The sequence below is a fragment of the Pseudomonas sp. Root71 genome (assembly GCF_001429045.1).
Taxonomy (GTDB): Bacteria; Pseudomonadota; Gammaproteobacteria; order Pseudomonadales; family Pseudomonadaceae; genus Aquipseudomonas; species Aquipseudomonas monachiensis.
Genome location: NZ_LMHY01000029.1, coordinates 384,247 through 440,932, shown reverse-complemented (window position 1 = coordinate 440,932; position 56,686 = coordinate 384,247). Strand labels below are relative to the sequence as shown.

Genomic DNA, 56,686 nt, shown 5'->3' with positions numbered 1-56,686 from the left:
AGGAACATGGCGTGGGCATCCGTGATGGACGCATCGTGTTTATCGGCCCACGTTCCGCTGCGCTGAAGCTTAACGCAATCGAAACCCGCGAATTGCCCGACATGCTCCTCAGCCCCGGCCTGGTCAATGCTCACGGGCATGCGGCGATGACGCTGTTCCGTGGCCTGGCCGATGACTTGCCATTGATGACCTGGCTTGAAAACCACATCTGGCCCGCCGAAGCCAAGTGGGTCGACGAGGACTTCGTGCGCGACGGCACCGATCTGGCCATCGCCGAGCAAATCAAAGGTGGCATCACCTGTTTCTCTGACATGTACTTCTTCCCGAAGGTTGCCAGCGAGCGCGTGCACAACAGCGGCATTCGCGCGCAGATCGCGATTCCGATCCTCGACTTCCCCATTCCGGGCGCCGCTACGGCGGACGAAGCCATTCGTCAGGGCGTTGAACTGTTTGGCGACCTCAAGCACCACGAGCGCATCAAAGTCACCTTCGGCCCTCATGCACCCTACACCGTGGGCGACGAAAACCTGGAAAAAATCCGGGTGATCGCCGAAGAACTGGACGCCTCGATTCACATGCACGTACATGAAACAGCATTCGAAGTGCAGCAATCGGTCGAGCAGCGCGGTGAACGACCACTCGCCCGACTGGCGCGCCTGGGCTTGCTGGGGCCGCGCTTCCAGGCGGTTCACATGACCCAGATCAGCGAAGAAGACCTGGCGCTGCTGGTAGAAAGCAACAGCAATGTGATTCATTGCCCGGAATCGAACCTGAAGCTGGCCAGCGGGTTCTGCCCGGTCGAGCGTCTGTGGCAGGCCGGGGTCAATGTCGCGGTCGGCACCGATGGCGCGGCCAGCAACAACGACCTGGACCTGCTCGGCGAAACCCGCACCGCGGCCTTGCTGGCCAAGGCTGTCGCCGGCTCGGCCACCGCGCTCGATGCCCATCGTGCCTTGCGCATGGCCACCCTCAACGGTGCCCGGGCACTGGGTATCGAGGCCGAAACCGGCTCGCTGGAAATCGGCAAGGCGGCGGACATGGTGGCATTCGATCTCTCGGGCCTGGCCCAGCAGCCAGTCTACGACCCGGTTTCGCAACTTATATACGCCACCGGCCGGGACTGCGTGAAACACCTTTGGGTTGCCGGCAAACAGTTGCTCGACGACCGTCGCCTGACACGCCTGGATGAACAACAGCTAAGCACGATCGCGAAGGCCTGGGGCCAGCGCATCAGCGGCCGCACCGAATCGTAAGCACCCTGGAGCACAACCCGGGGCAACAGGATTTTTCAAGTTTTAGAGGACTAGACCATGAGCAACGTCGACTACGCCGAAATCGCCAAATTCGAAGCCCTGGCCCATCGCTGGTGGGACCGCGAAAGCGAATTCAAACCGCTGCACGACATCAACCCGCTGCGGGTCAACTGGATTGACGAGCGGGTCAACCTGGCCGGCAAGAAGGTCCTCGACGTCGGTTGCGGCGGCGGCATCCTCAGCGAAGCCATGGCTCAGCGCGGCGCGACCGTGATGGGCATCGACATGGGCGAAGCGCCGCTGGCGGTTGCCCAACTGCATCAGCTGGAGTCGGGCGTGAGCGTCGAATACCGGCAGATCACCGCCGAAGCCCTGGCCGAGGAAATGCCCGAGCAGTTCGACGTGGTCACCTGTCTGGAAATGCTTGAGCACGTACCAGACCCATCGTCGGTCATCCGTGCCTGCTTCCGCATGGTCAAGCCCGGCGGCCAGGTGTTCTTCTCGACCATCAACCGCAACCCGAAGGCGTACCTGTTCGCCATCGTCGGCGCCGAATACATCATGAAGCTGCTGCCGCGCGGCACCCACGACTTCAAGAAATTCATCCGTCCTTCCGAACTTGGCGCCTGGAGCCGCATGGCCGGCCTGACCGTCAAGGACATCATCGGCCTGACCTACAACCCGCTGACCAAGCACTACAAACTGGCGGCCGACGTGGACGTCAACTACATGATCCAGACCCTGCGCGAGGAATAAGCCGATGCCAATCAGAGCAGTTCTTTTCGACATGGACGGCACCCTGCTCGACACCGCGCCAGACTTCATTGCGATCTGCCAGGCGATGCGTGCCGACCGTGGCTTGCCACCGATGAACGACAAGCACATTCGCGACGAGATTTCCGGCGGAGCCAAGGCGATGGTCGCGGTGACCTTCGCCATGGACCCGGAATCGCCGGGGTTCGAGGAGCTGCGCCTGGAGTTCCTGGAGCGCTACCTCGTCGGTTGTGCCGTCCACAGCAAGCTGTTCGACGGCATGGGCGAGCTGCTGGCGGACATCGAGAAGGCCAACCTGATCTGGGGCGTGGTCACCAACAAGCCGCTGCGCTTCGCCGAGCCGATCATGCAACAGCTGGGGCTGGCTGAACGCTCGGCGCTGCTGATCTGCCCGGATCATGTGAAGAACAGCAAACCGGACCCGGAACCGCTGATCCTGGCCTGCAAGATGCTCGACCTGGACCCGGCCAGCGTGCTGTTCGTCGGCGATGACCTGCGCGACATCGAGTCGGGCCGTGATGCTGGCACCAAGACTGCGGCCGTGACCTTCGGCTATATCCACCCGGATGATAATCCGCGGCATTGGGGTGCTGACGTGGTGGTCGATCATCCACTGGAGTTGCGCAAGGTGCTTGATAGCGCGCTTTGCAGCTGCTGATTAAAGTCAAGAGATCGCAGCCTGCGGCAGCTCCTACAGGGGACCGCGATCGACGTAGGAGCTGCCGCAGGCTGCGATCTTTTCCAGCTTTGTAATGGATTGAGGTTTTTTTATGTTTGATTATTCCGCCCGCCCCGAACTGCTCAAGGATCGGGTCATCCTGGTCACCGGCGCAGGGCGCGGCATCGGCGCAGCAGCGGCAAAAACCTATGCGGCCCACGGCGCAACCGTGCTGCTGCTGGGCAAGACCGAAGCCAACCTGACCCAGGTCTACGACGAAATCGAAGCCGCCGGCCATCCACAACCGGCGGTGATCCCGTTCAACCTCGAAACCGCCCTGCCCCATCAATACGATGAGCTGGCAGCGATGATCGAAAGCGAATTCGGGCATCTCGACGGCCTGCTGCACAATGCTTCGATCATCGGCCCGCGCACGCCGATCGAGCAGCTTTCCGGCGAAAACTTCATGCGGGTCATGCAAGTCAACGTCAATGCCATGTTCATGCTCACCAGCACACTGCTGCCGCTGCTCAAGCTGTCGCAGGATGCCTCGGTGGTGTTCACCTCCAGCAGCGTCGGCCGCAAAGGACGTGCGTACTGGGGCGCTTACGGTGTCTCCAAGTTCGCCACTGAAGGCCTGATGCAAACACTGGCTGACGAAGTCGATACCGTGGCCCCTGTACGTTCCAACAGCATCAACCCGGGCGCCACCCGCACCAGCATGCGCGCCCAGGCCTACCCGGGTGAAAACCCACTGAACAACCCGACGCCGGAGGAGATCATGCCGGTCTACCTCTACCTGATGGGCCCGGACAGCACCGGCATCAATGGCCAGGCGTTCAACGCCCAGTAACGACCGTACGTCGCTTTCTGGTGCCGCGCCAGCTTCCTGTCGCGGCACTCGAAGGCTCTCGGATTAGAGCCAGGCATCTGTCAAACAAACGTCACACTCTGTGCCGTACAGGTAGAAAACGAACAACAACCGATTGATTCACAACAGATTTTATTCGGATGAACCGAATGGCACGACTTTCGCTCTAAGTTTGCTCAGACACGTAACGTGAAAGCAAACGGGGGTGAAGCTTGAGCGCAGAGATTACTCATCTTCTACAAAGCGGATTAAACTTGTACGAAATGTCCTACGGGACTGACGGACCAGTACGACGCGCAGCCCTAAGCCGCTCTCACCCTGCTTGTAAGACAGCCTTACTGCTTAGGGGCGCACGCCTTATGAAACCACCTTCCCAGACCAACGCAATTGACTTCGATAGCGCCAAATTGCAACGCCTGGGCTTTGGTCAGCAGCCGCCCCTTCTGGAAAGACCTGTCAGTCTTGCGCAATTGCGCCAGCAGTTGAGCCTGCAGTTGCAAACCAGTCTGGAGCCGCAACGCATTCTTGGGACTTTCTATCGCGAGATTCAGCGATTGGTACCGTTGGACGCCTTGTGCTACCTGCACAAGAGCAGTGACCTGCGCCTGGAGTTCGGCCAGCGCGGCCACCACTCCATCAGCTACAGCCTCAGCCACAAAGGCGAACACCTGGGTGAGCTGATCTTCCGTCGCAATCAGCGTTTCAGCGAACTGGAACAGGGCCATCTAGAATCACTGCTGGCCGCGCTGCTTTTCCCGATGCGCAACGCGCTGCTGTACCGCACCGCCACCCAAAGTGCACTGCGCGACCCACTGACGGGCGCCGGTAACCGCATCGCCATGGACCAGACGCTGCAAAGGGAAATCGAACTGTCCCGGCGCCATCTGCAACCGTTGTCGGTGCTGATGCTGGACATTGATCATTTCAAGCTGGTCAATGACACCCACGGCCACAGCACTGGCGATGACGTGCTCAAGGCGGTCGCTGCCTCGATCAAAAAACAGCTGCGCAACGTGGACATGGTGTTCCGCTATGGCGGCGAGGAATTCCTGATCCTGCTGTCGAATACCTGTCGCGAGGCCGCGGCCATGGTCGGTGAGCGGCTGCGGTTTGCAGTGCAGTCTGAAGAGTACCTGGCCAATGGTCACAGGATCCTGCTGACGGTCAGCCTCGGCTGTTCGACCCTGTTGCCCGGCGAGTCTGCCGAAAGCCTGTTGCGACGGGCAGACAGCGCGTTGTATGTGGCCAAGCGCGAAGGTCGTAACCGGCTGGAAATGGCGGGCTGATTGTTCAGCCACGACACAAACCAATGTGGGAGCGGCGGTCGCACCGCCGCTCCCACAGTTTTATTGCGTAATAGCTGGATCAGCTTTCGGCCAGCGCCATCCGCTCACGCACGACCGGTGCCCGCTCTGCGTGTTCGATTTGCATGCAACGTTCGAGGAACAGGTACATATAGTCGTAGCTCTTGCAAACAGCCTGGCGTAACTCCACCTGCAGGGATTTGCTCGGGTTGCTGCCCGCCAATGTGCAGATGATCTCCAGGGCTTCCCATGGATGGGCATCGTCGTACTGGGCATGCATCTTCAGCCACTTCATCGCCCGCTTGCGATCTTCCTCGGGGAACGAGGCGGCGTAGATACCGTTGGAACACACGACCGCCGACCATTCCCCGGTCGCCCCTTCGATGGCGTAGTTGGTGGCGGCAATCGCGACGATCAGCGAGTCGGCGGAACTGGTGTGCCAGCACCAATGGCTAAGGGCGTGAAGCTCGGGGGGAACCTGCTGAGCCTGCAGCTCTTCCAGGCTGACACCGTGCGCGCGACTCCAGTGCACCCAGTAATCGGCGTGGTTCAGTTCGACGCGGATGTTGCGCATCAGCCAGCGACGGGCCATGTCTTCGCCGGGATGACGGGCAAAGCGGGTCTTGGTCAGGTTTTGTGCCATATACAACGCGAACTGTTCGACCACCGGCCAGCCTCCGATCAGGTACTGGCGCATGGTCTTCGCACTGAGTTTGTTGTCTCGCATGCGTTGGTACAGTTCGTGTTCGACAACCCGGCGCTTGCTCTCGCTGCAATCCTGGATCAGGCGCTGGGCCCAGGCAGGGTAACTTGCAGCTTCCATGAGCGGTCCGGTTCGGTTGAATGTATCGATCACTGTCGAGCTCCTTTTGATTGTGATTGTAAGACCGGCAGGAGTTTCAACGGAACGTGCCTGGCGCCTTGAACAGCAGCGGCTGAGGCCTGGCGGGGCGACTCAACAAGCTGTCGCAGGTAAACAACTGCGGGCGTTCAATCACATACCCTTGAGCGTAATCTACCCCGATCTCCAGCAATGCCTGCTCGATCTGGGGCGTTTCGACAAACTCGGCAATCGTACGCTTACCCATCACATGGCCAATGTGATTGATCACTTCGACCATGGCGCGGTTAATCGGGTCGTCCAGCATATCCTTTACGAAACTCCCGTCGATCTTCAGGAAGTCTACAGGCAAATGTTTCAGGTACGCGAACGAGGACATTCCGGCACAAAAATCGTCCAGGGAAAAATGGCAGCCTAAGCCTTTGAGTTCATTAATGAATCGAATGGCGCTGCCAAGATTTGAAATAGCACTGGTTTCAGTAATTTCAAAACAAATCATTTCAGGCGGAATCGAATACGTCACAAACTGTTCGCGCAAGAAGTCCAGGAAGGCCTCATCCCCGATCGTCGTGCCTGACAGATTTATCGCACACATGGCCAGCGGCCCGGGGCCTTGCTCGGCCCGGCATTGGGCAATGATCTTGAACACGTTCTGCACCACCCAACGATCCAGCGAGCTCATCAGGCCATAACGCTCGGCAGCCGGAATGAAGCTGTCAGGCAAGATCATCCGTCCGGCTTCATCATGCAATCGCAGTAGAATTTCAATGTGCCCGCTACCCTGTTCGACATGGCCCAAGGGGGTAATTTCCTGGGCGTACAGACAGAAGCGGTCTTCCTCCAGCGCCATGTGCAAACGCTGCACCCAGGCCATTTCACCGAAGCGCAGGGACAACTCCGAGTCATCCGGATGATAGACCTGGACCCGGTTGCGCCCCTTTTCCTTGGCCATGTAGCACGCCATATCGGCAGCACGCAGCGAGGCTTCGAGCGTCGTCGGATTCTGCGCGACATGGACCAGCCCGATACTGACCGTGGTCACGAAAGGCCGGCCCTTCCAGACAAAATGCAGGTTCTGCACAGTCTGGCGCAGGCTTTCGGCAATTTTCTCCGCCGCTTCCGGTGCGCAGTTTTCCAGCAGGATGCCAAACTCGTCGCCGCCAAGGCGCGCCAGGGTATCGCCTTCGCGCAGCCCGGATTGCAACAGCGCGCAGATGTGCCGCAACAGTTCGTCGCCCGCCGCGTGGCCGCAGGTATCGTTGACCAGCTTGAACTGGTCCAGATCGAGGAACATCAGGGCATGGCGACCCGCGTAGCGGGTCAGGTTGTGCAGCGCCTGCTCCAGGCGATATTCGAACTCCCGACGGTTGGCAAGACCGGTCAAGGCGTCATGGGTCGCCTGCCACGACAGATTGGCGATGTATTGCCGCTCCTGGGTCATATCATGCAGCACCAGCACCGTCCCGCTGACTTTGCCGGCATTGCGGATCGGCGCGCCCACCAGCGTGACGGACACCGTGCTGCCGTCCAGGCGTTGAATCAGCTTGGAGTGTTCACTGCCACCACTGAGTTGGCCGCTCAGAATATGCTCGATCAGGGTAAAGCCATCGGTCTGGGCATTTTCGTCCAACAGGTTGAACAGCGCCGCCAGGGGCAACCCCGTCGCCTGCTCGGCCTTCCAGTGGGTCAACGCCTCGGCCGCCGGGTTCATGTAGGCGATCGCACCGGAAACATCCGTGGTGATCACTCCGTCGCCAATCGATTGCAAGGTGATCTGCGCCCGTTCTTTCTCCACCTGCAGCGCATCGGCAAAGGCATGGCGCTGCTTGAGCAGCTTATGGGTGCGCATCAAGGCCAATACGATCAAGCCCAGGGCTGTGGCGAGGTTGGTCACCAGCAACAGTCGCAGGATCATCCGCGAGCCTTCGCCCAAGGCATCGCTGAAGGCCTTCGCCGCCGGTGTCACACTTTCATTGATGACGAATATCTGATCCTTCCAGCGCTTGATATCGGCATCGGTGGCCTGCCTGGTGGTGATGCGCTGATGCATCTCCTGCGCAATGGCATCGAGCTGCACCAGATACCCGTCGCCCACCCTCCAAAGGTCGATGGCTTTCTCGTGGTAACTGAAGTGCCGGAAATTCAGGTACAGCCAGATCACACTGGAGATGTCATCCGGATGGTTGCCGCCCTTGAGGATCGCCACACGTGCCGCCTCGATGTTCGGCGGCCGATGATCGAGCGCCACGCGTAATTCATGCCCGCCCTGAGGCACGGAAATGGCGTCCTGGTATTTATGAAAAATCGCTTCGTCGCCGCTGTCGGCATAGAGGTTGAGATAATAAATGGCGTCTTTCTGGCCTTTGGACCAGAGGCTTTCGCCGGCAACATAGCCGCGGACCGCCGACAGCACATAAAGGCTAACGCCGCCCAGCAAGGCTTGAAACACCACAACGGCGATAAATGGCCAGACGATGCCCAACAACCGTGGCGTTCCGAGAGTCCGCGTTTGATTCATGAGGTCCCTTGCATTAGCACTGCTTGTTCGTCTTCCGGACGAAATCGCCTTAGCTAGACTAGGTTGCGATTCCGATCCCGGCAAGCGACAAGCTTTGCCCGGAGGGCGTATCGCGGCCACTGAATCCGCTCGCGATGATGTTTTTTTATAGTATTGAATTAGCGCCCTGCAACTTTGATGTCATCTCCTACAACCGCTGCAAATGCCCATACAGCTTGGCGTACAGCCCACCCTCGGCGATCAGTTGCTGGTGGTCGCCGTCTTCGGCAACTTGCCCGCCGTCGAACACCAGCACACGGTCAGCCTGTTTTACCGCCGAAAGACGATGGGCGATGATCAACGTGGTGCGGTTGCTCAGGAAACGCGCCAGTGCCTGGTGCAGATTGTATTCGGTGGCGGCGTCCAGCGCGGAGGTGGCTTCGTCGAGGATCACCACCTTGGGTTCGGCCAGTACCATCCGGGCGATGGCCAGGCGTTGACGTTGCCCGCCGGACAACCGCACCCCGGAACGCCCGACGATACTGTCCAGGCCATTGGGCAAGTCCCGGACGGTGCCGTGCAACTGGGCGATTTCCAGTGCCTGCCAGCAGGCCTCGTCACTGCGTTCGCGACCCATGGTCAGGTTGGCCCGGATGGTGTCGTTGAACAGCGCTGGATGTTGCAGGACCACGGCAACATTTTCCCGCACCGTTTCCAGGCCGATCTCCTGCTGGGTCGAACCGCCGAAGCGAATGGTTCCGGCCAACGGCGTGTACAAGCCCAGCAGCAGTTGCACCAGCGTGCTCTTGCCACCGCCACTGGCGCCGACGATCGCGACCTTTTCGCCGGGGGCAATAGACAGGTTCATCTGGTTCAGGACCAGTTCATCACCGTAACCGAAGCTCAACCCTTGTACTTCAAGCCCGACCGTCTCGCGACCGGCGAAAGGGTCGACGCCGCCCGGGTATTCGGGCTCATCGGCCCGGGACAGCAGTTCGTTGATCCGCGACAGCGCACCGCCGGCAGCGTAGTAGGCATATTGCAGGTTCAGCAGTTGCTCAACCGGACCGATCATGAACCACAGGTAGCTGAACACCGCGAGCATCTGGCCGATTGAAAGGTCGGAAAACAGCACGGTGAGCATCGCCGCAGCCCGGAAAATATCGATGCCGAACTGGAACAGCAAACCGCTGGCACGGTTCGACGCATCGGTTTTCCATTGCGAATTCACCGCATAGTCACGCACGTCCCGGGCGCGTTGCCCCAGGCGACCGAGGAAAAACCCCTGGCGGTTGCCGGCGCGAACTTCCTGGATGGCATCCAGCGTTTCGGTCAGTGCCTGGGTAAAGCGCGAAGTGCTGTCGTTCTCGAGTTTCTTCAGGTGCTTGACCCGCTTGCCCAACTGCACCGTGGCGTAGATCACCAGCGGGTTGAACAGCAGAATCAGCAATGCCAGTTTCCAGTGCATCCACATCAGAATGCCCGCCGTGCCGACCAGGGTCAGCATGGCCACGAGGAAACGGCTGAGGGTTTCGCCGACGAATTTGTCCAGCGTATCCAGGTCGGTGACCAGATGCGTGGTCACCGTGCCGCTGCCCAGGCTTTCGTACTCGCCCAGGGAGATACGCTTGAGACGCTCGATCAGGCGTATGCGAATGCGATAGACGATGTCCTTGGCCAGCCCGGCGAATAATTTCGCCTGCACCACGTTGAACAGCAACGCCGAGCAACGCAGGGTCAAGGTCACCACCAGCATCAGCCCGATGTAACCCGCGGCCTTCTGCCAGCCTTCGGGCAGCACATGGTTCATGATCTTCAGCGCGGCATCACCATGCCCCAGCAACACCTCGTCCACCAGCAACGGCAGGAGCAAGGGGATCGGCACGCTGCACAAGGTCGCCAGCACGGCCACGCCGTTGGCGATCCACAGGGATTTCTTGTGATGCAGGGCCAGGCGGCGGATTTCCGCCCAGCTCAGACGGTCGACACGTTTAGCGGGTGCGACATCATCAGGCAAGTCATGCACAGGCAGCACGCTCCAGCCAGCGGCCGAGCAGCGCGGACAACTCGCTCAACGGCTGATAGCCATTGGTCAATAACGCCAGTTGGCCGTTACGCTCGGCCAACAGAGTGGGGAAACCGGCAATGCCCAGGTCCTGGACCCAGGTGAAATCGGCTTCAGTCGCCGTGTGCATGTCGGCACGGTCGAAAGCGGCGGCGAACTCGATACGCGGCACGCCGGCCTGCTCGGCCAGTTCCACCAGCACGCTGGCGCGGGTGACGTCCCGGCCTTCGACATAAAACGCATGCTGGATCAGCCCGAGCAACTTCCAGGCGCAATCCGGCGCCAGTGCGCGCGCCGTCACCAGTGCCCGGCAGGCAGGCTCGGTGTCGTAGACAAAGCCATCGGGTAACGCGCCCTCGAACTTGAAGGGCTGGCCGGTGGCCTCGGTGACCGCCTGCCAGTGTTCCAGGATGTAGCGGCGGGTGGTCGGCTCCAGCGCCGCACCGCTACCGGTGCGCAAACCACCCACGATCAGATGCACATCCACACCCGCGGCTTGCGCCTGCTCGACCAGTGCGTTGGCCACCGGGGCAAACCCCCAGCACCAGGAACACATCGGGTCCATCACATAGAGCAGGCGCGCAGACATGGTTCAGGCCTCGGAGGATGCTTGCTTGTAGTTGAAGCCGATCGGGTGAGGCTGGTTACGAGCCTTGGCCAGTTCGATCTGCTTCTGCCGGTCGATCGCGCTGCGACGGGTCTTCTCACTCAGCTTATCCCAGCAATGCGGGCAACTGATGCCGGCCACGTAATGCTCGGACGCGCGGTCTTCCACGCTCACCGGCGTGCGGCAGGCATGACATTGATCGTAGTCGCCTTCGCTCAGGTCGTGACGAACGGTCACGCGGTTGTCGAACACGAAGCAGTCGCCCTGCCACTTGGTTTCTTCCTGCGGCACCTCTTCGAGGTACTTCAGGATGCCGCCCTTTAGGTGAAAAACCTCACCGTAGCCCTCGCTGAGCATGTAGCTCGACGCCTTCTCGCAGCGGATGCCTCCGGTACAGAACATTGCGACCTTCTTGTGCACGGCCGGGTCGAAGTTAGCTTTGATGTAGTCGGGAAATTCGCGAAAACTGGTGGTTTTCGGGTCAATGGCGCCTTCGAAGGTACCGATCGAGACTTCGTAATCGTTTCGGGTGTCGATCAACAACACTTCCGGGTCGCTGATCAGGGCGTTCCAGTCCCGCGGATCGACGTAGGTGCCGACCTTTTTGTTCGGGTCCACGCCTTCCACGCCGAGGGTGACGATTTCTTTCTTGAGTTTGACTTTGGTGCGGTAGAACGGCTGCTCATCGCAGTACGACTCTTTATGGTCGATGTCATCCATGCGCGGGTCGTTCTTGAGCCAGGCCATCAGCCCGTCAATGCCTTCGCGGCTGCCGGACACGGTGCCGTTGATGCCTTCTTCGGCAATCAGCAGGGTGCCTTTGATGCCATTGTCGACCATCGCTTGCAACAGAGGCTCGCGCAGGGCGACGTAATCTTCCAGGGTGACGAACTTATACAGTGCCGCCACGACAATCTGTGGTGTCATGGGTAAATCTCCAGGTGGCTACCCTCGTAAGGGGTGAACCGGATGCGAAAAAAAACGCGCCGGGTTAGCGGCGCGTTGGGCATTCTAACAAAAAAGATCGCAGCCAGCGGCAGCTCCTACATGGGAATGCGTATTCCTGTAGGAGCTGCCGCAGGCTGCGATCTTTTGAGCTTAATGCTTGCTGCCACCGGCACAGGTCGGCGAGGCCGGAGCCGCGTCGATCCGGGCCCATTCCTCTGGCGTGTAGGTATGCAGCGCCAACGCATGGAACTCTCCCATCAGCTCGCCGAGCGTGCCGTAGACCTTCTGGTGACGCTTGACCCGGTTCAGGCCTTCGAACTGCGTACTGACCACCACGGCCTTGAAATGGGTTTGCAGCCCACGGCTGTGCATGTGGCTTTCATCCAGCACTTGCAGATGCTCGGGCTGAAGCAGGCCCAGCGTCGATTCGATGCGTTGTTGCATGGTCATACCGGACTCCGCTTAAGGCTTTTTCTTGGCTGGCGCGGCCGCATCTTTCGGCGTCAGCTCGGCGGTCATGTCAGCCAGCAGCTTGTTGACCACCGGCACCGCGCTTTCCAGCTTGGCCTGGGTCATCTGGGCCGATTGCTGGGTCAGCTGAGGCATTTTTTCCAGGACTTTCTTGCCCAGTGGCGACTGGTAGAACGCAACCAGGTCCTTGAGCTCGGATTCGGTGAAGTTGGTGGTGTAGAGCTTGACCATGTCCGGCTTCAGCTTGTTCCAGCCAATGGCCTGGTCCAGAGCGGCGTTGGCCTTGGCCTGGTAGGTTTCCAGCACGGCCTTTTTCGACTCAGGGGCTTTGGTCTGTTCGAAACGCTGGGCAAACATCTGCTGTACTTGCATGTACACCGGGGTGCCCAGTTTGTCAGCGTGCGCCATGGTCAGGAAAGCCTCGGCACTGGCGTTATGGCTGGCGGTGTCGGCAAAAACCTGGCCGCTGGCGCAGACCAAAGCAACGGCGGTACAGATGGCACGAAGACGAGTCATCGAGTTTCCTTTTCTAGCTGGCGAGGTAAGACCCCAAGGGCGTCCATTCTGCGCCTAAAAAAGTGTGTCGCTCAACCCCAAGCCTTGTCGCACCTGATTTAGAGGGGTTCAATGGTCAAATTCAGACTGATGGAACCACGGCCGTCGATCACGGCCTAAACTGCGCAATCGGACCTACAGGAGTGAGCAAGATGAGCCGTATCGAAACCGACAGCCTCGGCCAGGTTGAAGTCCCGGATGAAGCCTATTGGGGCGCTCAGACTCAACGCTCGCTGATCAACTTCGCCATCGGCAACGAACGCATGCCGCTGGCCGTGTTGCATGCCTTGGCGCTGATCAAGAAAGCCGCGGCACGGGTCAATGATCGCAACGGCGACGTGCCCGCCGATATTGCCCGCCTGATCGAGCAGGCGGCCGACGAAGTGCTCGCCGGCGAACACGACGACCAGTTTCCGCTGGTGGTCTGGCAAACAGGCAGCGGTACCCAGAGCAACATGAACGTCAACGAAGTGATCGCCGGTCGCGCCAACGAGCTGGCCGGCAACCCCCGTGGCGGCAAGTCCCCGGTGCACCCCAACGATCACGTCAATCGTTCCCAGAGCTCCAACGACAGCTTCCCCACCGCCATGCACATCGCCGCCGTCCAGGCGGTGCAACAGCACTTGCTGCCGGCGATCAGCGAACTGTCCGGCGGGCTGGCCGAGCTGGCCGCCCGCCACATGAAACTGGTCAAGACCGGCCGTACGCACATGATGGATGCGACACCGATCAGCTTCGGACAGGAAATATCGGCCTTCATTGCCCAACTCCATTACGCCGAGCGGGCGATCCGCAGCGCACTGCCCGCGGTCTGCGAGCTGGCCCAGGGCGGAACGGCCGTCGGCACCGGGCTCAATTCACCCCACGGCTTCGGTGAGGCCATCGCCGCGGAATTGGCCGCCCTCTCCGGATTGCCGTTCATCACGGCACCGAACAAGTTTGCCGCGCTGGCCGGCCATGAGCCGCTGACCACGCTGTCCGGCGCGCTGAAAACCCTCGCCGTGACGCTGATGAAAATCGCCAACGATTTGCGCCTTCTGGGTTCCGGCCCGCGCGCCGGCTTCGCCGAAGTCAGGCTACCGGCCAATGAACCGGGTAGTTCGATCATGCCGGGCAAGGTCAACCCGACCCAGTGTGAAGCGCTGTCGATGTTGGCCTGCCAGGTGTTGGGCAACGACGTCGCCATCGGCTTTGCCGCCAGTCAGGGCCACTTGCAGCTCAACGTGTTCAAACCGGTGATCATCCATAACCTGCTGCAATCGATCCGTTTGCTGGCTGATGGCTGCAGCAACTTCCAGCAGCACTGCGTGGCCGGTCTGGAACCGGATGCGGAAAAAATGGCTGAACACCTGGAGCGTGGCCTGATGCTGGTGACGGCGCTCAACCCGCACATTGGCTATGACAAATCAGCGGAGATCGCCAAGAAGGCCTACAGCGAAGGCCTGACCTTGCGCGAGGCGGCGCTGCAGCTAGGGTATCTGACTGACGAAGAGTTCGATGCGTGGGTGAGGCCGGAGAACATGCTGGAGGCTGGGGCCAAGGGCTGAGATTTGCAGTGAAGCGAAAAGATCGCAGCCTGCGGCAGCTCCTACAGGGATAGGCATTTACATGTAGGAGCTGCCGCAGGCTGCGATCTTTTGATCTTCAGGCCATCCGCACCTTCCGCGCCTTCAGCCCGGCAATCAACGAAGGCCCCAACGCCACCAGCGCCGACCCCAGCACCACCAGCACCGCACCGCCATATCCCAGGCCATTGATGGTCTCGGCATGCACATAGTCGGGCCAAAGCCACGCCGCCATGGCAACCGCGGCAAAGGTCACCAACGGCGTTATGGCCAACGTCGCGCTGACCCGAGAGGCTTCCCAATGGGCCAGGGCCTCGGCAAACGCGCCATAGGCAATCAGGGTATTGAGACAGCAGGCCAGCAGCAACCAACCCTGCAAGGGGTTCAATTGCAACGCTTCGAGCGGATGCACCCACGGCGTCAACAGCGCCGCGCAGAACAGGTAGATCACCATCATCACCTGCAGCGAATTCCACACCGTCAGCAATTGCTTCTGCCCCAGGGCATAGAAGGTCCAGACCGTGGACGCCAGCAGCACCAGCAGCACGCCGGCGGTGTAGTCGGTCAGCGATGTGAGCAACTCACTCAAGCGCTGGTTGAAAAACAGCGCAAAGCCGATCAGCAGCACCAGCAGGCCAATCCCTTGCCCCAGGCTGAAACGCTCCTTGAACACAAACAGACTGGCGATCAGCAGCATGATCGGGCCCATCTGCACCACCAGTTGCGCCGTGCCGGGGCTGAGCAGGTTCAGGCCCATCAGATACAACACATAGTTACCGACCAGGCCGAGCACCGCCATCAGCACCAGCCAGCCACCACGAGGACCGAGCACTTTGCGAGTGGGAAGGCGCCTGGTGGCCGCCAGGTAAATGAACAGGCAGCCGCCGGACACCAGCAGGCGAAACCAGGTCACCGTCACCGGGTCCATCACCAGCAACACTTGCTTGAGCTTGATCGGCAGGATTCCCCACAACAACGCGGTCAACAAGGCCAGGAACAGACCGTAACCCCAGCGACCCGATGAAATGTGCATGTGAACCCCAACGCCAACTGACAAGAGTCGTCATTCTAGGCTCGCAGCGGTGGCGTACACAGGGACAGTTTCAGTCTGGCCGCGAATGAAACTGTGCGGGTCGTAATCTTTGAGGGGGCTATGGATGAGCCGGTAAACCGCGTCGTCTGCATTCGCGAGCAAGCCCGCTCCCACATTTGACCGAGTACTCAAGGTATATACGGTTGAATGTGGGAGCGGGCTTGCTCCGGGCGGCGTTCCGACGAATGCGATCTAACAAGTCACACAAAACAATGAAAATTAACGCACTGCTTCAAACAGCCCGGTCGCCCCCATCCCGCCACCCACGCACATGGTGACGATGCCATACCGCAAATTGCGTCGCTGCAATTCACGAACCAGATGCCCGACCTGACGCGAACCGGTCATGCCGAACGGGTGACCGATGGAAATCGAGCCGCCGTTGACGTTGTACCGGGCGTTGTCGATTTCCAGGCGGTTGCGGCTGTACAGGCACTGCGAGGCGAACGCTTCGTTGAGTTCCCACAGGTCGATGTCGTCAATCCGCAAGCCTTTGGCCTTGAGCAGTTTCGGTACCGAGAACACCGGGCCGATGCCCATTTCGTCCGGCGCGCAACCGGCGACGGTAAAACCACGGAAGAACGCTTTCGGCTTGAGCCCCAGTTCCAGCGCTTTCTCCAGGCTCATCACCAGGGTCATGGACGCGCCGTCAGACAACTGCGAAGAGTTGCCCGCCGTGACCGAGCCATCTTCGGCGAACACCGGTTTCAATCCGGCCAGGCTTTCCAGGGTGGTGTCCGGGCGGTTGCAGTCATCGCGGTCGACGATGCCGTCGAGGATCTGTGCCTGACCTGTGGCCTTGTCTTCGACGCGATACTTCACCGCCATCGGCACGATTTCATCAGTGAACAGCCCGGCGGCCTGAGCCTCTGCGGTGCGCTGCTGGCTTTGCAGCGCGTATAGGTCCTGCTCCTGACGGCTGACGTTGTACCGACGCGCGACGATTTCAGCAGTCTGGCCCATCGGGAAGTAGATGCCCGGCACCTGTTCCTTGAGCAGCGGGTTGATCAGGTTGTCGGTGTTGACGCTTTTCATGGTCAGGCTGATGGACTCGACGCCACCGGCGACGATGATGTCGCTGCACCCCGAAGCGATCTGGTTGGCGGCAATGGCGATCGCCTGCAAGCCCGAGGAACAGAACCGGTTGAGGGTCATGCCGGCCGTGCCGATGCCCAGGCGCGAGAGCACCGCGACGTTGCGACCGATATTGAAACCCTGGGCGCCTTCGTTGGAGCCGGCGCCGACGATGCAGTCCTCGACGCTCGCCGGATCGATTCCGGTGCGCGCCAACAGCGCATCGACACAGTGTGCCGCCATGTCGTCCGGGCGGGTCATGTTGAATTTACCGCGAAAGGATTTGGCCAGGCCGGTCCGCACGCTGTCGACGATCACCACTTCACGCATGGCATACCTCATTGTTGTTATCGGTTGAGAGTGGATCGAGCATAAGTCCAGCCCTTCACCGACCGCGACGATCATTCACCTCGCGTATGCGTAACCATGGCCTCAATCCTTGTCCTTGCGCTTGCGTTCATGCCGGTCGGTTTTTTCGAAAGCCTGCTCCAGCGCCCGGTTGATGGTGCGCAGCACCTTGACCCGTGCCCAGCGCTTGTCGTTGGCTTCCACCAGGGTCCATGGCGCAATCTCGGTGCTGGTACGGTCGACCATATCGCCGACCGCCCCGCGATAATCGTCCCACTTTTCACGGTTGCGCCAGTCGTCTTCAGTGATCTTGAAGCGCTTGAAGGGAATCTTTTCGCGCGCCTCGAAGCGCTCCAGTTGCGTCAGTTTGTCGATGGACAGCCAGAACTTGACCACGATCACACCGGCGTCGGTGAGCTGCTCTTCGAAATCGTTGATTTCACCGTAGGCACGCAGCCAGTCCGCCGGGCTGCAAAAACCTTCGATGCGCTCCACCAACACCCGGCCATACCATGAGCGGTCGAACACGGTGAACTTGCCCCGGGCCGGCAGGTGCCGCCAGAAACGCCACAGATACGGTTGCGCCCGTTCTTCCTCGGTGGGCGCGGCAATCGGCACGATGCTGTACTGGCGCGGATCAAGCGCTGCCGCTACCCGGCGGATCGCCCCGCCCTTGCCGGCCGCGTCATTGCCCTCGAACACTGCCACCAACGCGTGGCGACGCATGCGTTTGTCACGCATCAACCCGGAAAACCGCGCCTGCTCGGTGATCAGCTGTTCTTCGTAATCTTCTTTGTCCAACTGCAGGGTCAGGTCCAGGCTGTCGATCAGGTTCACTTGATCGACACTGGGGAACACTGGCGCGGCGCTGACCTTTTCCGGATGGATCTTCGGTCGCTTCAATGCGCCTTGCAGGCCCGCCAGCAGAATCCGTCCCACGGCCAGGCTGCGATAGTGGGCATCCGCTCCGGCGATCACATGCCAGGGTGCATAGTCACGGCTGGTGCGGCGCAGCGCCCGTTCACCATACTTCACGAACCTGTCGTACGTTTGCGACTGCTGCCAGTCCAGCGGGCTGATGCGCCAGCTGTGCAGCGGATCGTCGGCCAGCGCCTTGAGGCGTGCCTTCATTTGCTTCTTGGAGAGGTGAAACCAGAACTTGAAGATCAGCGCACCTTCGTCGCAAAGCATCTTTTCCAGGCGCTCGGCGCCGTTGATCGCCTGGTCCAGGCGCGGATCCTTGAACTCGCCATGGACCCGCCCCTGCAGCATCTGGCTGTACCAGTTGCCGAAGAAAATCCCCATGCGCCCCTTGGCCGGGAGCATCCGCCAGTACCGCCAGGCCGGTGGCCGCGCCAGTTCTTCGTCGGTTTGCTGATCGAAGGTGCGGACCTCGATCAGGCGCGGGTCCATCCACTCGTTGAGCACCTTGATCGTCTCACCCTTGCCGGCACCTTCGATGCCATTGATCAAAATGATCACCGGAAAGCGGCGTTGCTGCTGCAATTCGAATTGTGCTTCGAGCAACGCTTCGCGCAGGGCCGGGATTTCGGCGTCGTAGGTTTCTTTGTCGATGGCGTGATCGATTTCGGCGGATTCAAACATGAGCGGCTCCCTTCCAGATGTGAGCAAGACTAGCGGATTGAACTGAAGGCCAGCAGGGATTTTCCCGTCCTCGGCCAATGCATGTCTTGCCACGGATCAAGCACCACGCCTGCGATCGGCTAGAATGGCGGCCTTGCCGTTGCCGAGCCTGCCATGAAACCTGTATTGCCCCACGCCCAACTCGACTGGGACGACCAAGGTCGCCCGTATTCGCGAGTGTTCGACGATGTGTATTTCTCCGACCAGTCGGGGCTGGACGAAACCCGCTACGTCTTTATCGAACAGAACCGTTTGGCGGAGCGCTTTGCGGCCTTGCCCGAAGGCGGGCGGCTGGTCATCGGGGAAACGGGGTTCGGCACCGGGCTGAATTTCCTGTGCGCCTGGCAGGTGTTCGAGCAACACGCCGCGGCCGGTGCGCGGTTGCATTTTGTCAGCGTCGAGAAGTACCCGCTGAGCCCGGCCGACTTGCAGCGGGCCCTGGCGCTATGGCCGGAACTCAAGGTGTTTGCCGATCAACTGCTGGAGCAATACGTGGCCATCCATCAGGGCTTTCAGCGCCTGACGCTGGACCACGGCCGCGTGACCCTGACGCTGCTGATCGGCGATGCACTGGAGCAACTGCCGCAACTCGATGCCCGAATCGACGCCTGGTTCCTCGACGGTTTCGCCCCGGCGAAAAACCCCGACATGTGGACCGCCGAACTGTTTGCCGAACTGGCTCGCCTGGCCGCTCCCGGTGCATCCATCAGCACTTTCACCAGCACCGGCTGGGTGCGGCGCCTGCTCAACGCCGCCGGCTTCAAGATGAAACGCACCCCCGGCATCGGCCACAAATGGGAGATCCTGCGCGGCGAGTTCCTCGGCTGGCCCCAGGAAACGCCGGCTCCGGCCCTGGATAAACCCTGGTTCGCCCGCCCAACTCCGCTGACCGGCGAGCGCCAGGCACTGGTGATCGGTGCCGGCCTGGCCGGTTGTGCCAGCGCCGCCAGCCTCGCCGCGCGGGGCTGGCAAGTGACAGTGCTGGAGCGCCACGACGACATCGCCCGGGAAGCCTCGGGTAACCCGCAGGGCGTGCTCTACCTGAAGTTATCCGCCCACGGCACGGCGCTGTCGCAAATGATCGTCAGCGGATTCAGCTACACCCGACGCCTGCTCGAACACTTGCAACGGGGCCGCGACTGGGACGATTGCGGCGTGTTGCAACTGGCCTTCAATGCCAAGGAGGCCGAGCGTCAGGCGCAGTTGGCCGCGGCGTTTGCGGCGGACTTGTTGCACCTGCTGGATCAAACCGAGGCACAGGCCGTGGCCGGTATCGGGCTGGCACAGGGAGGCCTGTTCTATCCCGAAGGCGGCTGGGTCCACCCACCGGCGCTGTGCCAGTGGCAGGCTGCGCATCCACAGATTCAACTGCTCACCCATCACGATGCGCTGGAACTGCGCAAGGTTGAAGGCCGTTGGCAAGCCTGGGACGGCGAGCGATTGCTTGCCGACGCCCCCGTGGTGGTACTCGCCGGCGCGGCTGAAATCCAGCGTTTCCCCGAAAGCGCCGAGTTGCCGCTCAAACGCATTCGCGGGCAAATCACCCGCCTGGCGCAAACCCCGCAAAGCCAGGCACTGAGCACCGTGGTATGTGCCGAAGGCTATGTCGCCCCTGCCCGCTTGGGCGAACATACCCTGGGAGCCAGTTTCGATTTCAAGAGCGATGACCTGACGCCGACCACGGCAGAACACCTGGGCAACCTGGCCATGCTCGAAGAGATTTCCCACGACCTGGTCGAGCGTCTACAGGCCGATAAACTTGCACCTGAAAGTCTCCAGGGTCGCGCTGCCTTTCGTTGCACCAGCCCCGACTACTTGCCAATCGTCGGCCCGCTGGCCGATACCCAGGTGTTCACTCAGGTGTATGCAGCACTAAGCAAGGACGCCCGGCAGGTACCGGACGTCGAATGCCCATGGCTTGACGGTTTGTACATCAACAGCGGTCACGGCTCGCGCGGCCTGATCACCGCGCCGCTGTCCGCAGAACTGCTGGCAGCCTGGCTGGACAATGAACCCCTGCCGTTGCCCAGAAGTGTGGCTGAAGCCTGTCACCCCAACCGGTTTGCCCTGCGGCGCCTGATCCGGGGCAAGTAGTCGATACAGCAGCCGAAGTCGCCCTCACCGGGCGATTCGGCCGTGGCCAGTCGCGCATATAACTCATCGATCTAAAACTCCCCTTACCGATGAGGGTCACTTTCTGAGCACCCGCTGTTTCGGTGCGGTATCGATCGACCCTCCCCAACGGAAAAACCGGTAAGGAATTTATGTGCGGATTAGCTGGCGAGTTACGTTTTGATCACCAACCTGCAGACCTTGCAGCCATTGAACGAATCACCCACCACCTGGCCCCTCGCGGCCCCGACGCCTGGGGATTTCATAGCCAGGGACCGGTTGCCCTGGGCCATCGGCGCCTGAAAATCATGGACCTGTCGGACGGCTCGGCGCAGCCGATGATCGACCCGCAACTGGGCTTGTCCCTGGCCTTCAACGGGGCGATCTACAACTTTCCGGAACTGCGCGCGGAACTGGAAAACCTGGGTTACGCCTTCTATTCCGGTGGCGACACCGAAGTCTTGCTCAAGGGCTATCACGCCTGGGGCGAAGCCTTGCTGCCAAAACTCAACGGCATGTTTGCCTTTGCCGTTTGGGAGCGCGATGCCCAACGCCTGTTCATCGCCCGCGACCGTCTCGGCGTGAAACCGCTGTACCTGTCACGCACCGGCCAGCGCCTGCGCTTCGCCTCGGCGCTGCCGGCATTGCTCAAGGGCGGCGACATCAGCCCGATCCTCGATCCCGTGGCGCTCAATCACTATCTGAATTTCCACGCCGTGGTCCCGGCACCGCGCACCTTGCTGGCGGGCATCGAAAAACTGCCGCCGGCCACCTGGATGCGCATCGAAGCCGATGGCCGCACCGAGCAGAAAACCTGGTGGACCCTGCCCTATGGCCCTCACGCCGATGAGATGGATCTGACCCTCGAAGACTGGCGCGACCGTGTGCTCGACAGCACCCGCGAAGCGGTCGCCATCCGCCAACGCGCGGCAGTGGATGTCGGCGTGCTGTTGTCCGGCGGCGTCGACTCAAGTCTGCTGGTGGGCCTGTTGCGGGAAGTCGGCGTGGACAATCTGTCGACCTTCTCCATCGGTTTCCAGGATGCCGGTGGCGAGCGCGGGGACGAGTTCCAGTATTCGGACCTGATCGCCCGACACTACGGCACGCAACATCACCAACTGCGCATCGACGAAAAGGAAATCATCGAACAACTGCCCGCCGCGTTCCGCGCCATGAGCGAACCGATGGTCAGCCACGACTGCATCGCCTTCTACCTGTTGTCCCGGGAAGTGGCCAAACATTGCAAGGTGGTCCAGAGCGGCCAGGGCGCCGATGAACTGTTCGCCGGTTACCACTGGTATCCGCAAGTGGACGGCGCGAGCGATCCATATGCCGCGTACCGCGAAGCATTTTTCGACCGCAGTTACGACGACTACGCCGCCACCGTGCAACCGAAATGGCTGACCGCGAATGACGCCGCCGGTGACTTCGTCAAAGCCCATTTCGCCCAGCCCGGTGCCGATGCGGCGGTGGACAAGGCCTTGCGTCTGGACAGTACGGTGATGCTGGTGGACGACCCGGTCAAACGGGTCGACAACATGACCATGGCCTGGGGCCTGGAAGCGCGCACGCCGTTTCTCGACTACCGCCTGGTGGAGCTCTCGGCACGGATTCCGGGGCGTTTCAAACTGCCGGACGGCGGCAAGCAAGTCTTGAAAGAAGCCGCGCGACAAGTGATTCCCAGTGAAGTGATCGACCGCAAGAAAGGTTACTTCCCGGTGCCGGGCCTCAAGCATTTGCAGGGCGATACGCTGGAATGGGTGCGCGAACTGCTGCTTGATCCCAGCCAGGATCGCGGCCTGTTCAACCCCGCGATGCTCGACCGTCTACTGACTGATCCACAGGGGCAATTGACACCGTTACGCGGCTCGAAGCTGTGGCAACTGGCGGCCCTCAACCTGTGGCTCAGCGAACAAGGAATCTGACCGATGAAACCTCACGCCACGGCTATCAGCCAACGCCTGTTGCGCGGCCAGTCACCCTCCTATGAACGCTTGCAGGCACGCCTGGCCGAGGATCGCTGTGAACTCGGCGGTGCGCCGATCGCCGTGCATTGCGGCTGGGGGCGCTTGCTGATCGGACACACCTTTGCCGATGCCGCGAGCCTGGCCGGAGAGTTGCTCAACGAGCAACCCGGCGAGCGGGACATTGCCCTGTACGTCGCCGCGCCCCAGCAAGTACTGGGGCTGGAGCCGACGCAGCTGTTCCTCGACCCGTCCGATACCTTGCGCCTGTGGTTCAGCGACTACCGGCAGGCAACCCGGGTGTTTCGCGGTTTCCGCATTCGACGCGCGCAAAGCGATGCCGACTGGCAGGCGATCAACCAGCTGTATCAGGCCCGCGGCATGTTGCCCATCGATGCCACCCTGCTGACGCCGCGTCATCTGGGCGGCCCGGTGTACTGGCTGGCCGAAGACGAAGACAGCGGCGCAGTCATCGGCAGCGTCATGGGCCTCAACCACCACAAGGCCTTCAATGATCCGGAGAACGGCAGCAGCCTGTGGTGCCTGGCGGTCGACCCGCATTGTGCGCGGCCGGGTGTCGGTGAAGTGCTGGTGCGGCATTTGATCGAACACTTCATGAGTCGCGGGCTTGCCTGCCTCGACCTGTCGGTGCTGCACGACAACCGCCAGGCGAAAAGCCTTTACGCCAAGCTCGGCTTTCGCAACCTGACGACCTTCGCCATCAAGCGCAAGAACGGCATCAATCAGCCGCTATTTCTCGGGCCCGGCCCGGAAGCCGCGTTCAACCCCTACGCGCGGATCATTGTCGAGGAAGCACACCGTCGTGGCATCGATGTGCATGTCGATGACGCCGACGCCGGGATGTTCACCCTCAGCCATGGCGGGCGCCGGGTACGCTGCCGCGAATCCCTGAGCGACCTGACCAGCGCCGTCAGCATGACCCTGTGCCAGGACAAAAGCCTGACCCACAAAGTGCTCAAGGCTGCCGGCTTGAACCTGCCGGCGCAGCAACTGGCGGGTAACGCCGATGACAACCTGGCCTTCCTCGATGAACACCAGCGCGTGGTGGTCAAGCCGCTGGATGGTGAACAGGGCCAAGGGGTGGCGGTGGATTTGCGCACCATCGAGGAAGTGCAGCAAGCCATAGAAGCCGCTCGCCACTTCGACAACCGCGTGCTGCTGGAAAGTTTCCATGAAGGCCTGGACCTGCGCATTGTGGTGATCGGTTTTGAAGTGGTCGCTGCCGCCATTCGCCGGCCAGCCGAAGTGGTGGGCGACGGCCAGCACTCCATCGGTGCATTGATCGAAGCCCAGAGCCGGCGGCGACAGGCGGCCACGGGCGGCGAAAGCAAGATCCCGCAGGACCAGGAAACCCAGCGCACCTTGCGTGCAGCCGGATACGACTACAGCAGCATTCTGCAGGCCGGTGAGCACCTGTTCGTGCGACGCACGGCGAACCTTCATACCGGCGGCGTGCTTGAAGACGTCACGGCGATCCTGCACCCGACGCTGGTGGATGCGGCGGTACGGGCCGCGCGGGCACTGGACATTCCCATGGTTGGCCTCGACCTGATGGTGACGGCCGCTGACCAGCCGGACTATGTGTTTATCGAAGCCAACGAACGAGCCGGGCTGGCCAACCATGAACCGCAGCCGACAGCGGAGCGGTTTGTGGATCTGTTGTTTCCGTACAGTCAGCCGGTGGTCTCTTAGTGATGCGTTGCCTGGGCTGGCCCCTTCGCGAGCAAGCCCGCTCCCACGTGTGATCGCATTCCCCTGTGGGAGCGGGCTTGCTCGCGAAGGCGGCCGAACAGGCGATAACCAATCAGGAGTTTCCATGACCAGCAAAATCCCCGAGCCGGACCTCGGTTACCTGCAAAAAGTGCTGCTGGAAATGCTCGCCATTCCCAGCCCCACCGGGTTCACCGACACCATCGTGCGCTACGTCGCCGAACGCCTTGAAGAACTGGGCATTCCCTTCGAGCTGACCCGTCGCGGCACCATCCGCGCCACGCTCAAGGGCAAGAAGAACAGCCCCGACCGCGCCGTTTCCGCCCACCTGGACACCATCGGCGCGGCGGTACGTGCAGTGAAAGACAACGGCCGCCTGACCCTCGCGCCCGTCGGCTGCTGGTCCAGCCGTTTTGCCGAGGGCAGCCGGGTCAGCCTGTTTACCGACAGTGGTGTGATCCGTGGCAGCGTCTTGCCGCTGATGGCTTCCGGGCACGCATTCAATACCGCCGTGGATGAGATGCCAATCAGTTGGGATCACATCGAGTTGCGCCTGGACGCCTACTGCGCCACCCGTGCCGACTGCGAGTCGCTGGGCATCAGCGTCGGCGATTTCGTCGCCTTCGACCCGCTGCCGGAGTTCACCGAAAGCGGCCACATCAGTGCCCGTCACCTCGACGACAAGGCCGGGGTGGCCGCACTGCTGGCGGCGCTCAAGGCCATCGTCGACAGTGGCGAAGAACTGATGATCGACTGCCATCCGCTGTTCACCATCACCGAAGAAACCGGCAGCGGCGCGGCGGCGGCGCTGCCCTGGGATGTCAGTGAGTTCGTCGGCATCGACATCGCACCGGTCGCGCCAGGCCAACACTCCAGCGAGCACGCGGTGAGCATCGCGATGCAGGATTCCGGCGGGCCCTATGACTATCACCTGTCGCGCCACCTCTTGCGCCTGGCCAGCGACAACGAGTTGCCGGCACGCCGGGACCTGTTCCGCTACTACTTCAGCGACGCACACTCGGCGGTCACCGCCGGCCACGATATTCGCACCGCCCTGCTCGCCTTCGGCTGCGATGCCACCCACGGTTACGAGCGCACTCACATCGACAGCCTCGCCGCCCTGAGCCGCCTGCTCGGTGCGTACATCCTCAGCCCGCCCGTGTTTGCCAGCGATGCACAACCGGCCAAGGGCTCACTGGATCGCTTCAGCCATCAGCTCGAACATGACACTCAGATGGAAAGCGACACGCGGGTACCGTCGGTGGACAGCCTGGTGGGACAGCGTTCGGAGAGCTGATCCGGTTTTTTTGTTGCTGGAGAGATCGCCATCGCGAGCAAGCTCGCTCCCACAGTTGATCGGTGGTGAACACAATTACCCGGTTCGCCACTGAACCCTGTGGGAGCGAGCTTGCTCGCGATGGCGTCAGAGCAGACGACATCAAATCCCAGGCTAGCCGATACCGGCCAATCGCCGTAGCATCGCGCCATTGATCCAACCGAGGTGCCTATGCTGATCCCCCACGACCAACTCCAAGTCGACACCCTCACCCGCCTGATCGAGGATTTCGTGACCCGCGACGGCACGGACAATGGTGACGACACGCCCCTGGAAACCCGTGTACTGCGCGTGCGCCAGGCGCTGACCAAGGGCCAGGCACTGATTGTCTTCGACCCGGAAAGCGAGCAGTGCCAACTGATGCTCAAGCACGACGTGCCCAAACACCTGTTTGACTGAAGTCTTCAGTGTCCCTTGGTTTTCGCCAGTTTTTTCTGGATGCGTTCGTAGATTTCGCAGCGGTGCACGTTGACGTCCCGGGGCGCTTCGACGCCAAAGCGAATGTTGTTTCCATTGATCGCGAGAACGCGCACGGTAATGTTGTCACCGATGGAAATGGTTTCGCCCACAACACGAGTGAGTACGAGCATGAGGAGTGTCCTTCAGGGGTTTCTGGCCCTTGAAGATGCCCGGCCCGACGTACACCCACAATGCTCCGACAGCAAACCAGACCGGACTGACAGCCCTTGACGTACGGCACTTACGGAAAGGTCTGACAGGCCGATTGAATGTAGGGGCTGGTCTGTCAGGACACGGAGAATCGAGGCCCGAACAGAATGATGCTCGCGCCGATCACACACAGCGCCACGCCGAGCCAGTCCGAACCCAGGGGGCGAATCCGCTCGACCACGGCCAACCAGCCGATCGAGGCAATGATGTAGATGCCTCCGTAAGCGGCATAGGCGCGGCCGGCGTAGGTGGCTTCGATCCGGGTCAGCAGCAGGGCAAACAGGGTCAGGCTCAGGAGCGCCGGCACCACCCACCACATGCTTTTACCCTGGCGCAACCACATCCAGAAGGCAAAACAACCGGCAATTTCGAACAGCGCGGCGAGGAAAAACCACAGGTAATTGAGCATGCAAGCGTCTCGCGAGGATGGCCGATGGCGGCCACCCTAACCACAGCATTGCCTGCGGGCAAGATCAGCTTGCCGATTGCCTGGCCTTGGCGCGCATTTTGTCGGCCATGGCGGTCATTTCGTTGTAGAGCAATTGCGGGTTCTTCTGCTTGATCGCCCAGGCCATGCGTCCCTGCTCGTGGGGCAGGATCATGAACTCGCCGGCGGCGACCTGCCGATAGATGTAGTCGGCGATGTCGGCAGCGCTGATCGGCGAGCTTTCCAGCAACTTGCCGACCTGGGCTTTCATGGCCGGAGTCGGGCCGCGGAAGGAGTCCAGCAGGTTGGTCTGGAAGAACGACGGACACACCACATGCACGCCGACTTCCTGATGCGCCAGCTCGATCAGCAGGCTTTCGGACAACGCCACCACGCCCGCCTTGGCCACGTTGTAGTTGCTCATCGCCGGGCCTTGCATCAGCGCCGCCATGGACGCGATGTTGATGATTTTACCTTTGCTTTTTTCCAGCAGTGGCAGGAAAGCCTTGCAGCCCTTGACCACGCCCATCAGGTTGATCGCGATCTGCCAGTCCCAGTCCTCCAGGGACAACTCACTGAAAAACCCTCCAGACGCTACACCCGCGTTATTGACGATGACATCGATGCCGCCGAGCTTGACCTCGCAGGCCTGGGCGAACGCAGTCAACTGGCTGTAATCGCGTACGTCGCAACGCTGGATAAAACCGTCGCCGCCCGCTTCGCGGACCAGCTTGAGGGTTTCCTGCAAGCCGGGCTCGCTAACGTCCGACAAGGCCAGTTGCCAGCCTTCACGCGCCCAGCGCAGCGCGATTTCGCGACCCAGGCCAGAGCCTGCACCAGTGATCATCATGCGATTTTGCATAGCAAACAGCCTTGTTGTTCTCGGAAGATGCACCGAGTGTAGCGAAGGAAATTGCCCGACCCACGCTCCATCAGATTGCTGAATGGCCCGAGCAAACTGCGGGAGCGCCAGACGCAACCAAGGCAACTACAAAAGAAATAAGAACCCGTCCGAAATACTTCAAAAAAACTTGGAATTTTCCTGCAACCGCAAGAGTCGGAATTTTTAAGCAGCTCGAATCTACTTCATTCCAGCTGACCTTGATTGGCATGGTCAATCCACTGCATTTTCGACAAGGAAATAGACATGGGCACAATACTGATCATCATTCTGATCCTGTTACTGATCGGTGGTTTACCGGTCTTCCCGCACTCCAGAAGTTGGGGTTACGGCCCGTCCGGAATCATCGGCGTCGTATTGGTGGTGCTGTTGATCCTGCTCTTGCTTGGCCGAATATAAATATCCGCCAGGCAAAAAAAAGAGGCCCTTGAAGGGCCTCTTTTCTATTGCGTCACAACTTAGTCCGGCTTGCCATCAACAACACCGGCGGTGTTGTCCAGCAGGCTCTTGGTCGCTGTTTGCAGGAACGCTTCGAGCTTGAGTTTCAACTCGGCGGTACGCGGCGCATCGGCAATGACTTCGGCGCGAGGCTTGTCCCCCAATTCATACTGATACAACTTCGGCGCCATGTCCTTGTCCTTCGGCAGGACCAGAATCTGGTCTGCGGTAAGGATGGCCGTGGTCTGCTCGCTGCCCGACGGCTTGATCACACCAATACCGGCGTCGCCTTCGGGCAGGTTGAGCAGGTCGCGCCCCCAGCACTGATGACGCACCTCACCACCAATGCGGCCCATGATGGTCGGCACGATGTCGATCTGAGTGCCCACGGTGTGGTCACGCTGGCCGAATTTGTCCTGGATGCCCGGCGCGATCATCAGCATCGGCACGTTGAAGCGGCCCAGGTCCATTTCGGTGATCTGCTGTTCGTTACCAAAACCGTGGTCACCGACGATGACAAACAGGGTTTCCTTGAAGTACGGCTCCTTTCGGGCCTTTTCAAAGAACTGGCCCAGCGCCCAGTCCGAGTAACGCATGGCGGTCAGGTGTTCGTTCAGGCTGCCACGATCGGTCACGCGCTCAACCGGCAATGGCGTCGGCAAGGCGTAAGGCGTGTGGTTGGACAGGGTTTGCAGCAAGGCATAGAACGGCTTGCCGTTTTCCCGCGCCTTGAGTTCGACCAGGCCACGGTCGAACATGTCCTGGTCGGACACGCCCCAGGTCGGATCAGAGAACACCGGATTCACGAAATCGTTACGGCCGATGAAGTTGGTCATGCCCTGGTTGCTGAAGAAACCCGACTGGTTGTCCCAGGCGAAATCGCCGTTGTAGACATACACGTCGTCGAAGTCGCGGGCGCTGAGCAACTGCGGCAGACCGGACAGCTTGTGGCTGCCTTCCGGGGTCTGCATCAGGTATTCGAAGCCCGGCAGGTTCGGGAAGCAGGCCATGGTGGCGAACATGCCCTGGTGGGTATGGGTACCGTTGGAGAAGAAGCGGTCGAACAGCAAGCCCTCCTTCGACAGTTTGTCGAGGTAAGGCGTGATGTTGCCCGGGCCACCCAGAGCACCCACCGAGTGACCGGCCATGCTTTCCATCAGGATTACGACGACGTTCTTGATCGGCAGGGTCTTGTCGGCTGGAGGGGTGTAATCGCGACGTACCGCCGCGGTGTCGGCATCCACCAGTTTCTCGGCCGGCAGCACCAGCATGTCACGCACCACTTGCTGGGCTTGTGGCTGCGGCAGGGTCGCCTTCCAGATATTGTCGCGATCTTCGGACATCCGGCTCTTGGCGGCGGCTACCAGCGACAACGTGCCGTTGAGGCCCAACTGGTTGGCAAAATTCGAGTCGGTGGTATAGACGTCACCCCAACGCAGCGGCGGGCCCTGGCGCAGGGTGCCACGGGCAGCGACCACGCAAACCAGCAGGCACACCACGAATACCGCGATACGCGAGTACCACGGCGCAACCTGGCGTGTGCCGATGCTGCCGCCACTGAACGGGCCACGAGGGCGGGTCGCACGGTCGGCGCCCTTGAACGCCAGGCTCAGGATCCAGGTGCCCACGGCCCAGGCCAGCAGGTAACGGACCACCGGGAAACCGTACCAGAGCATGCTCATCACGGTTTTCGGATCTTCCTTGACGTACTGGAAGACCAGCCCGTTGAGGCGCTGGTGGAACTCACGATAGAAGTCCATCTCCATCAGGCCCAGGAACAGCGCAATGCTGGAGACGATCGTCAACCACAGACGGAACAGCCCGCGTGCGGCCATGGCCCGGGCACTGAACAAGGCCAGCAGCAACGGGATACTGAGATAGACCACCAGGCGCAGGTCGAAACGCAGACCGTTGGCGAATGCCTCGAGGAAGGTCGAGGCCGGTGTGTCGAGGATCATCGAGCTGTTGTAAGCCAGCAGCGCGACGCGCAGCAGGCTGAACATGACCATCATGACCAGGGCACACAACAGCGTGTAGGCCAGATGCGATTTGACGGTCGGTTGCAGCAGGCGACTAGAAGCTCGCTGCTGATTCAGGGCGTCCGGGATTGCCATGTCGTTTTAGGACCCATTGGAAGTTGAAGTTTCAAAAATACAGCTGCGCCTTGCCCTCTTTTCGGCCCGTACCAGGCCTGGGGGTTTGCGCGGTGCGCAAATGTTGCACGATCAACGGCAGCATTGCCATTGATAACTACCCTCATCCCGACTCTTTCATCCTGCATTCAGCAATACACAGGGTGTTACGGGAGAGCCGGCGAATTGTCTTGGAGAGTGGGTGAAAATTTCGTGCAACGCATATCCAGAAACAAATTAAAGCCTGCGCAGCGGTCAAAAACGCAAACGCCCCGATCGAGTCGGGGCGTTACGAAGTCACCTCAAAAGCGCGAGACATTTACTTCTCGGCGCGTTCCTTGAGGGCTTTCAAGGTATTGAACGGGGCATCCACCACGAACTTGTTGGCCACCATCGACGGCACGCTGCCGCCCGGCTCAGTGTGCACCTGATAGGTCACTTCGATCTGGTCGCCCTTGGGGACGAACTTCCAGAAACCGTCGACCTTGGCGACCCGGACGAAGCCTTTTTCTTCAGGAATGTACTTCGGTACGCCTTCAAGCTTGCGGGTCAGGCTGCCATCGGCGCCTTCGATGGTGGTGACGTGCAACACCGAATCACGGGGAGTAACCGGCCACGGGGTGTTGAACTGGGTGTAGGTCCAGCTCTGGTCACCTTCGTGCTTGAGCAGCTTCTGGGTTTTGCATTCGTGAATCCAGGCGCAGGCTCCGGGCACGTCTTCCTGCAACGCACGCAGCTTGGCCATGGTGGTCTTCATCAATGTGACGCCCTGGTAAGCCTTGTAGTCGGAGCCGGCCACTTCACTCAGGGAGATCTTGATGCCGTCTTCGTCCTTTTTGACTTTCCAGTCTTCGGCCTGGGCCGTCGAGGTAGCCAGCGCAACCGTCAAACCACACAACACAGCCATACGATGCAGCGAACCCATAGTCTTATTCCTTATTGTTGAAGTTCCGTTCGTTGGGCTTGCACCTCCGATCACCTTCAGGTTTTTCGGAGGTGCAAGCCCACACATCACGCCGCCGTCATTTGTTCCCACCAGCCAATCAACCGGATAGCCTCTTCGCTGCTGCTTCCGCACACCTCGGGGTCGGCCTCGAAGGCAGAACACACCGTCGGCCGTTCCGGCTGGCCGAAAATACTGCAAAGGTTATCGGAGGAAAGTTGCAGGCAACGCTGCCCCGCGGCCTTGCCGTTTGGCATACCGGGAATCGGCGAACTGATGGAAGGGGCAATGCAACAAGCGCCACAGCCCTCACGGCATTTCATGACGACAAGCTCCTCGCGACGAGCAATGTGTTAATGGACGGGGCACAGAGTACCCGCTTAAACAGTTGTTTTAAATTACCTGCGAGCGGGTTTTTCAACGCAAACGGGCATGACCGGCCAGTCTCCGACAAAGCGTCTGGCCTGCGGCTCGCGGATCCTGACGGGGTTACTGCTTGAACTCGAAATCCAGTGCCGCGCCTTCGACCTCGTGGCGTTCTTCATTTCGCAGTTGCAGCTGCATTTCGTTGCTGAGCAGGCGGCCATTGAGCTGGAACTCGCTGCTGCCGCTTTTGTCACCGAACATCTGGGGTAACAACGGTTCACGCCTGACCAACGGCACCGTTCCGACCGGCTTGAGCTCTTGAACCATATCCTTGGGCAAGCTCAGGTCCAGCTTGGCAGATGGAAGCTCGGTCTTTACCACCTCGCTGGCCGGTTTCGATTTGGAGGCAATGGGCGGACGCTTTTTCACGGGCGCAGCCTGCTTACTCGCCGCCGAGGCTTTTTTTACAGGTGCGGTGTCTATCGGTGCGACGTGGAAACTGCCGGTTGCCTGATCCTGCTCGGTAGCCGCCACGACGGATGCCGGTTGAATACTCGCAATCAGGCAGAGCAAAAGCCAGGCGGCAGGAAAAGTCGGTTTCATGTATCCAACGGTGGGTGCAAACGGCAGAGATGCATATGCTGGCCTGTTGCAGCCCACAAGACAAGCGTAGTCGCAGTCTGTTACAAACCGACGGCCATCTCCTGGCAGAGTTGGGTGGCCAGCATGCCCAGGGTCATCAATGCGCGCTCGGCTTCACGGTTCCACGGGATGCCGCAGTTGAGCCGGATGCAGTGATTGAATTGCTCGGTATTACTGAAGATCAGTCCCGGCGCGATACTGATGCCCTGCTGCAATGCCCGCACGTGCAACTCTTGCGTGTTGACCCGCCCCGGCAGGCTGACCCACAGAATGAAGCCGCCGGTAGGCCGGGTCATCTGCGTGCCTTCCGGGAAATACTGCTGCACGGCCAGCTGGAAGGCACTGAGGTTTTTCCGGTATTCCTGACGGATGAAACGCAAATGCCGGTCGTACCCGCCGTTTTCCAGGTACGCGGCAATGCCCATCTGGGTCACGCTGCACGCGGAATGCGTACTGAAGGTCTGCAAGCGCTGGATCTCCTGCTGGTACTTGCCGGCAATCATCCAGCCGATCCGCACGCCAGGCGACAGGGTCTTGGAGAAGCTCGAGCAATAGATCACCCGGTCCAGCCGATCGTAGGCCTTGAGGGACTTGGTGCGCCCCTGCTCGAACATCAACTCACCGTAGATATCGTCTTCGACAACCTGGATATCGAAGTCCGACGCCAGGCGCAGCAATTGTTTCTGCCGCTCCTCGGGCATGGTGCCGCCCAATGGATTGCTCAGTCGGGTGGTCAGCACCAACGCCTTGATCGACCATTGGTTGGCCGCCAGTTGCAGGGCTTCCAGGCTCATGCCCGTGGCGGGATCGCTGGGGATCTCGATGACCTTGAGGCCCAGCAGGTCAGCCAGTTGCAGCAAGCCGTAATAGGTCGGCGACTCGGCCGCGATCAGATCGCCCGGACGGGTCAGCACGCGCAGGGACATCTGCAGCGCATCGACACAACCGTGAGTGATCACCACCTCCGACGGATCGACCACCACGCCGGCATCGCGCATGCGGATCGCCACCTGTCGGCGCAACGGCTCGAAACCGGGGCTGAACATGTAGCTGAAGGCCCGCGGGCTATGGAAACGGGTGACCTTGGCCAATTGCTGATGCAGTGCCCGCACCGGCAAATAGTCGACACTCGGCACCGCAGCGCCCAGCGGGAAGACACCTTCACGACGGGATTCGACCAGCACTTGCTGAATGATGCTGCTGCGGGTGACCAGCCCGGGGCGCTCGACCCGGGCGATGTCCGGCGTCGGCGCGGTGAGTGCCGGCGTCTGGTGCACGTAGTAACCCGACTGCGGCCGGGCGCGGATCAACCCTTGATCTTCGAGATTGGCATACGCCTGCAACACCGTCGCATGGCTGACATTGAGTTGCGAGCTCATCTTGCGCACCGAAGGCACGCGCTCCCCCGGCTGATAGACCCCACGGCGGATGTCTTCGGCCAGTTGTTGAGCAATACGTTGATAGAGCAAAAGGTTGGTCATGACGCAGCACTCGATTTCACGGGCATTTTATTCTTGTGTGAAACAATACCGGAACAGTTTAGAAGTGTACGGGAACAGTTGCCACAATAGTCGACCGTACAGTGCAGTGTCAGCAAAATCTGTACTGTTTTGTGCGGTAATCGGCAGGCAAAAAAAACCCGGCGCTGCATGGCAGGCCGGGTTGTAGGAGCTGTCGAGTGAAACGAGGCTGCGATCTTTCCAGCCCCACTTGAGTATCAAGAGCAAGAGCAAGATCAAAAGATCGCAGGCTCCGCCAGCTCCTACCGGGCGGCGCCGAGCTGGCCCTTTTCGTCGGAAAACACAATTTCCACCCGACGATTCTGCGCCCGACCCCGTTCCGACGCATTCGCGTCCACCGGATACTCGTCGCCATAACCTTCGACCTGGATGCGCTTGTCGTCGATACCCAGGTCCATCAGCACGTCAGCCACCGATTGTGCGCGGTCGCGGGACAGCTTGAGGTTTTCCTGCTTGCCCCCGGTACTGTCCGTATAACCTTCGATCCGCACCACACGCTTGGGGTTGAGTTGCAGGAACTGCACGATCTTCAACACCACACGGTTGGCCGACGGCTTCAATTCCGCTTCGCCGGTGTCGAACAGCATATCGCCCAAGGTCATCACCAGCCCGCGGTCGGTCTGGCTAGTGGTCAATGCAAGGATCTGCTCCTCGAGCCATTTGCCTTGCTGCTGCACGCTGAACAGTTTGGACTCACGCAGTGCCAGTTGCAGGCGCTGCCGTTCCAGTTCGAGTTTTGCCGCCTGCTCTTCGTTAAGCACCTGATTGGTGTGTTCCCGGGCAATGGCGCTGTAGCGCTGGCTCAGGTAGGCGTAATGCACCACGTCCGAACCGCTGCCCCAATAGCTGGACAGGCGATCGGCACGGGCCAGGGATTCACCGGCGCGAATCACGTCCTTGGGGGCGATTCGCAGTACATTGGAGTCTTCCTTGACCTTCTGAAAGTCGGCACCGGCCTGCTGCAACGCGGACTCGCTGTGCTGGCTGGCGCAGCCAAAGAGGCTCACGCAGCCTGCCAGGATCAAACCGCCGAGGGCTTTGCTCTTGAGGCTCATTGGGCATCTCCCAGTTGCTTGCGCAGGCGGGCGATGCGGGTGTTGAGCACGTTCAACTGTTCCTCGCTCTTGGCCGTCAACACCTTGGCTTCAGCCAGGCGCGCATCGAGTTCGGCCTGTTCGGCCCGCATGCGTGCGTTTTTGAAGGATTGATCGGTCATGTTGCCCTTGGCGCGGTTGAACTTGTCTTCGGCCAGTTTCATTTCCGGCACATCGTCTGCCGTGGCGCCCACGGCCTTGGCCTGTTCGAGTGCCTGTTCGGTCAGGCGAATCTGTTCATTCGGCGCAGGATCGGTTGCACAACCCGCCAGGGCGGCAAAGGCCACGGCAGCGAAAAGAGGTCGAATACTCACTGAAAATCCTTACTGTTTTGGGGTACTGACGGGTTGTTGCTGGGGGATTGGCTGTGGTTGTGAGCGTTGTGCTTTCCATCGCTCGATATTGCGCATCAGCACGGCCTCCGTCAGTCCGGACGCGGGCAATTCTGTCATCTTTTTGGCCAACTGTCCGCGCAACCACGGATCGTTGCAGGCCGAGTCATGGGAAATCGCCAGGTACAGGCCAGGTTTGTCGACCGGTTGTGAGCGTGCGATCAGATCAGCGGCCATGCCCAGTGTCTGTGCAGTCGCCATGCCCGAGTAACGCCCTGCCAGTACAAACTCGACCTCGCCCAACAGCAGTTTCTGAAAGGCCTGGGTCAGGTTGGACGTGCGCGTGAGGGTCAGTTGCTGCCCGGAAAAGGTGCTGAATTGCGCGGTCATTCGGGCCTTTTCCGACACGGCACCGAGATGGCCGTGCAGGTCCTGTGCTTCGTTGTAGACCAGGGTCGAGTCCTTGCGAGTCCAGACCAGATAGTCGTTTTCCAGCAAGGCGGGATGAATGTAATCCAGGGTTTCCAGCTCGCTGACGGTCAACGCCGCGTCCGCCAGCATGTCCATGCGCCCACTGCGCACTTCGTCCAGGGCCTGGGCGCGTTTGCCGGCATAAAGCAGTTCGACCTTGAGCCCCAACTCCCCCGCCACTTGCTGCAGCAAATCGGCGCTGGCACCGATCAGGTATTTGGGATTCTGCGGGTCTTGCCACAGGTACGGTGGCGCATCCGGGCTGCCGGTGACCACCAGGCGCTCGCATTTACCCGCGGCGACAGACAGTGCCGGCATAGCCGACAGTCCCAGCAGCAGCAACGACCAGCCGCACAGGCGACGCAGATCCATGGCATCACACTCCCATTCAAATCCGGAACAAAAAAAAGCCCGACCAAAAGGCCGGGCTCTTTATAAGTGAAGCAGCCGGATTAGACCAGCTTCTCCAGCTCAGGGATGGCTTCGAACAGGTCCGCCACCAGGCCGTAATCGGCCACCTGGAAGATCGGCGCTTCTTCGTCCTTGTTGATCGCAACGATCACTTTGGAGTCTTTCATGCCGGCCAGGTGCTGGATCGCGCCGGAGATACCGACGGCGATGTACAGCTGTGGAGCAACGATCTTGCCGGTCTGACCGACCTGCATATCGTTCGGTACAAAGCCTGCGTCGACCGCGGCGCGCGAAGCACCGACGGCAGCGCCCAGCTTGTCGGCCAGGGCGTACAGGTGTTTGAAGTTGTCGCCGTTCTGCATGCCGCGACCGCCGGAAACGACGATTTTGGCAGCGGTCAATTCCGGACGATCGGACTTGGCCAGTTCTTCGCCAACGAAGCTGGAGATGCCAGCGTCGTGGGCAGCAGCAACAGCTTCAACGGCAGCGGAGCCGCCTTCAGCTGCAACCGGGTCGAAACCGGTGGCACGCACGGTGATCACCTTGACCGCAGCGTTCGACTGAACGGTAGCGATGGCGTTACCGGCGTAGATCGGACGCTTGAAGGTGTCGGCGCTTTCTACCGAGATGATCTCGGAGATCTGGTCAACGTCCAGTGCAGCGGCAACGCGCGGCAGGATGTTTTTGCCGTTGGAAGTAGCGGCAGCCAGGATGTGGCTGTAGCCCTTACCCAACTCTGCAACCAGAGGAGCAACGTTTTCCGGCAGCTGGTGAGCGTAGGCAGCGTTATCGGCCACCAGCACTTTAGCCACGCCAGCGACTTTCGCAGCGGCTTCAGCCACGGCGCCAGCGCCCTGGCCGGCAACCAGAACGTGGATGTCGCCACCGATTTTGGCGGCAGCAGCAACGGTGTTCAGCGTGGCCGGGGCCAGCACTTTGTTGTCGTGTTCAGCAATAACCAAGATAGTCATTTAGATTACCTTCGCTTCGTTTTTCAGTTTCTCGACCAGTTCAGCCACCGACTTGACCTTGATACCCGCGCTGCGTGCAGCCGGCGCTTCGACTTTCACAGTCTTGTTGGTGGAGGCGGTGGAAACGCCCAAAGCATCCGGAGTCAGCACTTCGAGAGGCTTCTTCTTGGCTTTCATGATGTTTGGCAGAGACGCGTAGCGCGGCTCGTTCAAACGCAGGTCAGTGGTGACGATGGCCGGCAGTTTCAGGGAAACTGTCTGCGCGCCGCCGTCGATTTCGCGGGTGACAGCTACGCTGTCGCCGCTGATTTCGACTTTCGAAGCGAACGTACCCTGACCGTAGCCGCTCAATGCAGCAAGCATCTGGCCAGTCTGGTTGTTGTCGCTGTCGATGGCCTGTTTGCCAAGGATCACCAGCTGAGGCTGTTCCTTGTCGACAACAGCTTTCAACAGTTTGGCAACAGCCAGGGAAGTCAGGTCTTCGGCGGACTCGACGAGGATGGCGCGGTCGGCACCCAGAGCCAGCGCGGTGCGCAGTTGCTCTTGAGCGGTGGACGGGCCTACGGAGACGACGACGATTTCAGTCGCAACACCCTTCTCTTTCAGGCGTACGGCTTCTTCCACGGCGATTTCGCAGAACGGGTTCATCGACATCTTGACGTTGGCAAGATCGACGCCGGAATTGTCCGCCTTGACGCGAACCTTGACGTTGTAATCCACAACGCGTTTGACAGCTACAAGAACCTTCATGGATTCCTCGTTACTCTCCGGTGAAAAGAAAGTCGCCTAGGCGAACCTGGCGGTTGATGCTCATCGGGCGCAAGGGCACCTCCAAAAACGCCGGCAAAGCTGTCAAGTGACCATCGCTCATGATCTGGATGACCGTTCGTCAGTGGTGACTGACGAGTCATTCAACATCGCGGCGTGTAAACTGCACATCAAACCCGCGCAGCACATCACTCTCTACTGCCATCGCCCTGTCTTTAGAGGTGCTCTTGAAACCAACAGTCAGCCTACGGCGAGCGCAAAACCGCCCGTATCTTGACCGGAACGCCTATTCCGGTCAATACGCCAAAATGGCCGTTCATAAGGCGCGTGACTTTGATTTCTCTGGCCTTGAGCCAATTCAAACAAACGTTTGTATTGGACGCTGAGAGTGGTGTAGATATAATGCGCCACCAAAAGAGAAAGGTGGTCAATCGATTGTCCTCTTCCGGCGTTGCGCCGGGATTCATGGATGCGACACCCGACTTCCAAATTAGAAAAAAAAACTGTTGAGCCTTGAGTAGGAGATAACCTGTGGAACGCGAATACATGGAATTCGACGTGGTCATCGTCGGTGCCGGCCCCGCTGGTCTTTCCGCCGCCTGCCGCTTGAAGCAGAAGGCCGCTGAAGCCGGTAAGGAAATCAGCGTCTGCGTGGTCGAAAAAGGCTCCGAAGTCGGTGCTCACATCCTGTCCGGCGCCGTGTTCGAACCACGGGCCCTGAACGAACTGTTCCCGAACTGGAAAGAACTCGGCGCGCCGCTGAACACGCCGGTAACCCGCGACGACATCTTCGTTCTCAAGAACGCTGAAAGCGCGCAGAAAATTCCAGACTTCTTTGTGCCCAAGACCATGCACAACGAAGGCAACTACATCATCTCCCTGGGCAACCTGTGCCGCTGGCTGGCCCAGCAGGCCGAGAACCTGGGCGTGGAAATCTACCCGGGCTTCGCCGCTCAGGAAGCGCTGATCGATGAGAACGGCGTGGTTCGCGGGATCATCACCGGTGACCTGGGCGTCGACCGCGAAGGCAACCCGAAGGAAGGCCTGTACACCCCCGGCATGGAACTGCGTGGCAAATACACGCTGTTCGCCGAAGGTTGCCGCGGCCACATCGGCAAGCAACTGATCAAGCGCTTCAACCTGGACACTGACGCTGATGCCCAGCACTACGGCATCGGCCTGAAAGAAATCTGGGAAGTCGATCCGGCCAAGCACCAGCCTGGCCTGGTGGTGCACACCGCCGGTTGGCCGATGGACATCATGGGCACCGAGAACACCGGTGGCTCGTTCCTCTACCACCTGGAAAACAACCAGGTCGTGGTTGGCCTGATCGTCGACCTGTCCTACAGCAACACCTACCTGTCGCCGTTCGACGAGTTCCAGCGCCTCAAGCATCACCCGGTGCTTGCCCAGTACCTGGAAGGCGGCAAGCGCATCAGCTACGGCGCACGTGCCATCAGCAAGGGCGGCCTGAACTCGCTGCCGAAAATGGTATTCAAGGGCGGCGCGCTGATCGGTTGCGACCTCGGCACCCTGAACTTCGCCAAGATCAAGGGCAGCCACACTGCGATGAAGTCCGGCATGCTCGCCGCTGAATCCGTGGCTGACGCGCTGTTCGCCGAGAAGGATGGCACCGAAGAGCTGACCACCTACGTCGACGCGTTCAAGAAGAGCTGGCTCTACGAAGAACTGTTCGCCAGCCGCAACTTCGGCCCGGCGATCCACAAGTTCGGCGCCATCGTCGGTGGCGGTTTCAACTGGCTGGACCAGAACATCTTCGGCGGCAAACTGCCCTTCACCTTGCACGACACCAAGCCGGATTACGCTTGCCTCAAGCTCGCGGCCGACTGCAAGAAGATCGACTACCCGAAACCGGACGGCAAACTCAGCTTCGACAAATTGAGCTCGGTGTTCATCTCCGGCACCAACCACGAAGAAGAACAGCCGTGCCACCTGAAGCTGACCGACCCAAGCATCCCGATCAGCAAGAACCTGCCGCTATACGATGAACCGGCACAGCGTTACTGCCCGGCCGGCGTGTATGAAGTGATCACCAAGGAAGACGGCGAGAAGCGCTTCCAGATCAACGCCCAGAACTGCGTTCACTGCAAGACCTGCGACATCAAGGACCCTGCACAGAACATCACCTGGGTGACACCGGAAGGCGCTGGCGGCCCGACTTACCCGAACATGTAAGCCGAACCGCTGAACATCAAGGCTCCCGACATGGGGGCCTTTTTGTTGCCCGCGATTCAAGCCACACCACAAGACAAATGTGGGAGCGGGCTTGCTCGCGAATACGGTTGATCCTTCACCATTTATACTGACTGACACACCGTTTTCGCGAGCAGTCGGATCGCCGCACCGCCGCCCCCACAGGGGATTGGCGGTGAGTCAGGCTGCACGCTCGTCGCCAGGATTACGCTCGAAGTACCTTTTGTACTCGCGACTGAACTGCGAAGTGCTCTGATACCCCACCCGATGCGCCACCTGCGCCACGCCCAACCCCTCCCCCACCAACAACTGCTGCGCCCGCAGCAGACGTAATCGCTTCAGATACTGCACCGGCGACAACAAGGTGCTGCGCTTGAAATGCTCGTGAAAGGTCGATGCACTCATGTTCGCGCAACTGGCCAGGGTCTCGACGTTCAACGGTTCGGCAAAATGCGCATGCAGATGACTGAGGGAGGCCGCGATCCGGGCGAACTGCCCCTGCTGCTCCACCAGTGCTCGCAATACATCGGCTTGCGGACCGCGCAATGCGACGAACAGCAGCTCACGCAAACGCGCTTGCCCCATGATCTGGCATTCCAGCGGATCGTGCAGGCAACGCAACAATCGTTCGACACAACCACGCATCGCATCATCGAGCACTGCGCAGGTCATGGACTCAGGTGTTTGCGCCGGAATATGCCGCCCCGGCGCCAGGCCCATCGCCAATACCAACTCGCCCAGCATCACCCGGTCGATCGCGACCGACACCCCGAGCATCGGCCCGTCCGGCGCGGCAAAGGTTTCACACTCGAAAGGCACCGGCAGCGCCTGAATCAGGTAGTGCCCTGCGCCATATTCCAGGGTGCGCGGCCCCAGGTACGCCAGTTTGCTGCCCTGGGCGATGATCACCAGGCTCGGCTCGTAGATCTGCGGCCCACGGGCCACATCGCAGCTGGCCCGCAGAACCTGCACGCCCGGCAAGGCAGTCGGGACGAAACCGTCGCGAGTGGACAGCGGCTCGATCAGCGAAACCAGGGTGGCATTGGCATCAAGGTGACGGGTTAACAGCATCGGGGCACTTCACAGAAAAAATCGCGGAAAAAGGGACGAAAGCATCATCGCAGATCCGCGGACCAATGCGACGGCTCACACCCGCATGCCGGAGGAATAGGCATGACACCCGGAGGAATCACCATGGCCGGTACAGGGTTCGGCGCCCAGAATGCGCCACCTCACCCGTCAGCGCTTTTGCGAGGTTCACCATGTACACCGCCATCGGATACGCCGCCCAGTCGGCCACCACTCCCCTTGCCCCCGTGAAATTCGAACGTCGCAGCCCAAGGCCTGACGACGTTGCCATCGAGATTCTCTACTGCGGCGTCTGCCATTCCGACATCCATCAGGCCCGCAACGAGTGGGGCATTGCCGTTTACCCGCTGATGCCCGGCCACGAAATCGTAGGCAAGGTGACCGCCGTCGGTGCGAAAGTCACCCAGCACAAAGTCGGCGATCTGGTCGGTGTCGGCTGCATGGTCGACTCGTGCCGCAGCTGCGAAGCCTGCCAGGCCAACCTGGAGCAATACTGCCTCGAAGGCCCGACCCTGACCTACGCCACCCCGGACCGGGTCGACGGTAGCAACACCATGGGCGGCTACTCCGACAGCATCGTGGTCAGCGAGCACTTCGTGGTGCGCATTCCCAAGTCACTGGACCCGGCCAGCGCCGCGCCGATCCTGTGCGCCGGCATCACTACCTACTCGCCGCTCAAGCACTACGGCGTGAAGGCCGGTGACAAGGTCGGGATTCTCGGCATGGGTGGCCTGGGCCACATGGGTATCAAGTTCGCCAAGGCCCTGGGCGCGCAAGTGACGCTGTTCACTCGCTCGGCAAGCAAGGCCGAAGAGGCTCGCCGCCAGGGTGCGGACCATGTGATCGTGTCCACCGATGACGCGCAGATGCAGGCTGCCGCCGGTCACTTCGATTTCCTGCTCGACACCATTCCGGTGCAGCACGACCTCAACCCATACCTCGATACGCTGCGTTTCGACGGCGTGCATATCCTGGTGGGGTTGATCGAACCGGTGGAGCCACCGGTGCATGCCGCCAAACTGGTATTGGGGCGTCGCGTGCTCGCCGGCTCGCTGATCGGCGGCATCGCCGAAACACAGGAAGTGCTGGATTTCTGCGCCGAGCACAACATCACCTGCGACATCGAGATGCTCGACATCCGCCAGATCAACGAGGCTTACGCCCGCATGATCGCCGGTGACGTGAAATACCGCTTCGTCATCGACATGGCGACCCTCAAGGTTTAAACCTTAAGGCCAAGCTCCGCCGACAGCCGGGCCGTGACCCCTTTGATCAGGGGAATCAGCTCGGCCATTTTTTCCAGCGGCATATACGGTACGGTACTGGCGATGCTGATACCGGCGACGATGCGTTTGCTGGCATCGCGGATCGGCGCGGCTACGCAGCGGATCGACGGCTCGTTGTCTTCCAGGTCGAAGGCATAACCGCCGGCCACGTACTCGACCATGCGCTGCTCGAATTGCTCCCAGGATTGCTCCGGGTGCTGCGGCCAGAACTGGTTTTTCCCACCCACCGGCAGGCTGACTTCGTACAGGCGCTGCCACTCTTGCGGCGAATCATCGAGCATCAGCGCCTTGCCGATCCCGGTGCGCGCCAACGGCATGCGATGGCCGACCCGCGAACGCATTTCCGGACCATTGCGCCCCGGATTCTTGTGCAGGTACAGCACTTCGTCACCCTCACGAATCGCCAGGTGAATGGTGTCGCCGGTCAACGCCGACAACTCATCCAGATACGGCCCGGCCAGGGTCACCAACGGCAACTCTTCACGGGCCTGAAAGCCCAACTCGATCAGTTTCGGCCCCAGCAGATAACCGACTTGCGGCACCACCCGCAGATAACGCTCATCCACCAGGCAACTGGCCAGGCGATGGGTGGTGCTGCGCGTGGTGCCAATCAGCCGGGCGATTTCCTTGAGATCCCGGGCGCCGCTGGCCACGGCGTGAACCACACCCAAACCGCGAAGCAGGGTCTGGGTGCCGGTCGGCGCGGCGTCCTTGGCGATTTTTGGGGCGTCTTCCTGCATATCCAGCCTTTACCGTTGAGCGAGTGAACGGGCGGCATTATGGTCGCCCGAATGCCACGACTACAACTTGATACGCTCGACCTTGCCCACCAGCAAGATGTAGGACAGTGCGCCAATCAACGCCAGCACCGAAATGTAGGTGATTGCAGGGGCAAAAGAATCACCCGTCGCGAGGAAGCCGATCACGATAGGCGTGGCAATTGCCGACAGGTTGCCGATGAAGTTGAACACCCCGCCGGTCAGCCCGAGCAAGCGCGCCGGAGCCAAGGTCGACACCAGCGACCAGGTAATCGAGGCCAGGCCATTGCCGAAGAACGCCAGCGCGAGGAAGGCAATCACCAAGGGCGTCGACTCGACAAAGTTGGCGCCAATGATCGAGGTGGAAATCAGCAGGCCGCTGATGATCGGCAACTTGCGGGCGAAACCCACCGTGTAGCCGCGACGGATCAAAAAGTCCGAGAAGAACCCGGAACACAGCACACCGACAAAGGCCGCGAGAAACGGCAGCGACGCCAGCAGGCCGGATTTGATGAAGTCCATGCCGCGATACTTCACCAGGTAGGTCGGGAACCAGGTGAGGAAGAACCACAGGGTCGAGTTGAGGCAGAACTGCCCAAGGTAGATGCCCCACAGCTTGCGCTTGGTCAGGACGATCCCCAGGTCGGTCCAACTGAACCTGGCTTTGACCTTGGCCTGTTCGGCCTGGATATCCACCAGCCCGCCGCCCTCGCGGATCAGATCAATCTCTGCGTCATTGGCGCCTTTGAAATCCCGTGGTTCGCGATACACCGCGTACCAGATCACCGCCCACACAATGCCCACCGCTCCGGTGGCGACAAACACCATGTGCCAGCCGAATTCGTGCTGCAGCCAGGCCAGCACCGGCGTCAGGAAGGCCAGGCCGACGAACTGCCCGGAGGTGTAGAAACCGATGGCCGTGGCGCGCTCGCGCTCCGGGAACCAGGTGGTGACCACGCGGCTGTTGATCGGATAGGCCGGCGCTTCCAGGGCACCGACCGCCATGCGCAACACGAACAGCGCGATGAAGCTGGCGGCAAAGCCGAGCATCACCGTGGCCACCGACCACAGCAGCAAGGCGACGCTGTACAGAATCCGTGGCGGCACGCGGTCCACCAGCCAGCCGCCGGGGATTTGCATGGCGGCGTAGGTCCAGCCGAACGCGGAGAAGATCAGGCCGACGTGGATCGGGTCGATGCCCAGGTCACTGGTCAATGCCGGGGCGGCAATCGACAGGTTGCTGCGGTCCAGGTAATTGATCACCACAGTGATGAACAACAGCACCATGATGAAAAAACGCTTGCGGCTGGGCGTCACCAACGACGCCTGCCCGGTGAGGGTTTGCGGTTGCATGAGGGGTGCCTCTTCTTATGGTTATTGAGGTCAATTTTGAAGACTTGCACTACCCCCCCTGTGGGAGCGAGCTTGCTCGCGATGACGGCGGCACATCCGGCATTGATGTGACTGACAGGACGCTATCGCGAGCAAGCTCGCTCCCACAGGGGTTCAGTGGTGTGTCAGGCACTCACCACTCGGCAAAACTGCCATCGGCATGGCGCCAGATCGGGTTGCGCCAGCGGTGGCCGATGGCGGCGCGTTCGATCACGTATTCCTCGTTGATCTCGATGCCCAGGCCCGGGCCGTTCGGGATCTTCACGAAGCCTTTGTCGTAGTCGAATACCCGTGGGTCTTTGACGTAGTCGAGCAGGTCGTTGCTCTCGTTGTAATGGATGCCCAGGCTCTGCTCCTGGATGAACGCGTTGTAGCAAGCCGCGTCCAGTTGCAGGCACGCCGCCAGGGCAATCGGGCCCAGCGGGCAATGCAGCGCCAGCGCCACGTCGTAGGCTTCGGCCATGTTGGCGATCTTGCGGGTTTCGGTGATGCCGCCAGCGTGGGAGGCATCCGGCTGGATGATGTCGACGTAGCCTTCGCTGAGCACACGCTTGAAATCCCAGCGCGAGAACAGGCGCTCACCCAGGGCAATCGGCGTACTGGTCAGCGGCGCCAGTTCTTTGAGCGCTTCGTAGTTTTCGCTGAGCACCGGCTCTTCGATGAACATCAGCTTGTACGGATCAAGCTCCTTCATCAGCACCTTGGCCATGGGCTTGTGCACCCGGCCATGGAAGTCCACGCCAATGCCGACGTTCGGGCCGACGGCATCGCGCACGGCAGCGACGTTGGCCAGGGCCTGGTCGACCTTGTCGAAGGTGTCGAGGAATTGCAGTTCTTCGGTGCCGTTCATTTTCACCGCGGTAAAACCACGCTCGACCGCTTCTTTCGCCGCCCGCGCGGTATCCGCCGGACGGTCGCCACCGATCCACGAATACACACGGATCTTGTCCCGCACCTGGCCACCCAACAGGTCGCTGACCGACACGCCCAGCGCCTTGCCCTTGATGTCCCACAAGGCCTGGTCGATACCGGCCAGGGCGCTCATGTGGATCGCGCCGCCACGGTAGAAGCCGCCGCGATAGAGCACGGTCCAGATGTCTTCGATGTTGCGCGGGTCCTTGCCGATCAGGTAGTCGGACAATTCTTCAACGGCAGCGGCAACGGTGTGGGCGCGGCCTTCGACCACGGGCTCGCCCCAACCGGTGACGCCCTCGTCGGTTTCGACCTTGAGGAAGCACCAGCGCGGCGGAACGATGAAGGTGGTCAGTTTGGTGATTTTCATCTTTTGGCTCTCTTATTAGATGCAGCGCGCTCGGCGCTCAAAGAAGTCTTAGCGAAGGGCTTTCCAGGCAGCGACGTAGGCCTCGGCATTGGCCGCTACTTGCGCTGGCGTCATGCCCGGTTTGAACAGGCCGGAGCCGAGGCCGAAACCTTTGACGCCGGCGTCGATGAACGACTGCATGTTGTCCGGCGTGATCCCGCCGACTGGCGCCAGAAGGGTTCCGGCCGGCAACACCGCGAGCCAGGCTTTGACGACTGCCGGGCCCATCTGCTCGGCCGGAAACAGCTTCAGCACATCGGCGCCTTCAGCCAGTGCCGCGAAGGCTTCAGTCGGTGTGGCGACTCCCGGCGACAGGTACAGCCCTGCCGCTTTCGCCGCGCGCAAAACCTTCGGATCGCTATGGGGCATGACGATCACCTGGCCGCCCGCGGCTTTCACTTGTTCGACCTGCTCCGGGGTCAACACAGTGCCGGCACCGATCAGGCAATCGGCGGGCAAGGTACTGCGCAGGATGCGGATACTTTCGTAGGGCTCAGGGGAATTGAGCGGCACTTCGATGACGCGAAATCCGGCGGCGTACAGCACTTCGCCGATGTCCGCCGCTTCCTGCGGACGCAGGCCACGCAGGATCGCGATCAGGCCGTTTTGCGCCAGGGCTTGTTTGAGCATGTCAGGACTCCAGTCAGGTTTAACGGGATGCGGTGCACGTGACCAGGCCGGCAGCCAGCGCCAGTTGCCACAACCCGCGTTCGGTGGCCTGTTCGGCCAGGATCACCCGGGCAAAACCGCAGGCGTCGAGCGCACGGCTGTAGCGGGCACAGAGTTGGGTGTTACCGATGAGGATGATCGAAGGCAGATGCACGCTGTTGCGCCGGCGCCGTTGCACGTTGGCCAGCGCCACCAGCTCGTGGCCGATCAGCAGGCCGGACAGATAGTCCGCCTGGGCGGTGGCGCTCAACTCGCCGGTCAGCCCGAGACTGCGGGCGCTGAACAGGGTCGACAGCGGACCGATGTCACCGTCCGCCGACAACGCGACCCGCACGCCGCGATCAAACGCATCGCCATCGAAAGACCCGCCACATTGCTGGGTGCGTCCGAGAATGCTGTGTTGACTCAGCACAGCGAAGACTTCGCCGGTCATGAAAGTGTCGAAGTGCATGATGCAGCCGTCGGCCACTTCCACCCATTTCGAGTGGCTGCCCGGCAAGCCGATCAGCAGATCAGCGCCCGCCTCGCTCGCCAGGTTTTGCAGCACGCCGAGCACCTGGGTTTCTTCGCCGCGCATCACATTCGGCAAAGACGAACGCTCAATGACGCCGGGCACGATGTGCACATCGACGCCGCGCAGGCTGCGCACGGTTTGCAAGGCAGTACCGAGCGTGGCGACATTCGCCGGCGTATCGCGGTAGGCCGCTTCGCGCCAGCCCTGGGCGCTGCCGACCATGCCGCAGGCAATCACCGGCAGATCCGGCTGGCCATCGAGCCAGTCGCCGCAAGCCTCATCGAAGGCCAGTTCGAAACCATCGGTGCATTCCCGGCCGCCAATGATTCGCGGCGCTTTCGGCAGCTGCATGATCCCCGACGACAGCGAACGCTGTTCGAGCACTTGGCCGCCTTCAGCCAGTTTGTAAGCACGTAATGAGGTTGTCCCCCAGTCGAGCGCGATCAATTGCGCCTGCATCGCTTCACCTGTTTTGGTTTTTGGCAGTGAGTGAGCGGGACTATAAACCTGAGACGGGACATATCTCAATATATAAATATCAATCCCATATTGTGAGACACTACAAAAAAAAGATCGCAGCCTTCGGCAGCTCCTACACGGGATCGTCCGCCGCGGTTTGGCGGTGTACATCGATCCGTAGGAGCTGCCGAAGGCTGCGATCTTTTAAGAAGTTTCAGTTACCCGAAGCAAAATCCCGCAACACCGCCCCATCCATCCGATAGCGCACCCACTCCTCCTGCGGCTGCGCCCCCAGGGATTTGTAGAAATCGATGGCCGGTGTATTCCACTCCAGCACGCTCCACTCGAAACGGCCACAGTCGTTGGCGCAGGCGATTTTCGCCAGTTGCCGCAGCAGGGTCTTGCCCGCACCGCCGCCGCGCTGTTCCGGGGTGATGTAGAGGTCTTCGAGGTACAGGCAGTTGCTGCCAAGCCAGGTGGAATAGCTGAAGAAAAACACCGCGAAACCGATGGGGGCACCGTCGCGCAGGCAAATCAGGCCATGGGCGGTGGCACCTTCGCTGAACAGGCTGCGCTCGATATCGGCAACGCTGGCGATGACTTCATGGCGGGCACGTTCGTAGTCGGCCAGTTCAGTGATGAACGCGAGGATTTGCGGTGCGTCACTGGGGGTCGCCGGGCGGATTTCGATCGTCATGGACGTGCCTTGTCAAAAGTGGAAAACGCCATACTAAGTCGGCGCGTGACGTGTGGCGAGAGAGCTTGCTCACTGACCACAAATGCGCTCATTACTCCGGCCAACACTAACCCTGGAATCGATAACCTCGGACCTAACATTTGGGCACTGCGTGGTTAGATAGCCGCGCTGCTCATTCAGCCGGTCAAGGAACCGCGTCATGTCTACCGCAATACCCCCAGTTTCAAGCAAGCTGTTCGGCCTGTTCTGCCTCGCCAGTTACCTGTTGTCGTTGTCCTACGGTTCGACGTTTTTGCTGTCGTTGTTGATTGGTTCGCGCGGCGGTAACGAACACGACGCCGGCAGTGTGATTTCGGCGGCGATGCTCAGCACCTTTGCGGCGGTGATTGTTTCCGGTCATTTGTCCGACTTGCTCGGCGCCGCCCGATCGGTGGCGTTGTTCGGTGTGTTGCTGGTAGCAGCCAGCCTGGGCTTCGCCCTGACCCCGGGCTTCGGTCACCTGCTGTTGTTTTTCGGGCTGCTGCTGGGCCTGGGCTGGGGCGTGTTCTACACCCTGGGGCCGATCATCGTCGCGAGTCTTGTGACTCCCGCGCAGCGCGCCAAATACTTCGCCCTGTTGTCGGGCAGCATGATGACCGGAATCGGCAGCGGCCCTTTGCTCGGCCGCGCGGCGAGTGCGCTCGGTTATCCGGTGACGGCGGCGTTTTACCTGGCGGCGCTGGCCAGCCTGATCGGCGTTTTGCTGTTCTGGCGCCTGGATCGACAACTGAAACAGACGCCCGCGCAATCTGGCAGCGTGTCGCGGATTTCCTGGCGTGCAGCGACTCAGGTGCTGTCGTCCAGGGCCGTTTTCCCGATCATCATGGTTGGCCTCGGCGGCTGCGTGTTCGGTGGTCTGTCGAGCTTTCAAACCAGTTACGCGGCGGCGCACTCACTCGACTATTCGCTGTTCTTCCTCGGCTTCATGAGCGCGGCGATCAGCGGCCGCATGCTGGTTGCCGGGTTCGTGGTCAAGCGCGATCCGTTCCGTGCGTCATGCGTACTTTCGGGGTTGATGCTGGCATCGATCGTGATGTTCGGTTTTGTCGTCGACAGCAGCTTCAGCTATGTGCTCGCGGCGGTGATGCTCGGGATCGGTTATGGCCTGACCTACTCGGTGATCAACGGCCTGGCCGCCAATGAAGCGCCGAACGGCAGCACCGCGCAATCCCTGCTGCTGTTCAGCCTGTCGTACTTCATCGGCGTGTTCGGTTTTCCATTGCTGGCCGGGAAAATCATCGTCGAACAAGGCATGCCCACGCTGTTGCTCACGGTGTTGGCGGTTGCCTCGCTCAACTGGCTGATCACCGTGGGCCGATTGATCTGGCGCAGGGCCACAGCAGTCAGGGCACTGGAACAGGCTTGAGCCGTTCGTCGCTGACAATGCACCCATCCGGATCGAGGGCGGACTAATCAGGTAAGGACTCTACTCGTTGGAGACACCGCCATGACCCTGTCCAGGTTGACCGCCCTCGTTCTCACTGCGCTTTTGTCCGCAGCCTCCTTCGCCGGGACCATCGGCTCGAGCACCGGCCCGACCAATCCGGTGGAAAAACCCAGGGCTCCCGCCATCCAGAGTGCCCCCGGCATGAACACCGATGGCACGACGATCGACCATAACCTGCCGCCCGCCACCGGCACCGACCCGCGGATTCAAGGCAATGACGCGGGACGTAAGGGCGGGCCGAACCTGCCGGAGAAAAAAACACCCGGCAGTGGTGGCCTCGGTTCAAGCACCACCGAGGACGAGGAAAGCAACATGAGCCAGTAATGAAGCCAGGAGAAATCCCATGCCTCGTGGAAGCAAAACCAAATACACCGCTGAGCAAAAACGCAAGGCGCAACACATCGAAGACAGTTACGAAAACAAAGGCGTCTCAAAAGACGAAGCAGAAGCCCGCGCCTGGGCGACAGTCAACAAGCAGTCCGGCGGCGGCGAGCGGGCCGGCGGTTCGGGACGCAAGAAGCCGGCCAGTGCAAAATCGGCCGATCGCAAGGAGTCGGCGCGTCGGGCGGTGGCCACTCGTGAGGGACACTCGCGTGGCAGCAGGGCCTCCAGAGAGACCCAGACGGTCGATAGCTTGAGGAAGGAAGCCCGGGCCAAGGGTATTCCGGGAAGATCGGGGATGCGCAAGCAGGAGTTGATCGAGGCGTTGCGCAAGGCGGGTTAAGGCCAACTGTTTTGTACACGGTCCAATGTGGGAGCGGGCTTGCTCGCGAAGACGTCAGCACATCCAACATCGATGTGACCGACAGATCGCTTTCGCGAGCAAGTCGAATCGTCGCACCGCCGCTCCCACAGGAGATCATCTGTACCTTCAGACTTCGGTGGTCAACGCTGCTTCAGGCGGTCAATCACAACGGCCAAAAGCAGAATCGAACCCCGAATCACATACTGATAAAACGTATCGATGTTCTTCAGGTTCATCGCATTTTCGATGATCGCCAGAATCAACACCCCGGCGATCACGTGCCGGATCATGCCGATCCCGCCACTCAACGACACCCCGCCCAGCACGCAGGCCGAGATCACCGTCAGCTCGAAACCCTGGCCGATCATTGGCTGGCCGGAGGTCATGCGCGACGCCAGGATCACCCCGGCCAACGCGCCGATCACACCGTGCACGGCGAAGATGATGATCTTGGTCCGGTCGACATTCACACCGGCCAGCAGCGCCGCTTCCTGATTGCCGCCAATAGCCATGGTGTTGCGCCCGTAGGTGGTGTAGTTCAGCAGCCAGCCGAAGAACAGAAAGCAGACGATAGTGATCAGGATCGGTACCGGCACGCCAAACATCTGGCCGTTACCGAACACGAAAAACGATTCCTGGGACACCCCCACCGCTTTGCCGTTGGCGAAGATGTAGGCCAGGCCACGCACGATCTGCATGGTCGCCAGCGTGGTGATCAGCGCGTTGACCCGCAGCTTGGCGATCACTATCCCGTTGATCAGCCCGACGATCAGGCCCATCACCAGCGCCGCACAGACACCGAGAAACACACTGTTGGTATCGCGCATCACCACCGCCGCAACCACCCCGGCGCAGGCAATCACCGAACCCACCGACAAGTCGAAATGCCCGGACGCCAGACAATACAACATGGTGCACGCAGCAATCCCGGTGGTGGAAATCGCCAGGCCCAGGCCACGCATGTTCAGCGGTGAAAGGAAGTTGTCGATCAGCAAGGTGCAGGCGACAAAAATGCCGACCGCAGCCAGCAGCATCACCCAGTCATCGAGGAAGCGTCGCAGGTCCAGCGGTTTGCGTGTAGTCGGCAGGGTGTTGTTTTGGGTTGTCATCATAGTCACCTCTCAGTTCGCCACGCCGTCGGCGCGTTGGCGCGGCAAAGCCAGTTGCAGCAGGTTGGATTCGTTGGCCTGCTCGCGGCTCAGCTCGCCACGCAGGGCGCCTTCGCACAGCACCAGGATGCGGTCGGAAATGCCCATGACTTCCATCAGGTCGCTGGACACCACAATCACCGCGATCCCCTCGGCGGCCAGGTTATGGATGATCTGGTAGATCTCGGCCTTGGCACCGATGTCGATGCCGCGAGTGGGTTCGTCGAGCAGCAGCACCTTCATCGGCATCGACAGCCAGCGGCCGAGAATGGCCTTCTGCTGATTGCCACCGGACAGGTACATGATTTTCTGCGCCGCGTTGGGCGTCTTCACTTTCAGCGCCCTGATCTGCTGCTCGGCGTTGTCCTTCTCCCACAGGCCGCGCAACAGGCAACCGAAGGTGGAGTGAGCGCCGCGCGCACTGATGTTGATGTTCTCGGCGACGCTGGCCAGCGGCAGGATGCCTTCCTTCTTGCGGTCCTCGGGACACAACAGGATCCCGGCGGCAATCGCGTCCCGGGGTGAACGCAGCTTCAGTTCATGGCCTCGAAGTTTCAGCTGTCCGGCGCTGTTGCGCGCCAGGCCGCTGAGCAGGCGCAACAGCTCGGTGCGACCGGCACCGACCAGCCCGAACAGCCCGAGGATTTCACCTTTGTGCACCTCAAAACTCACCGGTTCGCGCAACCCCGGCCCGAGCAGGCCATCGACCTTGAGAGCCACCGCGCCGCGCTGGCGTGGGCGGTAATCGTAGATGTCCTGGATGTCGCGCCCGACCATGCAGGTGACCAGTTGATCGTGGGTCAGCTGGTTCATGTCGTCGAAGGTGCGCACGTAACGCCCGTCCTTGAACACTGTCACCGCGTTGCAGATGCGGAACACTTCTTCCATGCGGTGGGATACGTAGAGCACCACTTTGCCCTCGTCCCGCAGCCGGCCGATGATCGCCATCAAGCGGTCGATCTCCCGTGCCGAAAGGCTGCTGGTGGGTTCGTCGAAGGCAATCACGTGGGCGCCACGGGACAACGCCTTGGCGATTTCCACCAGTTGCCGCTGGCCGAGAGACAGGCGTCCGACTTTCTCTTGGGGGTCGATTTCATCGGCCAGGCCTTTGAGACAGGCCAGTGCCTGCTGGCGCAGGGTACTGCGATTGATCAGGCCGAAACTGGCGGGCAGATGCCCGAGAAACAGGTTCTCGGCCACGGTCATTTCCGGCACCAGATGCAGCTCCTGGTGGATCACCGCGACGCCACTGCCGATGCTGTCGGCGGTGGACTTGAAGTCCATCGTCCGCTCGCCGATCTGCAAGGCACCGCTGCAAGGCGTGTAGGCCCCGCCAAGGATTTTCAGCAGTGTCGACTTGCCGGCGCCGTTCTCGCCCATCAAGGCATGAACCTGCCCCGGATGGGCGACGAAGCTGATGTTGTCCAGCGCCTTCACCCCGGGAAAGGTCTTGCCGATCCCGTTGAAGCGCAAGCTGCCGGTAAGGCTGTGTTCCTGTTGGATTGTTTGCGCGTGCATAACCACCTCTTCACACCGATCAGGCAGCCCCGCCGCCGGGGCCACCGCTGAAATCAAACGGCTGTCAGTTCCACAGGCCGATCTTTTCCAGTTCCTGCTTGAAGTTGTCGCGGGTGATCAGCGTCACGTCATCCATGGCGGTGTACTTCGCCGGTTCTTTGCCAGTGGTGACCCATTCGTACATCATGCTGGCGGTGTTGTAGCCCTCGATGTGCGGGCTCGGCAGCATCGAACCGTAGAAGCCGCTGTCGGGTTTCTTCAGCTCGCCGATGGCATCGGTACCGTTGATGCCGATGCCGATCACGTTGGCCGCGGCAAAACCGGCGCTCTCGGTGGCGCGCACACCGCCCAGGACGGTGTTGTCATTCATGCCGCCGATGATCAGGTTCTTCGCCGCCCCCGGCAGTTTCACCAGGGCCGAGTTGGTGGCGTCCATGCTGCCCGGCACGTCGAGGGTCTTGAGGGCCGCGAACAGGATGTGGTCTTTCGGCATACCGGCATCTTCCAGCGCTTTGACCGAACCGTCGGTGCGCTTCTTGCCGGTGTCGAGTTCGTTGTAGGTGTTGATCACCGCATAGGTGTCTTTCCAGTCCCAGCCGCGCTTCTTCGCTTCGGTCGCCATGGCATGGCCTTGTTTCTGGCCGACTTCGAAAGCGGCCATGCCGAGGTACGGCACGTCTTCCATGAACTTGCCGCCGGCATCGACGAAACGGTCATCGACGGCGATCACTTTCAACCCGTTGAGCCTGGCCTTGGCCATGATCGCAGGTCCCAGGGACACGTCCGGCGGGCAGATCACGAACCCCTTGGCGCCGTTGGCCGCGAGGCTGTCGATGGCCGAAAGGGTTTTCTCGCCGTCCGGCACGGCGATCTTGATCAGGGTGAAGCCCTTCTCTTTCCCGGCCTTTTCGGCAAAGGCCCACTCGGTCTGGAACCAGGGTTCTTCCGCCTGCTTGACCAGGAAACCGATCTTCACTTCTTCGGCTGCCAGCAGCGTGCTGCTCAGGCTGAACGCCGAGACCGCCAACGCGGCACAGCAGAGGGAACGGATAGCATGACGACGATTCATAAGCTGACTCCTTGTTATTTTTCTTGAGCGTTCTTTGAAAGCGTTCTTTGTTAACCAGCGGGCAGTAAAAACACACCGCCAATAGTCATATCGTATGATGATTGGATTTCAGACGTACCAAGGCGCCTGAAAGCCCGATCACTCAGTCGTGGTACATCACCGAGCGACCACCATCGACGGTGATGCACGAGGCATTGATGAACGGTGCTTCATCACTGGCCAGGAACACGGCGGTCATTGCCACTTCGATCGGCTGCCCGATGCGGCGCGGCGGGTGCAAGTCGAACGCGCGCTGGCGTTCGGCGTGGGGGTCGGCAAAACCGTTCCAGTAATCGACGTTCAACTGGGTTTCGATGTAGCCCGGCGCGATCGCGTTGACGCGCACACCCTTGGGCGCATATTCGATGCCCAGCGCACGGGTCAGGCCGAGCAGGCCATGCTTGGCCACCGGGTACGGGAAGCACCCCGGAATGATGTGGGTGGAATGGGTGGATGCGATATTGATGATGCTGCCGATGCCCTGCTCGATCATCTGCGGCAGCACTGCCTTGCAACCGTACCAGGCGCCATCGAGGTCGATGGCGAAGCAACGACGCCAGTCTTCTTCGGTCATTTCCAGCGGATCGCGAAACACGTTGACCCCGGCGCAGTTGACCAGCACGTCGATCCGGCCGTGCAGGTCGATCGCCAGCCGGGCCATGGCGTGCAGATCCTGCTGACGCGACACGTCAGCTTTTATTGCCACCACATCGGCGCCCTGGTCCCGCCAGTGCGCCGCGACCTTCTCGACTTTCTCGGCCTGAATGTCGCTGATGATCAGCCTGGCCTGCTGGGACGCGAAGGTCGCCACAATCGCTTCGCCAATCCCCTGGGCGGCACCGGTCAGCAATACGACCTTGCCTTTCAGGCGTTCGCCCTTGGGCGGTTCGGGCACTGGTGGCAATGACAGTGGTTCAGCCATGGATCAAGACTCCTGTTCGAAGACACGACGAAAACCGGGCATCTGTCGATGTCCGGTCAAAAGGCGCTGGGTAGGAAACAGGTGAGTGCGAAAACGTTTCAGCTCGGAAACGCCCTGAGGCACTGGCTCCGCAAGGGAACACGGGGAAACTTCGCTGCATCACTTCACCTGTTTTGTTTTTTTAAGTGTGAGTGCATGTAACTGGTGGGGCCGACTATAAACCCGGCACGCAGAAAATCTCAATATATATATTTACATCCCATATTTTGGGATTTACCCAACGAAGCGAGTACAGTGCTTCCCGGGCACATCTACCGGGATCGACAACACCGCCCCGTCCAACGGATGGCCCAGCGGACTCGCCGCGCTGGTGATGTACAGGGTTTTCAGGTCTGCACCGCCAAACACACAGCTGGTGGGGCGACTGACCGGCAGCTCGATGATTCGATCGACCTTGCCGTCCGGGCTCAACCTGAGCAGGCAGCTGCCGTCCCAACGGGCATTCCAGATAAAACCTTCGGCATCTATCGCCGAACCGTCCGGGCCGCCACGCCCGTGCGGACCAAACCAGACCTGCGGCGCATCGAGGGCACCGTCGGTACGGATGAAATGTCGATACAAGGTGCCGTCGAGGCTGTCGCCGAAATACACGCTGGTGGCGTCATCGCTCCACAGCAGCGTGTTGGGAATGCCCAGATTGCGCAGCAACGGCGCAACCCGCCCGGCGCGATCGATGCGGAACAACCCACCGGAACGACGGACGATGGGCAGGTCTTCGCCGTTTACGCCGATGTTGTTTTGCATGGTGCCGAGCCAGAGCCGGCCCTGGGCGTCGCAGCGGGCTTCGTTGGGGCGATTGCCCGGTTGCGGATCGGCCACGCAAAACAATGTCAGGCGCGGCGCCAGGCCGGGTGAATCGAGATCGAGGCGATACACGCCGCTGCTCAATGTCACCAAGGCGTCGCCGCTCTCACAGGGAATGAACGCCGACACGTGCTCCGGCATCTGCCATATCTGCACGTTGGCACCGATCAATCGCAGCGCCTGTCTGCCGGCGATATCCACCCAGTACAGGGCTTGGGTGGGGGCATCCCAGAACGGGCCTTCGCCCAGTTGTGCCCGATGTTCGGTCACCGCGGTCCACGCCATGAAACCTCCTGCATTGTTCTTGTTTTTATGTGGGGATTTTCGTTGTCAGCTGGCCTTTTTATCCGCCATGACTTGCGGGTAGTAACGCTTGATCGCCAAGTCCGCGTTGTCGATCAGGGTCATGCAGGCCCAGACACCCCGGGCGGTATCCCGGGCCGCGATAGCCTCGGCCAGGTCCCGGTGAATCGGCAGGGTGCGACGCAGTTCATCCGGGTCGGCGGCGGACACTTCAAAGGCCACCGCCAGCAACGCACCGAGGGCAGGAACCATTTGTTCGATGAATTGGTTGTGGCTGGCGGCGAGGATGCACTCGTGGAAGAACTGGTCGGCACGGTTGTAATCGATGCCGCTGTCCACCGCCCGTTCCAGCGCATTGCAGGCCAACAGGATCGCGTTCACCTGTTCGCCGGTTGCG

54 protein-coding genes (2 of these 54 running past the window's edge) are annotated in these 56,686 nt (G+C 60.7%); 17 read left to right on the top strand and 37 right to left on the bottom strand.

Annotated features, from left to right (window positions below; translation table 11 throughout):
• From ASD95_RS25825 to ASD95_RS25805, 5 genes are all read left to right on the top strand, one after another.
• Positions 1-1,253: the 3' portion of a TRZ/ATZ family hydrolase gene (locus ASD95_RS25825; protein WP_056727167.1), read on the top strand. It extends 82 nt beyond the left edge of the window; the window shows 1,253 of its 1,335 coding nt (coding positions 83-1,335); the start codon falls outside the window, past its left edge; its stop codon occupies positions 1,251-1,253.
• 57 nt (positions 1,254-1,310) lie between these two features.
• Positions 1,311-2,009: a bifunctional 2-polyprenyl-6-hydroxyphenol methylase/3-demethylubiquinol 3-O-methyltransferase UbiG gene (gene ubiG, locus ASD95_RS25820; RefSeq protein ID WP_046042598.1), complete on the top strand. Its 699-nt coding sequence runs from the start codon at positions 1,311-1,313 to the stop codon at positions 2,007-2,009.
• A gap of 4 nt (positions 2,010-2,013) precedes the next feature.
• The gene (gene mupP, locus ASD95_RS25815; protein WP_056727168.1) at positions 2,014-2,685 is read left to right on the top strand and encodes an N-acetylmuramic acid 6-phosphate phosphatase MupP; all 672 of its coding nucleotides are present in this window, start codon (positions 2,014-2,016) and stop codon (positions 2,683-2,685) included.
• A gap of 112 nt (positions 2,686-2,797) precedes the next feature.
• Complete coding sequence (locus tag ASD95_RS25810; protein ID WP_007999919.1) at positions 2,798-3,538, top strand: YciK family oxidoreductase; 741 nt, start codon at positions 2,798-2,800, stop codon at positions 3,536-3,538.
• A 377-nt stretch (positions 3,539-3,915) separates the two neighbouring features.
• Entirely contained in the window at positions 3,916-4,842 is a 927-nt protein-coding gene (locus tag ASD95_RS25805; RefSeq protein ID WP_056727169.1) for a GGDEF domain-containing protein, read from the top strand.
• A 79-nt stretch (positions 4,843-4,921) separates the two neighbouring features.
• Here the strand turns inward: ASD95_RS25805 and ASD95_RS25800 are convergent, their stop codons facing one another.
• From ASD95_RS25800 to ASD95_RS25770, 7 genes are all read right to left on the bottom strand, one after another.
• Positions 4,922-5,683 (bottom strand): TenA family transcriptional regulator, encoded by a 762-nt coding sequence (locus ASD95_RS25800; protein WP_263291613.1) that lies wholly within the window; start codon positions 5,681-5,683, stop codon positions 4,922-4,924.
• A 76-nt stretch (positions 5,684-5,759) separates the two neighbouring features.
• Complete coding sequence (locus tag ASD95_RS25795; RefSeq protein ID WP_056727171.1) at positions 5,760-8,219, bottom strand: EAL domain-containing protein; 2,460 nt, start codon at positions 8,217-8,219, stop codon at positions 5,760-5,762.
• Between the two features lie 187 nt (positions 8,220-8,406).
• On the bottom strand, positions 8,407-10,224 hold the full coding sequence (locus tag ASD95_RS25790; protein WP_056727172.1) for an ABC transporter ATP-binding protein: 1,818 nt from the start codon (positions 10,222-10,224) through the stop codon (positions 8,407-8,409).
• Positions 10,217-10,852 carry a DsbA family protein gene (locus ASD95_RS25785; RefSeq protein ID WP_056727173.1) on the bottom strand — a complete coding sequence of 212 codons (636 nt, stop codon included), beginning with the start codon at positions 10,850-10,852 and terminating at the stop codon, positions 10,217-10,219. The genes ASD95_RS25790 and ASD95_RS25785 overlap by 8 nt, the downstream gene beginning before the upstream one ends.
• Before the next feature lie 3 nt (positions 10,853-10,855).
• Positions 10,856-11,797, bottom strand: a complete 942-nt coding sequence (gene trhO / locus ASD95_RS25780; protein ID WP_056727174.1) for an oxygen-dependent tRNA uridine(34) hydroxylase TrhO — start codon at positions 11,795-11,797, stop codon at positions 10,856-10,858.
• A 171-nt stretch (positions 11,798-11,968) separates the two neighbouring features.
• Complete coding sequence (locus ASD95_RS25775) at positions 11,969-12,268, bottom strand: BolA family protein (RefSeq protein ID WP_056727175.1); 300 nt, start codon at positions 12,266-12,268, stop codon at positions 11,969-11,971.
• Positions 12,269-12,280: 12 nt separating this feature from the next.
• The gene (locus ASD95_RS25770) at positions 12,281-12,805 is read right to left on the bottom strand and encodes a DUF2059 domain-containing protein (RefSeq protein WP_046042584.1); all 525 of its coding nucleotides are present in this window, start codon (positions 12,803-12,805) and stop codon (positions 12,281-12,283) included.
• A 191-nt stretch (positions 12,806-12,996) separates the two neighbouring features.
• Between ASD95_RS25770 and ASD95_RS25765 the strand changes: the two genes are divergently transcribed.
• Complete coding sequence (locus ASD95_RS25765) at positions 12,997-14,391, top strand: class II fumarate hydratase (protein ID WP_056727176.1); 1,395 nt, start codon at positions 12,997-12,999, stop codon at positions 14,389-14,391.
• 97 nt (positions 14,392-14,488) lie between these two features.
• Here the strand turns inward: ASD95_RS25765 and ASD95_RS25760 are convergent, their stop codons facing one another.
• The 3 genes from ASD95_RS25760 to pap all read right to left on the bottom strand — a co-directional run bounded on the left by ASD95_RS25760 (position 14,489) and on the right by pap (position 18,529).
• Positions 14,489-15,442, bottom strand: coding sequence for a DMT family transporter (locus ASD95_RS25760; protein WP_056727177.1), 954 nt, complete (start codon positions 15,440-15,442; stop codon positions 14,489-14,491).
• A 279-nt stretch (positions 15,443-15,721) separates the two neighbouring features.
• Positions 15,722-16,906: a thiolase family protein gene (locus ASD95_RS25755; RefSeq protein ID WP_056727178.1), complete on the bottom strand. Its 1,185-nt coding sequence runs from the start codon at positions 16,904-16,906 to the stop codon at positions 15,722-15,724.
• Between the two features lie 102 nt (positions 16,907-17,008).
• Positions 17,009-18,529, bottom strand: a complete 1,521-nt coding sequence (pap, locus tag ASD95_RS25750; RefSeq protein WP_056727179.1) for a polyphosphate:AMP phosphotransferase — start codon at positions 18,527-18,529, stop codon at positions 17,009-17,011.
• Positions 18,530-18,682: 153 nt separating this feature from the next.
• Here pap and mnmC point away from each other — a divergent pair, with 153 nt between their 5' ends.
• The 5 genes from mnmC to ASD95_RS25725 all read left to right on the top strand — a co-directional run bounded on the left by mnmC (position 18,683) and on the right by ASD95_RS25725 (position 26,110).
• On the top strand, positions 18,683-20,662 hold the full coding sequence (gene mnmC, locus ASD95_RS25745; RefSeq protein WP_056727180.1) for a bifunctional tRNA (5-methylaminomethyl-2-thiouridine)(34)-methyltransferase MnmD/FAD-dependent 5-carboxymethylaminomethyl-2-thiouridine(34) oxidoreductase MnmC: 1,980 nt from the start codon (positions 18,683-18,685) through the stop codon (positions 20,660-20,662).
• Between the two features lie 170 nt (positions 20,663-20,832).
• Positions 20,833-22,605, top strand: a complete 1,773-nt coding sequence (locus tag ASD95_RS25740) for an N-acetylglutaminylglutamine amidotransferase (protein WP_056727181.1) — start codon at positions 20,833-20,835, stop codon at positions 22,603-22,605.
• Between the two features lie 3 nt (positions 22,606-22,608).
• Entirely contained in the window at positions 22,609-24,357 is a 1,749-nt protein-coding gene (gene ngg, locus ASD95_RS25735) for an N-acetylglutaminylglutamine synthetase (protein WP_056727182.1), read from the top strand.
• Between the two features lie 124 nt (positions 24,358-24,481).
• Entirely contained in the window at positions 24,482-25,672 is a 1,191-nt protein-coding gene (locus ASD95_RS25730; protein ID WP_056727183.1) for an osmoprotectant NAGGN system M42 family peptidase, read from the top strand.
• 210 nt (positions 25,673-25,882) lie between these two features.
• Positions 25,883-26,110, top strand: coding sequence for a YheU family protein (locus tag ASD95_RS25725; protein ID WP_056727184.1), 228 nt, complete (start codon positions 25,883-25,885; stop codon positions 26,108-26,110).
• A 5-nt stretch (positions 26,111-26,115) separates the two neighbouring features.
• Here ASD95_RS25725 and csrA read toward each other — a convergent pair whose 3' ends face one another.
• The 4 genes from csrA to ASD95_RS29310 all read right to left on the bottom strand — a co-directional run bounded on the left by csrA (position 26,116) and on the right by ASD95_RS29310 (position 27,919).
• On the bottom strand, positions 26,116-26,301 hold the full coding sequence (gene csrA, locus ASD95_RS25720) for a carbon storage regulator CsrA (RefSeq protein WP_056727185.1): 186 nt from the start codon (positions 26,299-26,301) through the stop codon (positions 26,116-26,118).
• Between the two features lie 155 nt (positions 26,302-26,456).
• Complete coding sequence (locus ASD95_RS25715) at positions 26,457-26,789, bottom strand: YnfA family protein (RefSeq protein ID WP_056727186.1); 333 nt, start codon at positions 26,787-26,789, stop codon at positions 26,457-26,459.
• A gap of 64 nt (positions 26,790-26,853) precedes the next feature.
• On the bottom strand, positions 26,854-27,669 hold the full coding sequence (locus ASD95_RS25710) for an SDR family oxidoreductase (protein WP_008048965.1): 816 nt from the start codon (positions 27,667-27,669) through the stop codon (positions 26,854-26,856).
• 70 nt (positions 27,670-27,739) lie between these two features.
• Positions 27,740-27,919, bottom strand: coding sequence for a hypothetical protein (locus tag ASD95_RS29310; RefSeq protein WP_156385853.1), 180 nt, complete (start codon positions 27,917-27,919; stop codon positions 27,740-27,742).
• 29 nt (positions 27,920-27,948) lie between these two features.
• On the opposite strand from ASD95_RS29310, the gene ASD95_RS28950 reads away from it, so the two are divergent.
• On the top strand, positions 27,949-28,107 hold the full coding sequence (locus ASD95_RS28950) for a DUF3309 family protein (protein ID WP_172435350.1): 159 nt from the start codon (positions 27,949-27,951) through the stop codon (positions 28,105-28,107).
• Between the two features lie 59 nt (positions 28,108-28,166).
• Here the strand turns inward: ASD95_RS28950 and ASD95_RS25705 are convergent, their stop codons facing one another.
• From ASD95_RS25705 to ASD95_RS25660, 10 genes are all read right to left on the bottom strand, one after another.
• Positions 28,167-30,260: an LTA synthase family protein gene (locus tag ASD95_RS25705; RefSeq protein WP_056727187.1), complete on the bottom strand. Its 2,094-nt coding sequence runs from the start codon at positions 30,258-30,260 to the stop codon at positions 28,167-28,169.
• Between the two features lie 337 nt (positions 30,261-30,597).
• A complete protein-coding gene (locus ASD95_RS25700; protein WP_056727188.1) occupies positions 30,598-31,203 on the bottom strand; it encodes an START domain-containing protein in 606 nt (201 codons plus the stop codon).
• A gap of 86 nt (positions 31,204-31,289) precedes the next feature.
• Positions 31,290-31,544 (bottom strand): YkgJ family cysteine cluster protein, encoded by a 255-nt coding sequence (locus ASD95_RS25695; RefSeq protein ID WP_056848076.1) that lies wholly within the window; start codon positions 31,542-31,544, stop codon positions 31,290-31,292.
• A gap of 166 nt (positions 31,545-31,710) precedes the next feature.
• A complete protein-coding gene (locus ASD95_RS25690; RefSeq protein WP_056727189.1) occupies positions 31,711-32,190 on the bottom strand; it encodes a hypothetical protein in 480 nt (159 codons plus the stop codon).
• Between the two features lie 80 nt (positions 32,191-32,270).
• Positions 32,271-33,710 (bottom strand): aminotransferase-like domain-containing protein, encoded by a 1,440-nt coding sequence (locus tag ASD95_RS25685; protein ID WP_056727190.1) that lies wholly within the window; start codon positions 33,708-33,710, stop codon positions 32,271-32,273.
• Between the two features lie 281 nt (positions 33,711-33,991).
• Complete coding sequence (locus ASD95_RS25680) at positions 33,992-34,804, bottom strand: OmpA family protein (protein WP_056727191.1); 813 nt, start codon at positions 34,802-34,804, stop codon at positions 33,992-33,994.
• Positions 34,801-35,157 (bottom strand): DUF4398 domain-containing protein, encoded by a 357-nt coding sequence (locus ASD95_RS25675; RefSeq protein WP_056727192.1) that lies wholly within the window; start codon positions 35,155-35,157, stop codon positions 34,801-34,803. Before ASD95_RS25675 ends, ASD95_RS25680 begins: the two co-directional genes overlap by 4 nt.
• Positions 35,158-35,166: 9 nt before the next feature.
• Positions 35,167-36,018 carry a substrate-binding periplasmic protein gene (locus ASD95_RS25670; protein ID WP_056727193.1) on the bottom strand — a complete coding sequence of 284 codons (852 nt, stop codon included), beginning with the start codon at positions 36,016-36,018 and terminating at the stop codon, positions 35,167-35,169.
• 80 nt (positions 36,019-36,098) lie between these two features.
• Positions 36,099-37,028 (bottom strand): electron transfer flavoprotein subunit alpha/FixB family protein, encoded by a 930-nt coding sequence (locus tag ASD95_RS25665; protein WP_056727194.1) that lies wholly within the window; start codon positions 37,026-37,028, stop codon positions 36,099-36,101.
• Positions 37,029-37,778: an electron transfer flavoprotein subunit beta/FixA family protein gene (locus ASD95_RS25660; protein ID WP_007987229.1), complete on the bottom strand. Its 750-nt coding sequence runs from the start codon at positions 37,776-37,778 to the stop codon at positions 37,029-37,031. It lies immediately after the preceding gene.
• A 549-nt stretch (positions 37,779-38,327) separates the two neighbouring features.
• On the opposite strand from ASD95_RS25660, the gene ASD95_RS25655 reads away from it, so the two are divergent.
• The gene (locus ASD95_RS25655) at positions 38,328-39,992 is read left to right on the top strand and encodes an electron transfer flavoprotein-ubiquinone oxidoreductase (protein ID WP_056727195.1); all 1,665 of its coding nucleotides are present in this window, start codon (positions 38,328-38,330) and stop codon (positions 39,990-39,992) included.
• A gap of 198 nt (positions 39,993-40,190) precedes the next feature.
• Here the strand turns inward: ASD95_RS25655 and ASD95_RS25650 are convergent, their stop codons facing one another.
• Complete coding sequence (locus ASD95_RS25650; RefSeq protein ID WP_056727196.1) at positions 40,191-41,081, bottom strand: AraC family transcriptional regulator; 891 nt, start codon at positions 41,079-41,081, stop codon at positions 40,191-40,193.
• A gap of 191 nt (positions 41,082-41,272) precedes the next feature.
• On the opposite strand from ASD95_RS25650, the gene ASD95_RS25645 reads away from it, so the two are divergent.
• Positions 41,273-42,325, top strand: a complete 1,053-nt coding sequence (locus ASD95_RS25645) for an NAD(P)-dependent alcohol dehydrogenase (RefSeq protein ID WP_056727197.1) — start codon at positions 41,273-41,275, stop codon at positions 42,323-42,325.
• Here the strand turns inward: ASD95_RS25645 and ASD95_RS25640 are convergent.
• The 6 genes from ASD95_RS25640 to ASD95_RS25615 all read right to left on the bottom strand — a co-directional run bounded on the left by ASD95_RS25640 (position 42,322) and on the right by ASD95_RS25615 (position 48,195).
• Positions 42,322-43,125 (bottom strand): IclR family transcriptional regulator, encoded by an 804-nt coding sequence (locus ASD95_RS25640; RefSeq protein WP_056727198.1) that lies wholly within the window; start codon positions 43,123-43,125, stop codon positions 42,322-42,324. The genes ASD95_RS25645 and ASD95_RS25640 overlap by 4 nt on opposite strands.
• Before the next feature lie 60 nt (positions 43,126-43,185).
• Positions 43,186-44,496, bottom strand: a complete 1,311-nt coding sequence (locus tag ASD95_RS25635; protein WP_056727199.1) for an MFS transporter — start codon at positions 44,494-44,496, stop codon at positions 43,186-43,188.
• 172 nt (positions 44,497-44,668) lie between these two features.
• Positions 44,669-45,817 (bottom strand): galactonate dehydratase, encoded by a 1,149-nt coding sequence (dgoD, locus tag ASD95_RS25630; protein WP_008047041.1) that lies wholly within the window; start codon positions 45,815-45,817, stop codon positions 44,669-44,671.
• Positions 45,818-45,865: 48 nt separating this feature from the next.
• Positions 45,866-46,486: a 2-dehydro-3-deoxy-6-phosphogalactonate aldolase gene (locus ASD95_RS25625; protein WP_056727200.1), complete on the bottom strand. Its 621-nt coding sequence runs from the start codon at positions 46,484-46,486 to the stop codon at positions 45,866-45,868.
• A gap of 19 nt (positions 46,487-46,505) precedes the next feature.
• The gene (locus ASD95_RS25620; protein WP_056727201.1) at positions 46,506-47,498 is read right to left on the bottom strand and encodes a 2-dehydro-3-deoxygalactonokinase; all 993 of its coding nucleotides are present in this window, start codon (positions 47,496-47,498) and stop codon (positions 46,506-46,508) included.
• Positions 47,499-47,712: 214 nt separating this feature from the next.
• Positions 47,713-48,195, bottom strand: coding sequence for a GNAT family N-acetyltransferase (locus ASD95_RS25615; protein ID WP_056727202.1), 483 nt, complete (start codon positions 48,193-48,195; stop codon positions 47,713-47,715).
• Between the two features lie 199 nt (positions 48,196-48,394).
• On the opposite strand from ASD95_RS25615, the gene ASD95_RS25610 reads away from it, so the two are divergent.
• From ASD95_RS25610 to ASD95_RS25600, 3 genes are all read left to right on the top strand, one after another.
• Complete coding sequence (locus tag ASD95_RS25610) at positions 48,395-49,600, top strand: MFS transporter (protein WP_056727203.1); 1,206 nt, start codon at positions 48,395-48,397, stop codon at positions 49,598-49,600.
• Positions 49,601-49,681: 81 nt separating this feature from the next.
• The gene (locus ASD95_RS25605; RefSeq protein WP_056727204.1) at positions 49,682-50,005 is read left to right on the top strand and encodes a hypothetical protein; all 324 of its coding nucleotides are present in this window, start codon (positions 49,682-49,684) and stop codon (positions 50,003-50,005) included.
• Positions 50,006-50,024: 19 nt separating this feature from the next.
• Entirely contained in the window at positions 50,025-50,405 is a 381-nt protein-coding gene (locus ASD95_RS25600) for a Rho termination factor N-terminal domain-containing protein (protein WP_056727205.1), read from the top strand.
• 161 nt (positions 50,406-50,566) lie between these two features.
• Here ASD95_RS25600 and araH read toward each other — a convergent pair whose 3' ends face one another.
• The 6 genes from araH to ASD95_RS25570 form a co-directional block, all read right to left on the bottom strand.
• On the bottom strand, positions 50,567-51,535 hold the full coding sequence (araH, locus tag ASD95_RS25595) for an L-arabinose ABC transporter permease AraH (RefSeq protein ID WP_056727447.1): 969 nt from the start codon (positions 51,533-51,535) through the stop codon (positions 50,567-50,569).
• Between the two features lie 12 nt (positions 51,536-51,547).
• Complete coding sequence (araG, locus tag ASD95_RS25590) at positions 51,548-53,092, bottom strand: L-arabinose ABC transporter ATP-binding protein AraG (RefSeq protein ID WP_056727206.1); 1,545 nt, start codon at positions 53,090-53,092, stop codon at positions 51,548-51,550.
• Positions 53,093-53,156: 64 nt separating this feature from the next.
• Positions 53,157-54,161: a substrate-binding domain-containing protein gene (locus ASD95_RS25585; RefSeq protein ID WP_056727207.1), complete on the bottom strand. Its 1,005-nt coding sequence runs from the start codon at positions 54,159-54,161 to the stop codon at positions 53,157-53,159.
• Between the two features lie 142 nt (positions 54,162-54,303).
• Complete coding sequence (locus tag ASD95_RS25580; RefSeq protein ID WP_056727208.1) at positions 54,304-55,122, bottom strand: SDR family oxidoreductase; 819 nt, start codon at positions 55,120-55,122, stop codon at positions 54,304-54,306.
• Positions 55,123-55,395: 273 nt separating this feature from the next.
• On the bottom strand, positions 55,396-56,271 hold the full coding sequence (locus ASD95_RS25575) for an SMP-30/gluconolactonase/LRE family protein (RefSeq protein ID WP_056727209.1): 876 nt from the start codon (positions 56,269-56,271) through the stop codon (positions 55,396-55,398).
• Positions 56,272-56,316: 45 nt separating this feature from the next.
• A protein-coding gene (locus ASD95_RS25570) for a FadR/GntR family transcriptional regulator (RefSeq protein WP_056727210.1) crosses the window boundary here: on the bottom strand, positions 56,317-56,686 show its 3' portion. Its footprint extends 347 nt past the window's final position; the window shows 370 of its 717 coding nt (coding positions 348-717); its start codon lies beyond the right edge, outside the window; its stop codon occupies positions 56,317-56,319.

Excerpts from the sequence above, each read along its gene's own strand:
- ASD95_RS25640 (WP_056727198.1), bottom strand. The coding sequence starts at position 43,125 with ATGCAGGAAGACGCCCCAAAAATCGCCAAGGACGCCGCGCCGACCGGC.
- ASD95_RS25600 (WP_056727205.1), top strand. The coding sequence starts at position 50,025 with ATGCCTCGTGGAAGCAAAACCAAATACACCGCTGAGCAAAAACGCAAG.
- ASD95_RS25730 (WP_056727183.1), top strand. The coding sequence starts at position 24,482 with ATGACCAGCAAAATCCCCGAGCCGGACCTCGGTTACCTGCAAAAAGTG.
- ASD95_RS25660 (WP_007987229.1), bottom strand. The coding sequence starts at position 37,778 with ATGAAGGTTCTTGTAGCTGTCAAACGCGTTGTGGATTACAACGTCAAG.
- ASD95_RS25680 (WP_056727191.1), bottom strand. The coding sequence starts at position 34,804 with ATGAGCCTCAAGAGCAAAGCCCTCGGCGGTTTGATCCTGGCAGGCTGC.
- ASD95_RS25620 (WP_056727201.1), bottom strand. The coding sequence starts at position 47,498 with ATGCAGGCGCAATTGATCGCGCTCGACTGGGGGACAACCTCATTACGT.
- ASD95_RS25575 (WP_056727209.1), bottom strand. The coding sequence starts at position 56,271 with ATGGCGTGGACCGCGGTGACCGAACATCGGGCACAACTGGGCGAAGGC.
- csrA (WP_056727185.1), bottom strand. The coding sequence starts at position 26,301 with ATGCTCGTACTCACTCGTGTTGTGGGCGAAACCATTTCCATCGGTGAC.
- araG (WP_056727206.1), bottom strand. The coding sequence starts at position 53,092 with ATGCACGCGCAAACAATCCAACAGGAACACAGCCTTACCGGCAGCTTG.
- dgoD (WP_008047041.1), bottom strand. The coding sequence starts at position 45,817 with ATGAAAATCACCAAACTGACCACCTTCATCGTTCCGCCGCGCTGGTGC.
- ASD95_RS25725 (WP_056727184.1), top strand. The coding sequence starts at position 25,883 with ATGCTGATCCCCCACGACCAACTCCAAGTCGACACCCTCACCCGCCTG.
- ASD95_RS25695 (WP_056848076.1), bottom strand. The coding sequence starts at position 31,544 with ATGAAATGCCGTGAGGGCTGTGGCGCTTGTTGCATTGCCCCTTCCATC.
- ASD95_RS25690 (WP_056727189.1), bottom strand. The coding sequence starts at position 32,190 with ATGAAACCGACTTTTCCTGCCGCCTGGCTTTTGCTCTGCCTGATTGCG.
- trhO (WP_056727174.1), bottom strand. The coding sequence starts at position 11,797 with ATGACACCACAGATTGTCGTGGCGGCACTGTATAAGTTCGTCACCCTG.
- ngg (WP_056727182.1), top strand. The coding sequence starts at position 22,609 with ATGAAACCTCACGCCACGGCTATCAGCCAACGCCTGTTGCGCGGCCAG.
- ASD95_RS25760 (WP_056727177.1), bottom strand. The coding sequence starts at position 15,442 with ATGCACATTTCATCGGGTCGCTGGGGTTACGGTCTGTTCCTGGCCTTG.
- ASD95_RS25715 (WP_056727186.1), bottom strand. The coding sequence starts at position 26,789 with ATGCTCAATTACCTGTGGTTTTTCCTCGCCGCGCTGTTCGAAATTGCC.
- araH (WP_056727447.1), bottom strand. The coding sequence starts at position 51,535 with ATGACAACCCAAAACAACACCCTGCCGACTACACGCAAACCGCTGGAC.
- ASD95_RS25795 (WP_056727171.1), bottom strand. The coding sequence starts at position 8,219 with ATGAATCAAACGCGGACTCTCGGAACGCCACGGTTGTTGGGCATCGTC.
- ASD95_RS25650 (WP_056727196.1), bottom strand. The coding sequence starts at position 41,081 with ATGCTGTTAACCCGTCACCTTGATGCCAATGCCACCCTGGTTTCGCTG.
- ASD95_RS25800 (WP_263291613.1), bottom strand. The coding sequence starts at position 5,683 with ATGGAAGCTGCAAGTTACCCTGCCTGGGCCCAGCGCCTGATCCAGGAT.
- pap (WP_056727179.1), bottom strand. The coding sequence starts at position 18,529 with ATGTTTGAATCCGCCGAAATCGATCACGCCATCGACAAAGAAACCTAC.
- ASD95_RS25645 (WP_056727197.1), top strand. The coding sequence starts at position 41,273 with ATGTACACCGCCATCGGATACGCCGCCCAGTCGGCCACCACTCCCCTT.
- ASD95_RS25705 (WP_056727187.1), bottom strand. The coding sequence starts at position 30,260 with ATGGCAATCCCGGACGCCCTGAATCAGCAGCGAGCTTCTAGTCGCCTG.
- ASD95_RS25580 (WP_056727208.1), bottom strand. The coding sequence starts at position 55,122 with ATGGCTGAACCACTGTCATTGCCACCAGTGCCCGAACCGCCCAAGGGC.
- ASD95_RS25765 (WP_056727176.1), top strand. The coding sequence starts at position 12,997 with ATGAGCCGTATCGAAACCGACAGCCTCGGCCAGGTTGAAGTCCCGGAT.
- ASD95_RS25805 (WP_056727169.1), top strand. The coding sequence starts at position 3,916 with ATGAAACCACCTTCCCAGACCAACGCAATTGACTTCGATAGCGCCAAA.
- ASD95_RS25740 (WP_056727181.1), top strand. The coding sequence starts at position 20,833 with ATGTGCGGATTAGCTGGCGAGTTACGTTTTGATCACCAACCTGCAGAC.
- mupP (WP_056727168.1), top strand. The coding sequence starts at position 2,014 with ATGCCAATCAGAGCAGTTCTTTTCGACATGGACGGCACCCTGCTCGAC.
- ASD95_RS25710 (WP_008048965.1), bottom strand. The coding sequence starts at position 27,669 with ATGCAAAATCGCATGATGATCACTGGTGCAGGCTCTGGCCTGGGTCGC.
- ASD95_RS25810 (WP_007999919.1), top strand. The coding sequence starts at position 2,798 with ATGTTTGATTATTCCGCCCGCCCCGAACTGCTCAAGGATCGGGTCATC.
- ASD95_RS25625 (WP_056727200.1), bottom strand. The coding sequence starts at position 46,486 with ATGCTCAAACAAGCCCTGGCGCAAAACGGCCTGATCGCGATCCTGCGT.
- ASD95_RS25610 (WP_056727203.1), top strand. The coding sequence starts at position 48,395 with ATGTCTACCGCAATACCCCCAGTTTCAAGCAAGCTGTTCGGCCTGTTC.
- ASD95_RS25670 (WP_056727193.1), bottom strand. The coding sequence starts at position 36,018 with ATGGATCTGCGTCGCCTGTGCGGCTGGTCGTTGCTGCTGCTGGGACTG.
- ASD95_RS25585 (WP_056727207.1), bottom strand. The coding sequence starts at position 54,161 with ATGAATCGTCGTCATGCTATCCGTTCCCTCTGCTGTGCCGCGTTGGCG.
- ASD95_RS25605 (WP_056727204.1), top strand. The coding sequence starts at position 49,682 with ATGACCCTGTCCAGGTTGACCGCCCTCGTTCTCACTGCGCTTTTGTCC.
- ASD95_RS25685 (WP_056727190.1), bottom strand. The coding sequence starts at position 33,710 with ATGACCAACCTTTTGCTCTATCAACGTATTGCTCAACAACTGGCCGAA.
- mnmC (WP_056727180.1), top strand. The coding sequence starts at position 18,683 with ATGAAACCTGTATTGCCCCACGCCCAACTCGACTGGGACGACCAAGGT.
- ASD95_RS25770 (WP_046042584.1), bottom strand. The coding sequence starts at position 12,805 with ATGACTCGTCTTCGTGCCATCTGTACCGCCGTTGCTTTGGTCTGCGCC.
- ASD95_RS25775 (WP_056727175.1), bottom strand. The coding sequence starts at position 12,268 with ATGACCATGCAACAACGCATCGAATCGACGCTGGGCCTGCTTCAGCCC.
- ASD95_RS29310 (WP_156385853.1), bottom strand. The coding sequence starts at position 27,919 with ATGCCAATCAAGGTCAGCTGGAATGAAGTAGATTCGAGCTGCTTAAAA.
- ASD95_RS25700 (WP_056727188.1), bottom strand. The coding sequence starts at position 31,203 with ATGGGTTCGCTGCATCGTATGGCTGTGTTGTGTGGTTTGACGGTTGCG.
- ASD95_RS25665 (WP_056727194.1), bottom strand. The coding sequence starts at position 37,028 with ATGACTATCTTGGTTATTGCTGAACACGACAACAAAGTGCTGGCCCCG.
- ASD95_RS25755 (WP_056727178.1), bottom strand. The coding sequence starts at position 16,906 with ATGCGTGAAGTGGTGATCGTCGACAGCGTGCGGACCGGCCTGGCCAAA.
- ASD95_RS25615 (WP_056727202.1), bottom strand. The coding sequence starts at position 48,195 with ATGACGATCGAAATCCGCCCGGCGACCCCCAGTGACGCACCGCAAATC.
- ASD95_RS25785 (WP_056727173.1), bottom strand. The coding sequence starts at position 10,852 with ATGTCTGCGCGCCTGCTCTATGTGATGGACCCGATGTGTTCCTGGTGC.
- ubiG (WP_046042598.1), top strand. The coding sequence starts at position 1,311 with ATGAGCAACGTCGACTACGCCGAAATCGCCAAATTCGAAGCCCTGGCC.
- ASD95_RS25635 (WP_056727199.1), bottom strand. The coding sequence starts at position 44,496 with ATGCAACCGCAAACCCTCACCGGGCAGGCGTCGTTGGTGACGCCCAGC.